We start from the raw sequence: 56,476 nt of genomic DNA, 5'->3' as shown, positions 1-56,476 counted from the left end.
TGCTGAGCAGGCATTCATGACAGCGGTGGACGTCCATAGAAGATATCGAACTGGCTACGGATCAGAAGGTCAGGGGTTCGAGTCCTCTCGGCCGCGCTCCAGGCCAAAGGCCCTCCGGGATCATCCCGGAGGGCCTTTGTCGTGTCCGTACAGCAGCGTTGTACAGCAACGCATACCCACACAGCTGGTCTTCTACAGACAGCGCACGAAGACGAACCCCGTAGGGCTGTCGCGATGCTTGACGATCTCCAACACCAGCTGCAGCTTCTACGTGGCCCACGCCACTGCCCACATAGCCGCGTTCGCTCCCGCTCCAGGCGTACTCGCGAACAGCTTGTTCACAGGCGATCGACGGACTGCGCAATCATGTGGGCATGGATCGCGCAGCCCCCTCCGAACGCCTTCCCCCAGAGTCCGGCCTGATCAAGGTGTGGTTTCGGTTCATACCTCGGGAGGGTTGGCTTCCCTACGACACCGAAGGGCTTTGGGCCACGCGCTTAGCCGGCGACACCGCCCGAGTGGCGAACGTCCCGTTCCTGCAGGACGGGGTGGCTGAGGGCGACGTGGTGCGCTTCATCACCGACGACAGCGGACTCCACTGGGCTTGTGAGCGGCTGGAAGCGTCCGGCAACTGCACGATCCGGGTACTGCCGGTGCCCGATGGACCGCTCGGACGAAGCGCGCATGCCGTGCACGAACAGTTGGCACCGTTCGGACTGGGCGGAGAATCCTTCACTCCGGAGCTTCCTCTGATCGCCTTCACCGTGCCGGCCGACGCAGACCTCAGGCTGATAAAGACGATGCTGACGCGCGGTCAGATGGATGGCTGGTGGCACTTCGAGGAGTCCTGCGTCACCGACGCCTGGCGAAACGCTTGACGATCAGTTCGTTCACGAGCGCGGAAGCCAGCGGCCTTGCTCAGGCACCGCCGAGGCCCTCCCGGAGGCGGTGAACCCAGTCAGCAGGGAAGACCTGCTCAAGTCGTTCCCTGCTGACCTCCAGCATCCCCTCCTTCGCCAAGGGCAGGAGAGCGCCGTCCTGAACGGCTTTGTGATCCTCAGGCGCCGGGCAGATCAGGACGGCGAGGATCCAGCACGTCCGTTGAACCTCCTCGATCCCGGTCGTGCAGATCATGCTTTCGATGGGCGCCCACGCCGTCTGTACGGCAAGACCAACCAGTGCTTCGAGAAGAGGATTGCGGCGCTCGGCCTTCCGAGTCTGCACGATAACCGTCGTCACGTATTCCGGTATTCGGTTCATGGCTGTCGAGAAGCTCTCAATGACCTCAGCCATGGCAACGAGGAGATCACACCAGAAGTGATCGGTGAGTCGTCTTCTCACCTCTCGCGGCTTGCCGCCTCCGAACCCCTCATCGAGTTCCCCTATCACCAAGAGCTTCCCCGGCAACTATGACGTGATGCCCAGACCGCCCCTGACCAGGCGGGCGAGAAACGGGCGCGCACCCGACGGCCCTCTCCTCAACTCGAAGAACCGCACGCAGATGACCTGGTACTGCCCGAACCTCCCCGGGGCCGGCCCGGGCAAGCAGTGCGACGAGTATCCGTTCGCCTCCACCAACCAGGCGATCGGTGTCGAAGGCCGGCTCATCAACAACGTCCGGACGCCCACCTTCAACGCCTCACTTCGTCAGGTGAGCACCGACCACAACCAAGCCGCAGGACGCGACCTGGCGGCCCTTCTACGCCCGCTACCGCGTCTTCACCTCTGGCCAGCTCGAAGGCGGCGCGGGCGACTGGCCGTCCAATGCCCTCTGGGTCAGAATCCGCAACGGCGCACCACCGTCATAACGTCATGGCCGGGAGAGGGCCTCGCCCTCTCCCGGCTCCTCCACCATCGGAAGGTGAGCATGCAGCCGCCGACGCACCTGCACGATCTCCTGGTCTCGACCATCTTCACCGAGGGACTCGATGACGAGATGGACCTCTGGACGCTGGGATTCAGCGCCCTCTGGGTCAAAGGGATGGATCGCGACGCCGTCGCCGAGGCCTTCTCCCTGGACCTCGTCACCAGCACGCCGAGCCACTTGAACGAATTGCTCGACAACAGTGAGGAAGGCGGGCCCACCTGGGTGGGCGAGGCCGGAGGATGGACCTGCATCATTCCGGGGCCGACCGACGACGATTTCCTGCTGCCGTTGACGGCGGGCGGGCGGGAGGCGCTCTGCTTCAGTATGGATATGGGCGGCCATGACCACTTCAAGTATCTGAAGGACGGGGAGGTGGTTGTCGCCTTCCAGCCCACCTGGCCCGACCCCGTGCACGGGAGCGATCCGCACGCGCTCGACCACCTCATGGAAGGGCTGCGCTTCCAGACCAGCGGCGACGACGTCATCGAGGATCGCGTGGACGAGGGCGAGAGCATCAGCTCCGTCCTGACGCTGATCGGCCGGATCACGGGGACGGACATCGCCGCTGACTGGCTTGAGGCGACGCACTCGCTCATCTACCCTCGCTAGTGCGTTGACCACGATGATTCGCCGAGTGCGGTGGTCAGGCTGCTCGGGATCGTGGTCGGCCGCAGCGTTGCCGGCGTTCGCTGCGGATGCGGGCTCGTTCTTTGCGTTGAGCTTCCTGCCTGTAGCTCGCGGGCCAGGACGGGGTGGTTGGCCGGGTCGCTGTTACCCAGCACGAAGCGGCGGAGCGGGCCGAAGTGTGGCTCGATCGGGTTGGCCCAGGAGGCTGCGGTCGGGGTGAAGCACAGTTCGGCCTTGTGTCTGCTGGCCCAGGAGCGAATGCGCCGGGTCTGGCTGCCTGGCCAGTTGTCGGCGATGACGTAGATCGGGGCGCCGTCAGGGCGGGTAGCGCGGATGCTCTTCAGGGCGGTCGAGGTGTGGTCGCCGCTTTTGCGCAGCCGGGTGACGCCCCACAGGCGATCTTCGCCGATGCTGTAGCAGCGCGACGACGTGAACGGGCGCCCCCGCCAGGAGCAGTGTGGTGGCGTGGATGTGCCGGAGATCGTGGAGCCGGGCACGCGGCAGCTCGGCGCCCGCGCGGGCTTGGTTGTAGCGCTTGATCAGGGTTGGGAAGAGCGAACTGGGAGCTTGTCCGCGGCTTGCTGAGAGCGTTGCGCACGGAAGAGACCTGCACCGTCCGCGCGTCGAGGCTCACAACGCGCTTACGACCGCTCTTGGTGGTGCCCTCAACACGTTAGCCGTCGATGAACGAGGCCGAGCGCGCAGATTCCACACCGGGAGGTTCCCCTTCCCCGACGCGGTGACGAGTACGGGACACGTCACCGAGGCGGGTGACGCCGAGTGGGGTCTGGTAGGCGGGCATGTCCTCGCGGACCGGTCGGCCGGTCTTGACGTGCACCCGGGTACTCCACGGTGCCGTCCAGGTCGTGACCAGGCGCGTCGCCGCTCAGCGGAGCGCCGATCGGCTTCAGCGTGGCGGCGTCCCAGACGCGAACCGTCTCCCCGGTTCCCGCAAGCGGGACGAACCGGGCAGCGGCGGGGCCGCCACCAGGAGTAGGGCGAGTACGGTCTTCAGCACGCGGGTCATGACGTCAGCCGCCAGTACCAGACCTGCTTGTCGACGCCCGCCGCGACCAGCACCGGCGTTCCTTCGAGCGTGCCCAGGGCCATCGTCTGGATCTCCGGGACATGGAGTTCCGGCGTGAGCGGCTTCCTTGTCGCCAGGTCCCACAACCGGATGAAGTATCGGCCCACGTACTCGCCATCGGCGAAGCGGGTCTGCACGACGGCGATCGATCGGCCGCGTACGGTGCCGACCAGGACAGGCGTGCCGCCCAGGTTCGCGAGCCGGCCGAGCGGGCGGCCCGTGTCGGCGTCGTTGAAGCGGACGCGGCCGCTGCCGTAGTGGGTGAGGACGACAGGATCACAGCCGATGCGGGCGGTGAACGCGCCCTCGTACGGATCCGGAATCTCGCCGGGCAGCCGTAGCGGGCTCACGTCGATGGGCGGACGCTCCCGACCGGCGGCGATGTCCCACACGTGCAGCGTACGACCGTCCCAGCTCTTGCGCGTGCCGGCCCGGTAGAGCGCCACCGCGTCCGCGCCGAGCCGGGTCAGGTCGACGCCTTCGCCGGTGGTCTCCGGGTCCAGGTCGAGTCGGCCGAGCTGCTGCCGGGTACCCAGATCCCAGATCGAGAAGGTCTCCCTGTCCTCCCCGTTCTCCCTCGCGACGACGGCCGTCCGTCCGCCGCGCCGGACGAGCTGGAAGTCACGCAGGCCCGGCAGGCTCCCGGCCTCGGTGAAGTCCGCCAGCCTCAAGATCTTGAGGTTGTCGCGGGAGACGATCGCCACCGGCACGCCGTTGACCTCGGTCACGGCCAGGCCGCTCACCCACGCGCCGTTCTCCTCGTCGTCTTCGGACTCCGGCGCGAAGCGGTAGGCCCTGCCGCTGAAGGCGCGACTCTTCAGATCCCACATCCGCAGCACGCCGTCCTTGGCGGCGGTCAACACGATCGTCCTGCCGTTGACCGTGCCAAGCGCCAGGTCCGTCACCTCGCGGACCGGGCCCGCGGTCGCCGTTCTGCTCAATTCCCTGCCCGAGGTCAGGTCCCACAGTCTGATCGTGTTGTCCCGGCTGCCGCTGAGCGCGACCGGCCTGCCGTCCAGCCGGCCGATCTCCAGCGTGGTCACGGCCCGCTCATGGCCGACGAGTGTCCTGAGCCGCCGATGCGTACGCGCGTCGCGGACAATCACGGCGCTGCCCGTCGTCGACTCGTCGAAGTCGTGATCGTTGTTCTCGCCGGCGAGGACGACGCCCTCGCCCACGGCGAAGGAGGAGTAGTTCTTGTCGTCCCGGGTGTCCTGGCCGGGGCCTTCCTGGTCCGCGTAGTAGCCGTCGGTCCGACGCCTGCCGAGATCCCAGGAGCCGAGCCACCCGTACCGGAGGGCGAACACGGTGGTTGTGCCGTTCTTCTCAAGGATGCCGATCTTGCCGGAGTCGCTGAAGTACGGGCCCGTCTCCTCGGTCTCGGCGTCCTCCGACCACTCCGCGAGCGGGCGGCCGACCTGGCGGCCGGTGGCTGGGTTCCACACGCGGAGCGTGCCGTACTGGGAGATCAGCTGCGATCCCGATGCGGCCAGGGCTGACCCGGAAGGATCGATGTCCTCGCCGCGGGCGACGGTGAACTGCCTGACCAGCGACCGCGTACGCAGGCTCCATACCCGGACGATTCCCTTGTCGTGCCCGGTGTACAGGGTGCCGGGGCCGAAGGCGAAGGCGAAGATCCTGCCGGGGATGCTCAGCAGTCGCTTGCGGGTGTCGAGATCCCACAGCCGCCCGCCGTCCGTGCCCGTGGTGAACAGCGCTGCGCGACCACCGATCTCGGTGTATCCCGCGCGGGTGCCCTTCATCGGCTTGGCGGCCGGTTCGAGCGAGGGCAGCTTCCAGAACCGCACGCTCCCTTCGCTGCCCGCGCTGATGGCGATGGGCTTGCCCTTCAGCCGGCCGAAGACGACGGAGTTGAGGTCGCTGTGGCCGCCGGTCTCCAGCATTTCCCTGGACGACAGCTTGATCGGCTTCACCGGGCCGCCCGTCTTGGTGCACGGCTCCGGCTCTGCCGCTCCCAGTACGGGGGTGCGGGACGGCCCGGCGACTTCCAGTTTGGGAGTTCGGGACGGCCCGGCGACGGGAGCGGGTTCGGCGGCGCCTGAGCAGCCGGCCACGAGGAGGAGGGCGACGACCACTCTCAGCTTGAATGCCGAAACCATGCCGCCTCCCCCTGACGATCACGTCACTTTAGCGGGATTTACATAACTTCCGAACCTGTCAATTTTGTTTGAGGCGGCTGAGCTGGGCTGATTCTGTCGGCTTCTCTGCCGTGTCCTTCTGGTCAGTCGTCGTGAGGGACTTGGGCTTGTTGGTCCACGCTGCTCCAGGTAGGCCGGGCGGGTTCGGAGTAACCGCGCGGGCGAAGCGGTAGACGGCGATCCCTTCTGATCGGTCCTCGAATCCTCAAGATGTACTCATGACCGCTGGTCGGTTCCGACGACAAGCGTGTAGTCAACGCCGGTGCGGAAGTCTCCGGAGGACCCGCGAATGGTCAGTTTGTGACGGCCGGCCTTCAGTGGCGGGAGGCGTACCCAAGCACCACAAGCGTATGACGTGGTCGTTCCCTCCTCACCGGTGAGAGGATTGCCCGCTACACCTGTCACGGTGACGTTGTCGTCCTCCATCCGTTCCGGCGTGATCGCCTTGTCGTCAAGGGTGGCCTTGCCTTTCGCTGTGGCCATGAACTCCCTGCATTGCGCCTCGGTGCCGGTCAGATTCACTAGCGGGAAGACCACCGGTCTTCCCGCGGGAACCCTGCATGTGCGCTGCAAGGTGCCGCCAAAGGTCCCAGCGAGAAACCACACGTCCTCTGGCTGGTTCCGATCGCAGAACTCCCCTGTCGTGTCCATCACAGGATTCGTGCTCTCGGCTTCGGAGGCCGCCCACGTCCACCAACGTCCTTGGATCGTCTCCGCCGCCGCGTCCTCCGGCTTTGAGGGCACGATGCCGCCCGTGCCGCTTTCCGCGGCCATGCCACAGCCAGCGAGGAGACCGAGAACCAGCAGAAGCGGTATAGCGGATCGAGGGGACATCCGGAAATCATAGGCTTGATGAGCACAAGGTGACCAATGGTTCTTCCGTGATGATTGTGCCTGAAATATCCGATCAGGGAACACCAAAATGGATGAGGGCAGAGCAGGTCACGGTTGGGGGCAGGTCGCATCCTCGGAGCGGTGTAAAAGCTCAACGAGGTAGGTGCCGTGCATGGATGGCGGCCTCGGTGACGGGTGCCAAGACCGCGTCTTCGGTCGGGTGCAGCAGGGCCCGGTGGAGGTCGTGCAGGATACGCAGGCCGTTGCTGGTCGTGGTGAAGCCGCGCCAGCCGGGGGCGGCGCGGGGCGCGTTGATCTCGACCGGCCCGACGTCGGCGAGCGCGGTCTTGATGCCGTCGGAGGCCGGCTGCCGTTGCGGGTGTCACCCGTCTCGCCTCCGCTTCGCCCGTGCTTGTCGTAGCCGAGATGGTGGGTGATCTCAGAGCACCAGTTCGGTCGGTCGAGCAACTGCCGGCCAAGTGGTTGAGGAAGGTGTCAGTCGAGGGACAGGCCTGCGGCCGGGGTCACCTGGGCGGCCCGGCGTGCCGGGAGGACGGCGGCGAGGAGTCCGGCCAGAGCGGTGGTGAGGACGACGATGCCGAGTGATGGCCAGGGGACGTGCATGGTGGCGTCGCTGAGAGCCCGTTTCACGATCGTCTCGTAGCCGACCCAGGCGAACCCGACGCCGATCACGGTGCCGAGCAGGGTGGCCGCCACTGACAGCAGCACTGCCTCGGTCACCAGCATCCGCCGCAGTTGCCTGCGGGTGAGCCCGAGCGCGCGCAGCATCGCGTGTTCGCGGGCGCGTTCGAGTACGGAGAGCCCCAGGGTGTTCGCGATCCCGATCAGGGCGATCACGACGGCGATGCCGAGCAGGCCGAGCGCTGACCAGGTGTAGATTCCCAACTGCTGGTCCAGCGACTCCCAGGTCCGCAACCCGTTCTCGACCGTCGCGCCGACCGGGTCCGCGAGTTCGTCGAGGTCACCGCCGAGTCGAGCAGGGTCGGCGCCGGAGGAGGCGCGGATCCAGATGGCATGCGGTTCGGGGGTGTCGGTGAGCGTCGCCAGCGTTTCGGGCGCTACCACGCCCGCCGGGCCCCAGCCGGTGCCGACGGCGACCCGCAACTGGGCCCATCGGTCGCCGACGCGTACCGTGACCCGGTCACCGGGCCGGAGACTCAGGCCCTTGCCGAAGGCCTCGGAATCGATCCTGATCTTCCCCGGCTCGACCCGTGCGAACGCCCCGCCGTCGCGGGCCACCTGCTCCGCGGCCGGCGCGGTGACGACCGGGATCGGTTCGCCGAGCCCGGCCACCCGGGCGACGGCGCCGTCCACTGAAATGGCCCGCTCGACACCGGGAGTGCGACGTACCCGGTCGAGGAGGTCGGTGGCGACCGGCCCCTCGGCCGAGGTGAGTGCCACATCGATGGGGTGGTCCCGACCGATCTGCTCGTTCAGGGACGAACGCCAGGTGGCCATGCCGGTGAGTACGGCGGTCGTCAGGGTGACGCCGACCAGCAGGGAGGCGGTGGTGGTGGCGGTCCGCCGCGGGTTGCGCACAGCGTTCCTGGTGGCCAGCCGCCCGGCGGGCCCGAGCAGCGCGCCGGTGATTCGAACCAGGCGGGGAACGAGCACCGGCCCGAAGAGGAGTACGCCGGCGAACACCGATCCTCCGCCTGCCACCATGAGGGCCGTACTGCCCTGGACCATCGCCGTCCCGAGCAGGACCAGCCCGGTGACCAGGAGGAGCGCCGCGAGCGCCAGCCGCACCAGACCGGTGGCCGTGTGCGCGTCGACCGCGGTGTCGGGGCGCAGCGCCGCCAGCGGGCTCACCCGGACCACACGCCGGGTCGGCAACCAGGACGCGACCATGGTGACCACCAGGCCGACGCCGAACCCGCCCAGCAGCCAGGGCACGGGCAGCCCGGCGGCGCCCATCGGGACGGTGGGCGCGAGGGCGTTGATCAGGGCGATCAGCCCGTGGCCGAGGCCGAGACCGACCAGTGTCCCGGTCAGCGACGCGAGCACCCCGACGACGGCCGCCTCGCGGCGTACCGAACGCACCACCTGCTGCCGGGTCGCGCCGATGCAGCGCAGCAGTGCGAAGTCGCGGAGTCGTTGCGCGAACAGGATGGAGAACGTGTTCGCGATGACCAGGGCCGAGACGAAGAGCGCGATGCCAGCGAACAGCAGCAGCATCACCGACAAGCTGTCCACCCTGTTCTGGACGTAGGTCAGCCGCTCCGCCGCGAACCCCTCCGGCGGCTGCGCCTTCGCGCCTCCCGGGAGCTGACCCACCTCGCCGCGCACCGCCACCGCGTTCAGATGGAGGTGGTCGCGCCACTGCAGCAGCTGCGGCCAGGTGACGTACATCGAGGCCTGGGCCGGGGGCGAGGGCGACAGCACGAGACCGACCACTCGTACGTCGCGCGCGGCGGCGCCCTCGCCGATCCGAACCCGGTCGCCGACCTCGATGTTCTCGGCCGAGGCGACGTACACGTCCGCGACCGCCTCGCCCGTGCCTGCCGGGAAGCGACCCGAGCTGAGCTTCTGCCAGCGCCACTCCTCCGAGGTGGCGATCGGCCCCACGGTCGCTTCGGGGAGCCGTCGGCCGTTCACGCGCACCGGCAGCGACGCCCGGCCGGTCGCGGCCGCGCCGTCGCCGTGTCGCTCGGTGAAGGCGATCGCGGCCTTCGGGTCCAGCTCGGACGACGGCCACCTCGCCGCCGAGACCACGTGGTCGGCATTGCGGTACGGCGCCCCCAGGCCGTCCATGAGTCCGCTCTGCGCCCCGGACGTGAGCACGCCGACCACGACGACGAAGGCGACTGCGACGGCGACCGCGATCGCCGCTGAGGCGTACCTGGGGATGTGGGTGCGCAGTGACGCCAGGAAGACGGTACGCATCAGACGATCCGCCCGTCCTGCATGGTGATCACGCAGTCGGCGTATGCCGCCGCGTCCCGCTCGTGGGTGACCATCACGACGGTCTGGCCGAACTCGCGCGCCGACCGGCGCAGGTGATCCAGCACCTCCGCCGACGCGGTGCTGTCCAGGTTTCCTGTGGGCTCGTCGGCGAACAGCAGGTCCGGCTGGGTGATCAGGGCCCGGGCGATCGCGACCCGCTGCTGCTGGCCGCCGGACAGCTCCGCGGGCCGGTGGCCGAGTCTGTCGGCCACGCCGAGGACATCGGCGAGCATGCGCGCGCGCTCCCGCGCCGCGTCGTCGATCCGGCCACCGCCCAGCTCGAGCGGGAGCACGATGTTCTCGCCCGCGGTGAGCATCGGCAGCAGGTTGAACGACTGGAACACGAAGCCGACGTGCTCGCGGCGGAAGATCGTAAGCGCGTCGCCGTCGAGTGTTCCGAGGTCGGTGCCGGCCACGGTGACGGTGCCGCCGCTGGGCTGGTCGAGCCCGGCCAGGCAGTGCATCAGCGTGGACTTGCCCGACCCGCTCGGCCCCATGATCGCGGTGAACCCGCGTCGCGGGAGGTCGAGGTCGATGCCCCGCAGGGCGTGCACCTGGGTGTCGCCTTGACCGTAGGTCTTGGTCAGGCCCCGAGCGCTGGCGGCCTGCTGGGGGGTGGTCGTCATGCCGCCAGTCAAGGCGGCGTGGTGTTGTCGGCACGTATGCGTTTTTCGATACGCCGGCGATATGTCCGGGCTCGTAGCCTCAGCGCCTGCGACATCGCGCCGAAGGCGGTGTCGGCGGCGCCGAAGACCTCTTGGAGCGCGTGGGGAGGGGATCGTGGACAGGGCGCCCGGGTTGAGCGTTCGCTTCAAGCTCACCCTCAGCCACGCCGCGTTCCTCATGCTTGCCGGCGCCTTGCTGCTCGCCGCCGCGTGGGTGTTCCTGCTGGTGTTCGGTCTCGTGGGGGGTGGATCCTCGCAAGGTGTCGGCCTGGGCCTGGCCGTCGTCAAGAGCATCACCCGCGCACACGACGGAACCCTCACCCTCGCCCTCCGCTCCGCCGGCGGGCTCCGCGTCACGGTGCGACTACCTGCCGCACCACCGCACAGCGGCAGCTGACGATCAGGTGCGAGCTCGATCACGCCGGAGTCATCAATTGACGGCCCGGTAAATGCCGCGTCCGGTTCGCCGTGCCGAACGGCCTCGTTGACCGTTGACGCGATATGCGTAGAACATGCTCCGCTGACCACTATGGTCAGTTTCGCGCGGCTAGACCTGTACTATCCTGGCCGCTCTGGAAGGGATCAATTATTAAGGATTTCGCCATGCCAGTCGTCTGGGCAGCATTAGCGATTCTCTGCGTCATTTGCCTGCTTAATCTCGTGCTCACCGTCGCAGTGATCCGGCGGCTTCGCGAGCACACCGAGCTGATCAACCGGCGGAGCGGGCAGTCCTCCGGGCAGGACGAGATCACCCTGCCCGCCGGGGCCCGGGTCGGCGACTTCCGCGTCGTGACGGGCGACGACCGGGTGGTGACCCGTGCTGACCTGCGGCAGGGCATGCTCGTGGCCTTCTTCTCGCCCCGCTGCCCGGCCTGTGAGGAGCACAAGCCCGCCTTCATCCGGTACGCGTCCGGCCTGCCAGGCGGGCGCGACGACGTGATAGCGGTGCTGCTGGGCTCGCCCGAGGAGCTCGGAGCCCTGCGCGAGGAGCTGAGCGGGGTCGCGCAGATCGTCACCGAGGCGGACGTCGACGGCGAGATGTCCACGGCGTTCGGCCTCCGCGGATACCCGGGCTTCTGCCTCATGGGCCAGGACGGCGTCCTCGCGGCGGCAGGGTTCCGGGCCGACGTCCTTTCCGAGTCCGCGGTCCTGTGACCACCGGCATGCGGGTGGCCGTCGCCGCCTGGCGGCTGGCCTGGCGGGTCGCGGCGCGTACCACGATCGCTCAGCTCGTGCTGACGGTGCTGGGCGCAGGCGCGCCCGTCGCCGTGGCGTGGCTGACGAAGGTCGTCTTCGATCAGCTGAGCACACCCGGCGGACCCGCGCACCTGGCGTGGCCGATCGCCGGTCTGGTCGCCGCGGGCGTCATGACCGCGCTGCTGGCGCAGGTGCTGCGCTATCTGCGGGCCGAGCAGGGACGAATCGTCGCGCTCGCCGCCCTCGACCAGCTCTACGCCGCGGTCAACCGGCTGGTCGGCCTGGGACGGTTCGAGGACCCGCAGTTCGCGGATCGGTTGCGCTTCGCCCGTCACACCGGCGGGTCGGGGCCGGCGGAGATCGTGGCCGTGAGCTTGAACCTGCTCCAGCAGGTCCTGGTGACCGCGGGGTTCGTCGTCTCCCTGGTCACCGTCAGCCCTGCTCTGGCGATCGCCGTCCTGGTCGGTGCGCTCCCCGCCGTCGGCGCCGAGTTCGCTCTCGCGCGCCGGAGGGCCGAGGCGATGAACACCGTGGGACCGATCGAGCGGCGCGAGCTCTTCTACGGCCAGTTGCTCTCCGATGTCGAGGCGGCCACCGAGATCAGGCTGTTCGGCGTCGGTTCCTTTCTCAGGGAACGGATGCTCGGTGAACGCCGTACCGCGAACAAGGTGCAGCGGGCGATGGACCGGCGGGCCCTCAGCACGGAGGCGCTGCTCACCGTGCTCTCGACCGCGGTGGCGGGCGGCTGCCTGGTCTGGGTGGTCAACGCCGCGGCCAACGGAACGGTGTCCGTCGGTGATGTGTCCATGCTGGTAGCCGCGGTCGCCGCCGTGCAGGCGGCCTTGCTCGGCATGGTGCGCGATCTGGCCGGAGCGCACACCCAGCTGCTGATGTTCAGTCACTACCTCGCCGTCGTGGAAGCGGAGCCGGATCTGCCGGTGCCGGCCCACCCCTGTCCGGTGTCGCCGCTGCGGCACGGCATCGAGCTGCGTGACGTCTGGTTCCGGTACCGTGAGGATCTCCCGTGGGTGCTGCGCGGCGTCACCATGACGATCCCCAGCGGGCAGGCGATCGCCCTCGTCGGCTACAACGGCGCCGGCAAGAGCACGATCATCAAGCTGTTGTGCCGCTACTACGACCCGGATCGCGGCTCGATCCTCTGGGACGGCGTCGACCTGCGCGACCTCGACCCGGTGCAGTTGCGCGCCCGCATCGCGGGGGTCTTCCAGGACTTCGTCTCCTATGAGTTGTCGGCCGCCGAGAACATCGGCATCGGTGATGTCGAGGCCCTGACGGATCGGTCGCGCATCGAGACCGCCGCGCGGGACGCGGGCGTGCACGACATGGTGCGCACGCTCCCGCAGGGGTACGACACGCTGCTCAGCCGCATCTACTTCGCCGGCGACGAACTGAACGGAACCACGCCGGGCACCATGCTCTCCGGCGGACAGTGGCAACGTCTCGCCATCGCGCGCAGCTTCCTGCGGGGCGGTCGTGACCTGCTCATCCTCGATGAGCCGAGCGCGCGCCTCGACGCCGAGGCCGAACACGAGATCCACCAGGGCTTCCAACGGCTGCGCGACGGCGGCACCAGCCTGCTGGTGTCGCACCGCCTCGGCACGATCCGCGATGCGGACCTCATCCTGGTGCTCGACGCCGGCGCCGTGGTGCAGGCCGGGCGGCACGACGAACTGGTCGCGGCGCCAGGGCCCTACGCCGAATTGTTCTCCCTCCAGGCCGCCGGATACCGCGATTGACCAGAACCCGAACCGATCTCTACTGTGGATCGAAACGGGTCAAGATCAGACGATGCGTGCCGGCATCTCGAAAAGCGGCCCGTCAATTCACGAGGGAGTAGAGCATGCTGCGACTCTTCCACGCGCTCGGTGACCGGATTTTATCGGCCTTCGTCCCGGAAATCACTGCTCAAGCCGCCTGCACGACCTGGAGGGAATTCTGCTACTGCAGCGGTAGCTATTCCGTTTACCGGTGGTGCGACCGCGGCTGCGACAGCACGGGGACCACCTGCGGCGGCTGCACCACGAAGGTGTACGACGGCCGCTGCTAGCTGACACGCGGGCGGAGGCGGCCGCCGGCCGGAGTCGGCGGCCGCCTCCACCTCAGAAAGGGCAGCCGTGATCCGGATGCCCGCAGTGCGACTCGGCGATCAGTGAGGCGTCTTCCGTGCAGGCCGTGATTGCAGTACTCCTGATGGGTTCCGGCGTGGCGGCCTTCGTCGCGGTGCTGCGCCGCAGGTTCATGCTGGCCACGGTCACGGGCTTCAGCATGGCGCCCACCCTGCTTCCCGGCGACCGTCTGCTGGTGCGCCGGGCACCCCTGTCGCGGCTGAGAGTGGGCGACATCGTGGTCGTCGTGCCGGACGCGCGGATGGCGGGCCCACGAGCGCGTACCGGCTACGTGATCAAGCGGTTGGCCGCGCTACCAGGGGATCTCGTGCCGGAGCGCGTACCGTCGCCATCGGACGCACAGGTTCCTCCGGGATGGATGGCGATCCTGGGAGACAACCCCGACGTCAGCCGTGACTCGCGGGACTACGGCCTGGTCGCGGAGAAGCGGCTCGTCGGCGTCGTCGTACGCGCCATCGCCACCTGAGCCCGGAATGGTTGTTCCGCCGGTCGCTGAAGGAGCCGGCGTTCTGCGACGAGGATGGCCAGCGATTTCGGCGGCAGCCGGATGGCGCCGTGTCACAGGATCTGGATGGCGACGACCTTCGGAGGACGGTTCGGGAAGGTGACGTCGTGCCAGCGTTCGATCTTCACCGAGTCGCCGTTGGCGTCGTAGTAGATCAGGTCGTTGTTGCCCGTGGAGATCCGGTCGACCCACCATCCGCCGAAGTCGGTCTTTCCGGCGTTGGCGTAACAGTCGACGCTCTGGCGGCCGTCGAGGTGCGACCAGATCTTCAGGAAGTTCTCGCCGCCGACGCATTGGACGTGGTCGATGGCGAAGGCGGTGCCGCCCGGGATGGCGACGGTGAAGGCGGCGACTGCGGCGAGCGCCACGGCGAGGGATCGGGCGTTCTTCTTGCTCTTCGAGATCACAGACTCTCCTTCTGGGGAGACCGGCGCGCACGGCCCCGGCTGTTGGTGACGTCGCGTCCTGACGGAACCGCCCCTTGCGCCTTTCCGTGACCCATCGGAGTGGCTCCGTAACTGAAAGTAACATCACTGCTTCTCCGGTCCAATACTCCGAGCGTGAACTGTTGAGCCGGAGCATCACTTGACCGTGCGCTCACGCGCGGCCGGCGAGCCGTCCCGCCGGTTGCCGGGCAGGCAGCCGAGACCGGCGGGCGCCGTGCGCGTTCGTTATTGGCGAGCCGGGTGCGAGTGGCGTGAGACGCCGTCGTCCAAGACCCTGGGCACATGAGCGACGACGTTCACTCGGGTCACCACTGGCGTTCCCTGTACGAGAGCATCCTCGCCCACGAGGGCGACGGGCTGACCGGCCTGCTGTTGCGGTGGCTGGAGGAGCATCCGGCACACGCGGCGGAGGTGCGGGACGCGGGCAGGCCGGAAAGTCACCTGATCCCCCTGGGGCTGTCTCATGAGGGGGGCTACAGCCCGCTGGCGCGTTTGTACGCCGTGAACCGCGTCCTCGACCTGCTCACCCTGACCTACCAGGATCCTCCGGACGATTCGGCGGCGACCCCGGACGAGGGCTACCCGCCGGCCGGCGTCTATCCCGCCTTCTGCGAGGCGCTGGGCGCGGATCGTATCGGCAGGCAGTCGTTCCACCCGTTCTTCCACGAGATCGTCGAGGTACGGCAGGCCGACGACCCCGACGAGCCCCCCTTCATCAACGAGGAACGCTGGCCCGGCTACCTGGTGGGCTCGATGCTGCTGAGACGGGCCGGGGTGGTCGTCACCGCCGGGGCGCGACACCTGGTGCGCGGGGTCGCCGACCGCTCCACTCTGTACTGGACCTTCTGGCGCCGGTCACGTCCCACCCATGACCTCTCGCACGGCTGGGGGCACAACTCGCAGTGGTCGACCGATTTCCGCCGGGACTACGTGGTCGGCGGCCAGTTGCACTACAACGTGGACCAGGCCCTGAACCCGGACGACAACGAATGGGGGGAGGACGAGGAGGGCCTCGACCCGGTGTCGATGACCGAGCTTGTCCGATACCGGTGCGGCACCGTCGTCGACCACGGGGACGACCTCTTCCCCTACGACGGTCACCATGTCGAGCCGGCCCTCCCGGACTGACTCGGCACATGGGCCTTCCTGCGCGGCAGGACGGCGCGGAATCGAGGAGGCGCCGGGGGGCAGCCAGACGGCGCACAGGTCGCAGTATCAACGCCTCGGCCCGGGGTTCGCCTCCAGCTCGTCGAGCGCCCGCGGCTGCCGTCCGCTCAGGGGCGCGGCTCCGCCCGGCTTGGTGGCGGTTTCCCGAAGACAGCGGCGGAAGCCTGTCATCCGGATGCGCCCGCCAGGTAGTAGTCATCGCCGAAGGCAACGAGCGGAGATGATGGATGGACGACGGGTTCGCCGAGTACGTGGCACACCGGCACCTACAGCTCTGCCGGATGGCATATCTCCTGACCCGGGACTGGGGCACGGCCGAGGATCTGGTGCAGACCGCGCTGGCGAAGGCGTGGCTTGCCTGGCGCCGGATCGAGGGGAACCCCGACCCCTACGTCTATCGGATCATCGTGAACACCCATGCGTCGTGGTGGCGCAGGCTCTGGCGCGGGGAGGTCCCGGCTGAGACGCTCCCCGAGACGGCTGATCCACGCGATCTGGCCGCTGAGGTGGGCGAGAGAGCCGCGCTGTGGAGCGCGATCGGCACACTTTCTCCTCGTCAGCGTGCGGTGATCGTTCTGCACTACTTCGAGGGGCTGACGCTCACCCAGGTCGCCGGCATCGTCGGTTGCTCGCTGGGAACTGTGAAGACCCAGCTCAGCCGGGCCCTCGCTCGCCTTCGGGTCGATCCGGACATTCAGGCCATGAACGTGGAAGGGGCCCAGCGATGAGGCACACCGAGAGCGACCTGCGCGCGCTTCTGACCGAGCATTCCCAGGAACGGGCCGGCCGCGAACCGTCCGCTCATCTCGGCGCGATCGTGCGCCGGGGCCGGCGCATGCGCCGTACCCGGCAGGCGGTGACGGCCGGGGCGGCGGCGGTCCTCGCGGTCGCCGCCGTCGGAGTGGGCAACGACCTGCTGACGGGAGCGCCCCGGGCGGACCGAGCGGCGGCAGCCCAGCCTCCTACGCACTCGGCTCAGGTCGAACCCGGACCGAAGCTCCCCGACAGCTTGCCCGTGAGGTTGGGAGCCGAGAAGAGCGACCTCTCCCTCATCCACTCGCAACGGTTCGAGACGATGGGCGTCGCGCGGACGGTGTCCTTCACTCCGACCAGCTCCTCCACCGGGTTCAAGGTGGTGTGCGACGATCCCCGGGCGTGGGTGGTCACAGTGCTGAGGCTCAGGGGCGGCGAGTCGGGAGGTGGGACCGCGCGGTGCGGGGAATCGGCAGGTGCACACCACGACCGGCTTTCGGCGCCCTCGGACTGGCTGAAGCGTCCGCAGTCCGTGCAGGTCTGGGTCTTTCCGCCGGACGCCCCGGTTCAGGAGGTCGCGAAAGGCGCGACGGGCTGTCCGAAGAAGGCGAAACAATGCGATGAAACAGCCCGGTTGCTGTGGCGCCCCGAAGTGCGCGAACGACTGTCAGCCAAGCTCGGTGAGCTGCCGGGCAGGTGGGCCGTCGGAGTCTACGACCGCCCGGCGGGCACCGGGTCCGGGCCGGGCGGTGAACCCTCTGCGGCGACCGGGTCTCCAGTGGACGGCGCCTCAGCGACACACCATTGACGACCAGGTCAGCCGGCCTTGGGCGGGCCAGGCGAACGCCACCGTTCATGCCGAGGATCTTCCCGATCTCGGAGTGGTCGGTGACATACGGGTGGCCGGGCTGTTCGAGCATCTCGTACGGTCCGGCCCCGAGCCTCGGTGACCACCGCGATCGGCTGTGGATCGTCGGTCAAGGGCGTACCGGGCGCTCGAAGAAGGTCTCCAGGACGACGATCGCCTGGGTGCCCGTCACTCCCTCGATGTCGTAGATCCGCCGCAGCACGTCCTGGAGCTGCTCGGTGGTCGCCGTACGTACCTTGACGAGCACCGACGCCTCCCCCGCGATCACGTGCGCCTCCGTGATCTCCGGGATCCCCGCGAAGGCGCCCCCGGACTCCCCCATCCACGCGTCGGCGCCGACCATCACGTACGCCAGCACCGGCCGGTCCAGCGCCACGGGATCGACCTCGACCGTGGTCGCCCGGATGACCCCGCGTTCACGCAGTTTGCGTGCCCGTTCGTGCACCGCACCGGCGGAAAGCCCGACCGCCCGCCCCAGCGCCGCGTAGGACTGCGCGGCGTCGCGCTGCAGTTCGGCCACGAGCGCGCGATCGACCTCGTCCAACTGAATCCTGTCTGGCACAATGCGAATACTACCGAAGGAGGTTCAGCCATGGAGCGTTTCCGGGCCGAGTTCGAGGTGCTCGACGAGCGTTTCGGTTACGACGGGGGCGACGAGTACGTGGAGGTGCTCCACCGCGGCAGCCGCAAGACCGAAGGCCCCGTCTACTTCCCCGCGGGGCGCTACCTGGTCTGGAGCGACATCCCCAACGACCGGCTGCTGCGCTGGGACGAGACCACCGGCGCCGTCGGCGTGTTCCGCACCCCGTCGGGCAACGCCAACGGCAACACCATCGACCTCGAAGGCCGGCTGATCACCTGCGAGCAGGGCGCCAGGCGGGTCACCAGGACCGAGCACGACGGCACCGTCACCGTCCTCGCGGACCGCTACCAGGGCAAGCGCCTCAACAGCCCCAACGACGTGGTGGTCCGTTCTGACGGCACCATCTGGTTCACCGACCCGCGCTACGGCATCACCGGCTACTACGAGGGCAGCCCGGCCGAGAGCGAGATCGGCGGCGACCACGTCTACCGCCTCGACCCCGCCTCCGGGGAGCTGTCGATCGTGGCCGACGACTTCGTCCGGCCGAACGGCCTGGCCTTCTCGCCGGACGAGTCGCTGCTGTACGTCGTGGACACCCGCAAGCGGCACATGAGGGTGTTCGAGGTGACCGCGGAAGGGACCCTGGCGGGCGGCAAGGTCTTCGCCGAGGCCTGGTTCGACGGGATCCGGCTCGACTCCTACGGCCGGGTGTGGGCAGCGGCCATGGACGGCCTCCACTGCTACGACCCCGACGGCACGCTGATCGCCCGCCTCCGCCTGCCCGATTCGGCCTCGAACCTCACCTTCGGCGGCCCCAAGCGCAACAACCTGTTCATCACGGGCTCGGCCGGCGACCTGTACTCCATCCGGGTGACCTTCGCCGGGGCCAGGTGAACCACCACCCCGAGGAAGCGCCCGGCGGGGACGAGAGCCGGACGGTCAGGGCAGGTCGTAGACCGTGACGGGAATGCCGCGCTCGGACACCCGCTTGAGCACGAGCGGTTCGACGCGCTCCCAGGAGCCGCCCGCGAGACCGGTGCCGATCCGAGGCATGTGGACGCTCGCGTGGAGGTTCAGAGCTTCGTCGCCCAGAGCGGACAGGCAACGGTCCAGGGCGTCGTAGCGGATGGGCGGGCCTTCCTCGGTGGGCCGGGTGCCGTGCTGGCCGATCATGTTGGCGACCCAGAGTTCGGGCTCGACCTGCACCAGCCGGACTGCGCCGAGCTGGAAGCCCTGACCGGAGCGGTGCCAGGCCCGGTAGCGGGCTTCAGGCTGTGGCCAGCGACGGGAGAGGGCCTGGACGAAGCCCTTGCCCCAGCCGCCCGCGTCGTTGCAGACGTGGCAGATGACCTTCGGCCCCTGGCCATGGGGGCGGGTCGCGTCGCCGGTCACATAGGAGATCACGGTGTGGACGGTACGCCGGAGCCCCGACATTCGGAGCGCCCGCGGTTCGAAGCTTTGCGGGCAGCATGCCCGGTGTGCGGGGACGCCGCGCTCCGGCGTCCCTCGCGTCACGGGTCAGCAGGGGTGGCCGGGCTGATGCCGTTCACTCAGAACGCCTGGGCCAGGCAGGCCAGGGCGACGGCCATCACGATCACGGCGACCACCGACGCTCTCACGGATCCGGGTATGCGCACCACGATGCCCCTCCAGGTTTCACAGGCAGTACCGCACGAGCCATTCGTCCGCGTCGTAGGCCCGCTGTGCGGGGTCCGGCGCGGTGGCTGCGCGCTCTTCGACCGTGTCTTCGAGCCGGATCCGCTCGGGCAGCCGGCCGAAGCGGGCACGCCGCGCGGTCTCGGCGGCGTCGGGCGCCGGCCGCATCTCAGGCGGCTTTCGCATTGATGGTGACCGGGATGTTGCCACTGATCGCCTTGGAGTAGGGGCAGATCTGGTGGGCCGCGGCGCCGAGCTCGTCGGCCGTCTGCTGGTCCACGCCTCCGAGTTCCAGGTTGAGGACGGCGCTGAGGCCGAACTCGCCGTCGTCGCCGTGGTGCAGGGTCACCTCGGCCGTGATGGCCGTGCTCTTCAGCGTGACCTTGCGCTCGGCCGCCGCCCTTCGGACGGCGCCGAGGAAGCATGCGCCCCAGCCCGCGGCGAACAGCTGCTCGGGGTTGGTGGCCCCACCCGCCCCGCCGAGCTGCTGGGGGATGGCGAGCCTGGTGTCGAGGAGGCCGTCGTCGGCTTGGGCCCGGCCTCCGTTGCGGCCCTCTCCGGTGACGGTGACGATCCCGGTGTAGCTGACAGACATGACTTTTCCCTTCAGAGCCGGTGGCGGAAGACCGGCGACGCGATTAGCGTCACCGGTTCAACTGGTGACGATATTGGCATGCAGAAGCGTCACCCGTCAAGCCGGTGACGAATGGGGTTCATGGCAGCCGAACGTGGCCGCCCTGCCAGCGGGCGCGCAACCACCGATCGTGGCTGGCGATCACGATCGCGCCGGGCCCGTCGGCGCTCAGGGCCTCTTCCAGCTCGTCGGAGAGGCGAGGCGAAAGGTGGTTGGTGGGCTCGTCGAGCAGGAGTACCTCGGGGGGGGTCGGCCACCAGCAGCGCCAGTGCGAGCCGGCGGCGCTGACCGACGGACAGCTCCCCCACTCGCAGGTCCACGTCGCGGGAGCCGATCAGGCCGAGCGAGCTCAACGGCACGGACTCGGCGCGCTCCGGACCGAGCGCCCGCTCGTACGTCTCCCGCACCGTCCGGTCCGGCCGCTCGAAGACGGTGTCCTGGGCCAGCAGCTCGACGGTCAGGCCGGGCCGCCGCCGCACCTCACCCTCCGCGTCCAGCAGCCCGGCCAGCACGGCCAGGAGCGTCGACTTGCCCGCGCCGTTGGGCCCGGTGACCAGCAGCCGCTCCCCGCGCCGTACGTCGAGCCGGTCGATCGAGAGCCGCCCCGGCACCCGCACGCCCCGCAGTGACAGCAAGGTGTCGTCGTGGAGCCCGCGGGATTCGGCGACGTTCGCGTCGGCGCGGGCCGGCTCCACAGCGCGGGCCGGCTCCGCGGACCGGGCCGGCTCCGCGGCGTCGGCGGCCAGGGGGCGCGGGTTGAAGCGGAGCGGGGGCGGTGGGGCGGGAACCTGCTCGCGTTCCAGCTGGGCGAGCCGACGGGCGGCGTTGCGCACCCGCCGCGCGATCTGGTGCTGCACCCGGCCTCCCGCGTGCCCGTACCCCATCTTCTCGCTGTCGCGCTTCAGCCCGCCCCCCGCCACCTGCCGGGCCGTCACGGCGACGGCCGCCCGCAGCTCGCCAAGCTCCGCCTGCTCCTCCGCGTGCCGGCGCTCCCAGCGCTCTCGCTCGGCGCGCTTCTCGGCCAGGTACGCACCGTACCTGCCCCCGTACCGAACGGGCCCGTCCACAGCCGGGTCGAGATCGATCAGGTCGGTGCAGACCGCGTCCAGGAACGCCCGGTCGTGGCTGGCCACGACCACGACACCGGTCATGCCGCGCAGCTGCTCCTCCACGAACTCGGCGGCGTCGTCGTCCAGGTGGTTGGTGGGCTCGTCGAGCAGCAGCGCCGCGGGCCGCCTGATGAGCAGCGCCGCCAGGGCCAGCCGCCCGCGCTGCCCTCCCGAAAGCGACGCGAGCGTACGGGAGTGCGGCACACCGCCGAGGCCGAGCCGGTCGAGGACGATGCCGGCGCGCCGGTCGGCGTCCCAGGACTCGCGCTCCTGAGCCTGCTCCAGCCGCACCCCGTACTCGCGGAGCAGAGCGGCGTCGTCCGGAGCGGCGGCGAGCGCGCGGGCGAGCCGATCCAGCTCGTCCAGGTCCGCGCGCGCCTCGCGCAGGGCGTCGTCGAGCACGTCGGCGATGGCGGCCCGGCTGTCGAAGGGCATCTCCTGGTGGAGGAAGCCGAGATCGGCGGGGCGTACGACGGTCCCGGAGTCGGGCTGCTCCACCCCGGCCAGCAGCCGCAGGAGCGTGGTCTTGCCGGCGCCGTTCTCGCCGATCAGGCCGATCCTGTCGCCGGGCGCGGCGGTGAGCGAGACGCCGTCGAGCACGCGCCGCGCGCCCAGCGTCCGCACGAGATCACGGGCGAGCAGTGCGTCACTCACCGGCGGGCCCCCCGGTTTCCGTGAGACCGCCCGCGGTGAAGGACAGGCAGGTGAAGACGGGTGTGTCGTCAGGCCAGGAGAAGGACCGGCCAGAACGAAGGATGAACGCATCGGACATGCGACAGACCTCGGTACGAAACCCGGGCGCGCGAATGGGGCCCGGCAAGGGAACAGGACTGGGGAACGACGACGAGGGCCTCATCGGCGGCGGTCATTGCGCGCCTGCCGGGGCCGGTCGATCTCCGGTATCACCCGGAGATGTCGTCGTCACCTGCCACTTGTGTCTCCTGACGTCCGAACACGAGTGTCTATCACCGTAGCAGCCGCCGGGCTCAGAGCGCTCCGGCTGTCTGCGCCTCCTTCTTGCGAGCCCGATAGGCAGCCGCCTTGATCTTGTTGCCGCACGACTCCATGCCGCACCACTCCCGGCGCCCGCCCCGCGACCGGTCGATGAAGATCTTCGTGCACTCGGGGTTGGCGCACTCCTTCATCAGCGGCACCTCTGGCCCGCTGAGCAGTTCGACGGCATGCCGGGCCACCGTGGACAGCGCCTGCGCGGGCGTCGCCTCCACCCACCGCCCCTCAGCCGTGAGCTGCGGCGCCGCCGGCGGCTTGCGCGCCGTCTCGTTCACCAGTGCGAGCGCCGCACCGTCGTACCCGTCACCGGCGAGCCGGGCGGTGACCAGGGCGTAGATGGCCTCCCGCACCGCCACCGCCTGGACGAGATCCGCTTCCTGGCAGGGAGAGAGGACGTCGACGATGCCGGACTCCACGTACCACGCTTCGAGCCGGTCCGGGGCATCGAGCGTCTCGAAGCGCTCGGTGCGCCGCGCGCGGAGCGTGCAGGCGAGGTCGAGCGCGGGATTGCCGCACAGGAAAACGTGCTTCACATCACCAGTTTGAGGGGTGACTCTCGATGGCGCAACCGTCGTCACCATTCCGGCGGGTGACGACGAGGGGTCCTGGTGATCCGTGTCGGCCCGGAGGATCCTGTCGTGGATCTCCCGCAGCCGCGGTCCCGGGCCGACGCCCAGCTCCTTGGCCAGCAGGGCGTAGAGCGTCCTGTAGATCTCGAGCGCCTGCGCCCGCCTGCCACTGCGGTACAGGCCGAGGAGGTAGATCTCATACAACGGCTCGTCGAGCCGGTTCTGCTCGATGAGCAGGGGCACCTCGGCCACCACCTCGGCGTGTTGCTCCAGCTCCAGGCGGAGCTGGAGCAGTTCCTGGGTGGCGGTCAGCTTCAGTCGTTCCAGCCGGACCCGCTCACGTTCGGCGGCCTCCCCCGGGACACCGGCCAGCGCCGTGCCCGTCCAGAGGTCGAGCGCCTCCTCCAGGTGCTTGGCGGCCGCCGGGATGTTCCCGCTCGCACGTTCCTGCCGGGCGGTATCGAGCAGCGCGGCGAACTCGGTGGCGTCCAGCGCGAACAGCGACGGGTCCAGCATGTAGCCCCCGGACCAGGAGCTGATCGCCGGGCCTGGTCCTTGCTCGGACAGCAGCCGCCGGATCCGGGAGATGTAGGTCCGGATGACGGCTTCGCCGGTGGCCGGTGCCCGCGTCCCCCACACGCCGTCGATCAGGTCACCGGTCCGCACGAAGCTGCCGCTGTTGGCCAGCAGCACCATCAGGACGGCCTGTTGCTGCGGCGCGCCGAGACGCAGCCGCGTGTCGCCGCGTTGAAGGCCGGGCGGTCCCAGAACGGTGAACCTGTACGGAGCCGAGACCACGTTCGGCTGTCCCATCACGGTCTGGACGCTTTCCTTCGCGACTGCACGGCGGCCGACCCGTCACACGGGTTCGCGGTAGTACATCCCAGAAGGTAGGTTCGCCCGGTTCGCCGTCGCGAGCGTCACGTGACGCCGTACGTGTACGTCATCCGAGGGTGGACGGACGCGGCGTCAGTAGGGTCGGTCAGAGACGTGCCGAGACGGCTTCATGGCATCAGTGACGGGTCGCGCTACGCGAGAGGGCGGGGGAGCCTCGATGGCCGGGGTGAGCTTCGGACTGCTCGGCCCGATCAGGGTCTGGAGGAACGGGGAAGAGCTGGAGGTCGGGTCCCCGCGACAGCGGGGGATGCTCGCCCTGCTGCTGCTGAACGAGGGGCGTCAGGTCACGCTCGACGAGATCGTGAGCGCGCTGTGGGGCCGCGAGGCGCCGCCCAGCGCCGTCGGGAACGCCCGCACGTACGTCTCCCGCCTGCGCCGGGTGCTGACCGACGGCGGTGCCGCCGGGCTGGGCGCCGAGGCGGAGATCAGGTCGGCGGGCCGGGGCTACCAGCTGGTCGTGCACCCGGGCGCGGTCGACGTGACGGTGTTCCGGCAGACCACCGCCGCCGCCCGGGAGGCCCGCGAGCGAGGGGAGATCACGGAGGCCTCCCGGCTGCTGCGCGGCGCGCTGGCGCTGTGGCGCGGACCGGCGCTCGACGGCCTGAGCGGAGCCTTCTTCGAGGGCCGCCGCGCCTGGCTTGAGCAGCTGCGCGCGTCAGCCATGGAGGAGCGCTGGGCTGTCGACATCGAGCAGGGCGACTGCGGTGAGGCGATCGCCGAGCTGACGCTCGCGACGTCGGCGGAGCCCTATCGCGAGCGGTTGTGGGAACTGCTGATGTGGGCCCTCGACCGCGACGGCCGCCGCGGGGAGGCCCTGGCGGCCTACCGCCTGATCGCCCGGTTGCTGGACGACGATCTGGGCCTGGGGCCCGGCCCCGGCCTGCGGAGGATGTACGCCCGGATCAGGACGGCGGCCGACGCCTCGCTCGTCTGAGACATCCGGAACGGCACGCCGCCCCGTCACGGGGAGGACCTGTCCTCGAACGTCTTGAGCATCCGCGCGAGATCGGCCCGGGAGCTCACCCCCAGCTTGGGGAAGATCCGGTGCAGGTGGGTGCCGACGGTGCGGTGAGAAAGGTACAGCCGTTGCCCGATCTCCCGGTTCGTCAGCCCCTCGGCGGCCAGCTGCGCGATGTTCAGCTCGTGCGGGGTGAGCTTCTCCCGCGCGTCGGGGGCCCGGTTCGGGCTCGACTCCCCCGCGCTGCGCAGCTCCCTTCGTGCGCGCTCACCCCATGCGGCCATGCCGAGCGCGTCGAAGGTCTCCCTGGCCGTGCGGAGGTGCGTCCGGGATTCCGCGGCCCGGCGCCGCCGTCGCAACCATTCGCCGAACGCCAGCTGGAGGCGTCCTCGTTCGGCGGGCCACCCGGTCAGGTCCGCCCTCAGCGCGACCGTGAAGAGCTCTTCTGCCTCCGTGTCCGGGGCGAGCACGGCGCGTGCGTAGCGCAGCCCGATGTGCAGCGCCGGCGAAGACGTCGAAGCGGCGTGCGGCTCCAGGTCGTGGACGATGTCCCGCATGGTGTCGGTCCGTCCGGCGCGTACGGCGGCGTCGGTGAGCTCCGCGAGGAAGTACGTACGCAGGGCCAGCTGGTAGGCGGGATCGGCGGGATCGAGCACCCGGTTCAGGGCGGCGAACGCGTCGGGAAAGCGCCCCTCGCTCAAGGCCGCGAGCCCGCGCGCGAGCTGGACGGTGGCCAGGACGGGCCGGGCGCCTGCGGGGAGTGCGACGCGCTCGGCCTCGTCGGCGAGCGCTCCGGCCTGCCCGTGGTCGCCCCTCAGCGCGGCGATCTCGGCCTGGACGGCCGTGGCCAGCCCGTACATGAACGGCTGGCCGGTCTCCTGAGCGAACCTGGCGGCCTCCGCCGCGACCGGCACGGCCGCGGCCAGGTCGCCGAGCCGGGCGCGGCTCCACGCCTGCACGGCCAGTGCCCTGGGCAGCAGCCCGAGCCGGCCCTGGGCCCGCAGGCCGGGCGCGGCCGCCGCCGAGAAGCGGGCGGCCAGGTCGAACGCCCCGACCTGCAGGGCGGCGCTGCCCAGGTAGCGATCGGTCTCCGGGTCGGCCCCGGCCACGCCGGCCAGTGCGCGCAGCCGTTCGAGCACGGTGCCACCTCGCTCGAACGGCGCGACGTACGCGGCGACCGCGACCATGCGTGGATCGTCGGCAGGAACGGGCAGCCGGTCGGCCACGTCCAGGAGCGAGCGGCGGGCGGACGGGCCCGGTTCGGACCAGAAGCAGCGCATGGCGGCGCCCAAGAGGATCCGGACAGCCAGCTCGACCTGCCCGTCGGCGGCTACCGACGCGGCCAGCCCGGCCAGCTCCGGCACGCGGGAGACGTCCTCGCGCACCCCGTCCTCGAAGCCGCTGAGCAACCAGGCGGCAGTGGCGCGCCGGGGCGGCGAGAGTTCGAGTGCCTGCGCTTCGCGCACTAGACGCTCGGCCGTGTCGCGGCGGCCGGATTCGACCGCGAGCTCGGCCGCTCTCAGCAGCCTGACCGCCTTGCGGTCCTGCCCATCACTCAGCCGGGCCGCCTGCTCCAGCGCCGCAACCGCCGCGGCCGCCCCTCCCCGGTGTCGAGCCCGGTCGGCCGCGCGGTCCAGGTCGGCCGCCACGCCCTCGTCGGCTCCGGCCGTCGCGGCGGCCCGGTGCCAGGCCCGCCGGTCCGGCTGGTCGCGTAGCGTCTCGGCGAGCGCCAGGTGGGCCCGCCGGTGCTCGGCGAGCGTCGAGGCCGCGGGGATGGCCGACCGCATCAGCGGGTGGCGGAACCGCACCGCGCCGACGCCGAGCTCGATCAACCGGACCTCGACGGCCGGTGCGAGGATCTCCAGCTCGGCCGCCGAACCCAGGACCAGCCCCGTGGCGGCGAGCGTTTCCGAGAGCGAATCGCTCTGGTTGAGCGCGGCGATCAGCAGGGCGGTGCGGGCCTGAGCCGGCAGCGTGGCGACCCGGGCGGTGAACGCGCGCTCAAGACGCTCGGTGAGCGGCGGCACCTGACCGAGCCCGGCGACACGGTCGGTCAGTGACGGCACCGGACCGGGCCCTCCCTGATCCGCGATGGCCGCCGGCAGCTCGGTCAGCCCCAGCGGGTTCCCGGCGGCCTCCTCCAGCAGCCACCCACGGACCGCTGGGGAGAGGTCAGGGGCGATCGAGTCCAGGAGCTCGGCGGCCACCTCGTCGGAGAGCCGGTCCACGGGCATCGGGGACAGCCCGGCGTCCAGCAGGGGCGAGCGCTCACCCTCCCGCAGGGTCGCGATCATGATGATGGGCTCGGATTCGATCCGCCGTGCCACGAAGGCGAGGACGTCGGCGCTGGCGCGGTCGAGCCAGTGCACGTCCTCGGCGACGACCAGCAGCGGCCGTACGGCGGACTCCTCGGCCAGCAGGGTCAGCGTGGCGAGGCCGACGAGGTAGGCGCTGGGTTCGGCCGCGTCGGCGAGGCCCAGCGCGCTCCGCAGGGCGCCGCGCTGCGGAGCCGGCAGCAGGTCCACGCCCGCCCGGACCGGGTACAGGAGCTGGTGCAACCCGGCGTAGGGGAGGTTCTGCTCGGACTCGACGGCGGTCGTCGCCAGCACCCGCAGTCCCGCGGCCGACGAAGCGGAAACGGCCTCGGCCACGAGCGCGGACTTCCCGATGCCGGCCTCTCCCCGGACGAGGACGCCACTGCGGTCACCGGGGTGGCCGATGAGCTCGGTCAGGGCCTTCAGCTCGGCTTCCCGTCCGAAAAGCGGCAACGCGGCACTCCTACCCTCGGTGTCCTCGGCTGTCTCCCCCAGTCGGGCGCGAGCCCTGCCGGGACCCTACCGAAGCGCCCCGATGCGGTGTTTCACTCCTTTGCCAGGCCGCCGCAGGTGAAGCCCTTCTCGCGTTCGGGATCGAGCTCGATCGTGCCGAGGTTGGTGGTCTCCATCGGCCTTCGGAGAGTCTCCAGCTTGTCGCAGTCGTACAGGACGTACGTGCCGTCGCTCTCACCCAGCAGCATCATCCAGCGGCCGTCGTAGAGCGGCTTGTCGTCCTCGGCGCTCTTGAGCACCGCCCACTGGTCCTGGAAGCCGACGGCGTTCAGCAGCTCGTTGGCCCGCCCGGTGTTCTGGACGTCCACCGCGCCCTCGACGAGCCCCAGGATGAGCAGGAAGCCCAGGCCGACTCCGGTCATGCCGCCGACGATCACCTTCGTCCCGGCGCGCCCGACCGGCTTGCGACGCAACAGCCGGAACGGGATCAGGAAGGCCAGGACGCCGAGCCCCACCGCGATGACAACCATGACGAACAGGTCCAGATCCCCGAAGAGGCGGAACACGCCCCAGTACGTCGCCCCGCACCATAGCGCCGCCACCGCCGCGGCGATCCAAGGCCGTTCACGGACCTTCCGTACGAGCCTGCTCGCCGCGCCGCCGGTCATCCTGTCGATCAGCCAGCCCACGCCGACGACGACGCCGAGCAGCGGCATGGCGACCAGCAGAAGCAGGACCAGAGTGCTCATCATGCGGCCGAGCAGGACCGACTGGTCGACGCCCACCTGCTGCGGGTTGACGCCGAAGACGGCGTACATCTGCTCGATGCCGATGTAGAGGACCGCGTAGAGGGCGACCGCGATCGGCACGACGACGGATCCGATGCGTTCGAGCAGTTCCAGGACACCGCCGCCGTCCTCCCGCGGCACGGGGGCGTGGTCATCCGGGAGCGCCGGTGTTTCCGGCGGTTCGAGGGATATGGGGTGACTCGACATGGCGTACGACCATAGGCCGCGGCTGCATACAAAACGTTGACGACGCGTACAGATCGCGCGCCCGGCCGCGGCCCCCTCATGAGCAGCCCTGTGATGGCGGGTACTCGCGTCGTCGCCCGCGCGCCACCACCGCGCGGGGTCAGCGTGCCTGTGGGGTGCCGACGCCGCGCAGCAGCGTGGCGACGACGACGTCGGCGGCCTGTGCGGCGCTCAGCTCCGAAAGGTGCTCGGCGGCGTGTTCCATCAGCGACGGCAGAACCGCCGCCACCCAGCCGGGCGGCAGGTCGGAGCGCAGCAGGCCCTCGTCCGTGGCGCGTGCCACGAAGGCGTCGACCTCGTCGATCAGGCGACGGCGGCGCTCGCCGATCGTCGCCTCGCGGAGCATGCGGCTCGTCTCCACCGGCCACGCGCGGTTGACGGCGATGATGCCCTCGACGTAGCGATGCAGGGCGACAGCGACCGGGGCCTCGCGTAGCCTGGCGGCTTCGACGGCCTTCTCGACCGCGTCGTAGCGTGCTCCGTAGACGGCAGCCATGAGGTCCTCGCGGGACGCGAAGCGGCGGTAGACGGTACGGCGGTCCACTCCTGCCTCGGCGGCGATGGCGGCGATGGTCGCCGAGGGGTCGTCGGCGAGCATGCGGGCGCCCGTCCTCAGGACGCGTTCCAGGTTGCGTGTCGCGTCTGCTCTCATCTGCCTCAAGATAGCCGCGGTGTAGCGCACCGGCCGGCGGCTGCCCGGCCGTCGGCGACGGACGACGTCGTCACCAGGAGTAACGACAGACCTTGCCACACCGATGCGAATATTGGCCCTACAAGTGCTACATTGATGAGGCAGTTAGCTAGACGCGCAGCAATGGAGGCACCCATGGCCAAGACATGGCTCATCACCGGAGCGTCGCGCGGCTTCGGACGCCACCTCACCGAAGCCGTCCTCGAAGCAGGCGACCAGGTCATCGCCACCGCACGCAACCCCAAGCGACTCGACGACCTGCCGGCCCGCCACGGCGACCGGATACGAGCGGTCGCACTCGACGTCACCGACGCCGCCGCAGCCTCCCGAGCGGTCAAGGAGGCCACCGACACCTTCGGCAGCCTCGACGTGGTCGTCAACAACGCCGGTTACGGCAACAGCGCACCGATCGAAGAGATGGCCGAGGACGACTTCCGCGCCCAGATCGAAACCAACCTCTTCGGCGTCGTGAACGTCACACGGGCCGCCCTTCCCGTCCTGCGCACCCAGCGATCAGGAGTCTTCGTACAGTTCTCCTCCATCGGAGGACGCGTCGGCGGCACCCCCGGGATGGGGGCCTACCAGACCGCGAAGTTCGCCGTGGAGGGCTTCTCCGAAGTCCTCGCCAGCGAAGTCGCACCCTTCGGCATCAAGGTCGTCATCGTCGAGCCAGGCGCGTTCCGCACCGACTGGCAGGGCTCCTCCATGGAGATCCACCCCGTCGGCCCCGACTACGAGCAGACCGTGGGCGCCATCCACCGCTACCGGCGCGAAACCGACGGCACCCAGCCCGGGGACCCCGCCCGCGCCGCCAAGGTCATCATCGATGTCGTCCGCGACGACGACCCGCCCCGACGACTCCTCCTCGGCAGCGACGCCGTCGCCTCCGCCCGGAAAGCCGCCGAGATCCGCGCCGCCGAAACCGAGAAATGGGCCGACGTGAGCCGCTCGGCCGACTACCCCGCCGACGAACGGTAGCCGCAGGAAGGACCCCCGACGGCGGTGAGGGCCCCTGGACGTCGGCCGCGCACAGCGGAGAGACCCGCCACCCGAGGTCTACGCCCGAGAGCCGGGGCGCAGGACGACGAACAGCCCCTGCGCGCGGGTGCCGTCCTGCAGGTTCCAGGCGCCGGCGACGTGGCCGATCGCGTCCGGTGGGAGGAGAGGCGTGCCGTCGGCGGCGGGACGCAGGGCCCGGTGCAGGCGGAGGACCGTCCCGTTCGGTGCGCGCAGTTCGGTGCCCTCCTGGTCGTCGACGGCGGTGAGGTCCGTGAGGGCGTGGCCGTCCCCGGTGCAGGAGCGGGTGACCTCGGGGTCGGGGGTGTCGCTGGTGTTCTGGTCCTGGGCCTGGACCCGGCCCTCGATCAGGGCCCGGAGCTGGGCGACCAGCACCGGGTCATGACAGCCGTCGTACGCCCAGCGCCGCCCCAGCACCCCGTGCTCCATGGTGCCGACGAGGGCGTGCTCCGCCCCGTCGAGCGGGGCGCCGCGATAGGTGAGCGGCACCAGGTAGCCGGTCGGCTGGTCGCCAGAGGTGTCGGTGACCACCATGAACTCGATCCCGACCTCGCCCTCCGGGTCGTCCAGCCGGAACCCGCCGGCCTTGGCCAGCTCCGGTGCGCCCGTGCCGCCCTGGTACCACGGGCGGGAGGGCAGCCAGGAGGTGAGCAGTTCCAGCTTGGTCGGCTTGAGTGTGGTGTGGTGGATGACGGCCATGCCGAGGCTTCTCCTCCGTGGAACAGGTACGACGTTCAGATCTTCCCACCTGCCGCCGCCACGGCCAGATCGCAGCCGCCCTGAACACCACGGGCGGGGGCCCGCCGGGTGACCCACCGCGTTCTTTCCGCGGCTGAGCTGCGCGGGAGAAATGACCCATGCGCTTCCGGCTCGACGCTGTGGAAGCTCACGACCGGTCTCGCCTGTCTCACACCTACGGGCCAGGCCACGGATACTCCCGGCCATCTCCGGCGGCTTGCGGAGGATGAGGACGCGGCATGGATGGACGCGATCTCGCCGCCGTGGCCGAGGGCGCCGAGCCGGAACGAAGCGAGGCCGAGCTCCGGTCGGTCCACCGCGACCTCCGGCAGGAACCGCGGGCCATCGAATCGCCCCCCCTGGGCGTACGAGGCGGTCATGGAGTGCAGGGCTGTCGCTCCGCCCTGGTGGACGCTGTCCTGCGATGTTGGTCCGACGACGATCCGCGTACCCGTGTCGCGGCGACAGCGCCTCCGAGAGCGAGACAGGACGTCCCGCAGGGCGAGCAGGGCGGCGACGACGGCCGGCACGTCGGCGCGTTCCTGCTCCAGTACGTCGTCCCAGACCTGGTCGGGCACCTCGCGCAGGGGCACGGCGGTGCCTCGTCCGCCAGGGGCACCCGCGACTCGTCGGGATCCACCATCTGGAGGGCCGCGGCCACCGCACCCGCGACCAGGCCGGCCGCCGCAGCGGGAAGGGCAGCCGGGGCAGGCAAGATCACCTGCTCGCGACGCCGAGTCGCTCATCCTGCTCGGTCATCGCCTGGTACGAGAAGCCGGGCCTGCACCTCGCCCTGATGACGGTGCTGACGGCGGCGTTCGCCGGCTTCCTCGTCAGCGGGCTCTTCCCCAACAGGCTCCGCCGAGCTCCGGCGCGGATCCGCCGGCCGGCCGCCCTGACGGCTCTCGCCGGGCTGGTGACCGTACTCGCCACCACGGCGTATCTGTTCTGGATCGTCGCGACCGGGGCCACCGGCGTGGACGGCAGCGTCCTCGGCCGGCCGCCGCTCTGGCTGCTGATGCAGGCGCTGGCGGTCGGCGTCATCGTCTCAGGGGTGGCACTCGCGGTCCGCCTGCCCGGGTCGGGCGGCGGCGGGGCGCGGCTCGCCCTGCTCATGGCGGGCGGGGTGGTCTTCGTTCCCTGGTCGGCCTACTGGGGGCTGCTCACCGTGTAAGCCGTTCGCGAGGCGCGGCCCTCGCCGGTGGCCCCCGGACGGCTCACCAGGGGATCACCCCCGCGTCGTCGAAGAACCCGCCGGTCGGGCCGTCGTCCGGCAGGGTGGCGAGCCGGATCGCGATCGCCGCGCCCTGCTCCGGTGTGCGGACGCCGCGGAACCCGTTGAGGTCCGTCGCGGTGAAGCCGGGGCAGGCCGCGTTGATAAGGATGTTCGTGTCGCGCAGTTCCTTGGCGTACTGGACGGTGACGGCGTTGAGGAACGTCTTCGACGGCGTGTACGCGGCGGAGATCGGGCCCGTTTCCGCACCGGGGGTCGTCTGCCGGGTGAGCGAGCCGACGGTGCTGGACATGTTCACGATGCGCGGCGACGCCGAACGGCGCAGCAGCGGCAGCATCGCGTTGGTGACGCGGATGACGCCGATCACGTTGACCTCCACGGCCGCCCGCACCGTCTCCGGGTCGACCGTGGTGGGCGTCTGCGGCATCCCGCCCGTGATCCCGGCGTTGTTGACGAGGACGTCGAGGCGTCCGGCCCGCTCCTCGATCAGGCGGGCGGCGGCGGCCACGCTCGCGTCGTCGGTCACGTCGAGCGGTACGCCGAACGCGTCGGCCCCGCCCGCGCGCAGCTTCGCCACCGCGGCCTCGCGGCGCTGTCCGTCCCGGGCGCCGACGCCGACCTGCCAGCCGAGGGCGCCCAGGCCGGCCGCGATCTCGTATCCGATGCCCTTGTTCGCGCCGGTCACCAGCGCGATCGTCTGTTCAGTCATGGGGCTGATCCTGCCCCCGGCTCCGGCGAACTCTCCAACACCGATCGGGTGGGCGGCGATACCGCGCCGGTATCGACGCGGGTCGGCGCCGGAGTACGGTGACAGTGTGGAGACGCGGGAATTGCGGTACTTCGTCGCCGTCGCTGAGGAGCTGCACTTCGGGAGGGCCGCGCAGCGCCTCGGCATCGCGCAGCCCCCGCTGTCGCGGGCGATCAGCCAGCTCGAACGGCGCCTCGGCACGACCCTGCTGGAACGCACCAGCCGTACGGTCAGCCTGACCGAGGCCGGGTCGGTGCTGCTGCGGGAGGGCCGGGCGGCGCTGGAGGCGGTCGAGGCCGCCGAGCGGCGCACACGCCGCGCCGCCCTCGCCACGACCGGCCAGGCCGGCGTGGTCCTCGCCACGAAGGCCGGGGCGTCCGACGAGCTGCTGGCGAAACTGCTCGACGCGTACGCGTCCGAACCCGGCGCGGTCACCGTCGATGTGCTCCTGTGCGCGATCGGCGAGCAGGAACGGCTGCTGCGTGACGGCCGGGCCGACGTGGCGCTGCTGCACCGGCCGTTCGACTCGACGGCCGGGTTCGACACCGAGGAGCTGTGCACGGAGGGGCAGGTCGTGGTCCTGCCGGCCGGGCATCCCCTCGCCCGCCGGACCCACCTGCGGATGGCGGACGTCACCGAGCTGCCCGGCCTGCCGATGCCGCGCTGGCCCTGCCGTGACGGCACGTACCCGGACGGGCCCGGTCCGCAGGTCAGGGACCATACGCAGCTGACCCAGCTGATCGCGCTCGGCCGCGCCTGCGCGGTGCTGCCGGAGTCGTGCCGGGCCCAGCTGCGCGACGATCTCGCCGCCGTGCCGGTGCCGGACGCGCCCGCCGTCACGACGGTGATCGCCTGGCCGCCGCAGAGCCGGTCCCGAGCCGTCGCCGGCCTCGTCCGGGCCGCGACCCGCCTCTAGCCGAACCCGCGTCCCGACCGGGCGGGCGGGCGGTGGTTCGAGACGGTCCCGGCAATGTCAAGATCATGAGGTGCCGAACTCGTCGCGGAGTGTCGGCCATTCTCTCCGTTAACCCTGCGCGCTTGCTGGGTGACTGTGGGCGCGTAAAGATCCCCCGCAAGGAGGTCGCCATGATCCGCGCACTCAACAAGCTGGGAGACCGCCTCCTCGACCGACTCCTGCCCTCGGCGAACGCCTCCGCCGCGTGCTGGACCGACTGGTGCTGCCAGGGCAAGTTCTGCCGGACCTGCTGCTACCACGACTCCAGCGGCACCATCAGCTGCGGCCGCTTCGACTACTGCTGACCCGCCCTTCCGATCCGCAGTGACAGCCACGCAGTACGCGTTCGCGGGCTTCCGCGGGTCCGTGCGCGGCCTGGCCCCCCTGGGGCCGCGGGCCTCCACGGCCTGAGCGGCGCCGTCGTCCTCGCGGAAGGATGCGTCGTCGTGCTGCTGGCGATCCCGGGACGGCGCGGGCCGGCCTCGTGCCGGACCGCACCGTCCTGGGAGCCGTCCTCGCCGCCATCGTGATCTTCTTCGACGACCCCGCCGACCTGTTCGCCGCACAGCCGCGCCGCACCTCAGGAGCCCGCATGCCGTATCTCGTCGCCGCCGTCATCGTCCTCGGACTGCTGTGCCTGGTGAATCTGGTGCTGACGCTGGCGGTGATCCGCCGCCTGCGCGTGCACACGCTGAGGCTGGCGGAGCTGGGCCCGGCGACGCGTGCCCCGCTGGTGCAGCCGGGAACGAGGCTCGGCGACTTCAGCGCGACCGCCGTCGAGGGTGAGACCGTGTCGCGCGCGTTCTTCTCCGGGCCCTCGGTGGTGGCCGTGTTCTCCACCGAGTGCGCGTCCTGCCACGAACGGCTCCCCGAGTTCACGTCCTACCTGGCCGAGACCCGTCCAGAACGCGTGCTGGCCGTCGTCACGGGCGACCCCGGGGAGGCCGGGCGGTTCACCCGCGAGCTGACTGCGGCCACCGTCGTGCTCGAACCGATGGGCGGCCCGGTGAGCAGGGCGTTGCAGGTCTCCCAGTTCCCCAGCTTCTACCTGGTCGACGGTGACGGGGTGGTCGTGGCGGCCGACACCGCCCCGGGCAGGCTGCCGGCGCCCACGCGCGGATGACCTCTCCAGCGGCGTACGGAGCCGCCGGGCGAGGGCGGTTCCGCGCGGCCGCGGCCCTCGCGTGGCGGGCCCACCCGGCGGCCGTGCTGGCGTCCGGCGTCACGGTGCTGCTCATGGGCCTGGTGCCGGTGGCCGCCGCGTGGCTGACCAAGCTCGTTCTCGACGGCCTCGCGGCCGGGTCGGGTCCCGCCGGGCTGCTCGTGCAGGGCGTGGCTCTCGGCGTCACCGGCCTGGCGGGCGCGGCCCTGCCCTCCGTCGCGGAGTACGCGCAGGATCAGTCCCGCCGGGCGCTGCAGGTGCTGATCCAGGATCGGCTGTTCCAGGCGGTCAACGCCCACCCGGGGCTGAGCAGGTTCGAGAACCCGGCCTTCCACGACCGGGTCCGGCTGGCGCAGGAGGCCGGGCAGAACGCTCCGCAGCGGATCGTGCGCGGCGTCCTCGGGATCGCGCAGGGAGCCGTGACCCTCGCCGGGTTCACCGCGGCGCTGGCGGTCCTGGCTCCGTGGATGATCCTCGTCGTGGCGCTCTCCGCGGTCCCCTCGGTTCGCGCCCAGCTCGACCTGTCGCGGCGGCGCGCCGGGATGATGTGGGGCGTCAGTCCGCGGGCCCGGCGGCAGATCTTCTTCGCCAACCTGCTCACCAGCCCGGACGCGGCCAAGGAGATCCGGCTGTTCGGCCTCGGCGACCTCCTGCGCGCCAGGATGCTGCGCGAGCTGCGCGCCGTCAACGCGGCCGAGCAGGGGCTCGCCCGCAGGACGCTGCGCACCCAGGGGACGCTGTCGCTGCTCGGGGCGGCCGTCGCCGCGCTCGGCCTGCTCTGGGCGATCGACGCCGCCGCGTCGGGCACGCTGACCGTCGGCGACGTCGCCGTGTTCGCCGCGGCCGTCGCCGGGGTGCAGTCGGCGCTCGCGTCGATCGTCGGCCAGTCGGCCGACGCGCACAACGCGTTGCTGATGTTCGGGCACTACCTCGACGTGGTGGCCGAGGCGCCCGACCTGCCCGTGCCGCGCCGTCCGCGCCCCGTCCCCCCGCTGCGCGAGGGCATCGAGGTGCGGGATGTGTGGTTCCGGTACGACGACGCCCACCCGTGGGTGCTGCGCGGCGTCGACCTCTTCATCCCCCGGGGCGGCTCCCTCGCCCTGGTCGGGCTGAACGGCGCGGGCAAGAGCACCCTGGTCAAGCTGATCTGCAGGCTCTACGACCCGGTGCGCGGGTCGATCCTCTGGGACGGCGTCGACCTGCGGGACCTGGATCCGGCCGAGCTGCGCGGGCGCATCGGCGCGGTGTTCCAGGACTACATGTCGTACGACCTGACCGCGGCCGAGAACATCGGGCTCGGCGACGTCGCGGCGCTCGACGACCGCGACCGGGTCGAGGCCGCCGCCAGGCTGGCCGGCGTCCACGAGACGATCACTGGGCTGCCGCGGGGCTACGACACGCTGCTGAGCCGGATCTTCTTCGGCGACAGGGACGACCCCCAGGCCGGAGTGGTGCTGTCGGGCGGGCAGTGGCAGCGCCTCGCGCTGGCCCGCGCGCTGATGCGGCAGGCGCGGGACCTGCTGGTGCTCGACGAGCCGAGCTCCGGCCTGGACGCGCAGGCCGAGCACGCCATCCATCAGAGCCTGCGCCGGCACCGCGCGGGGCGGACCAGCCTGCTGATCTCGCACCGGCTGGGCGCCGTCAGGGACGCGAACGTGATCGTCGTGCTCGCCGAGGGGCGGATCGCCGAGCGCGGCTCGCACGCGGAGCTGATGGCGCTGGGAGGGGAGTACGCGAGCCTGTTCACCCTGCAGGCGCAGGGCTACGAGCCGGGAGACTCCCGGCCCTCGCCGGGCGTCCCGAACCTCCCGGCCCTTGCGGATGTCCCGGGCCTGGAGGACTCCCGGGAAGGGGCGAGCCCCCGGACGACCACGCCGAGCACGCGGTCGAAGGGCACGTAACCCCACACCCGCGAGTCCTCGCTGACCGGCCCGTCGCCGAGGACGACCAGCCGGCCCGCCGGGACCGGGTCGCCGTCCGACGCCTCCACGCGGGCCCTGACCTGGGCGGGCACCGGGTCGCCCGGCACGGCCACCGCGCGCTTGATGAACCACATGGCCGCCTCGGGCCGCGGCAGCGGCCCGGTACGCCAGCGTCCCCCCGGCAGCGCCGTCTGCAGCACCACGACCTGGCCGCGTCTGACGCCCGCCCCCGAGGTCCTGCGGACGAGCACCCGGTCGCCCGTACGGTAGGTGGGCAGCATGCTCGCGCCGCTGATCCGGACGATGACGAAGCGCCGCCGGGCGACGGCCAGTGCGGCGGCCAGCGCCGCGATCGGGGCCAGCAGGATCATGACGCGCCGCACGGCGCCCTCCAAAGTCGATCATCACCGGTGGACTGCCGACACTAGCGCCCGGCCCCGGGCGGCGAAACGCCGTCGACAGAGTGCCGCCCTCTCCCTAGGGTGCGGCCATGACCGAGAGCCACCTCATGGACCGGTGCGACTGCGGCGCGACCGCCGGGCCGCTGGGGCTGTGCGCCGACTACTACCACGCGATCCTCGCCGAGGAGCAGGCCGATCCGCAGATGTACCGGTGGCACACCGTCGTGGTCTGCGCGTACCTCCTGCAGCATCCTCCCCGCGCCCATGCGAAGTACCTCGACGGCCAGTTCCGCCTGCTGCAGCTGTACGTGGACAAGGGACTCGACGCGCTGCTGCGCGTGGCGGCCCATCAGGTGGCGCGGAACAACCACAGGACGCGGTCGGTCCCCGACGCGCGGCCGTTGGCCGGATACGCGCCGCTCCCGCCGGGCGAGGCTCCCCGGTGCTTCCGCGCCACGTTCTGCGGCCTGCCGTTCGGTGACGGCGGCTTCGTCGCCGACGGGCACGCGGAGTACGGGAACCGGATCGAAGCCATCGCACAGGCGACCGTGGAGGCGTGGAGATCCGTCGCCTGAGGCCGTGAGCCGACGTCGGAGAGGTCAGTCGATCGTCTGGGTGATCTCCTGGTGGTCCTCCGTGTACGTCACCCGGCAACGGGCGCCGTTCACCAGGGGGAGGTAGGGCGGGACGTGGCCGCATTCGACGTCGGCGATGATCGGGACGCCCAGGCCGCCGAGCGCGTCGAGCACGGCCTCGTGCTGGGTGAGGGAGCCGAGGCCGGGCGCCCGGGTGCGGCCGACGAGCACCGCGGTCGCGCCGGTGAAGAACCCGGCGAGCCGCATGCCGTGGAGGTTGCGGCAGATGGTGGCCGCGTCGTGCTCGGCCGCCTCGACGTAGACCACCAGCCCTTCGGGCGCCGCGGCGCGGGCGAAGGAGGCGACGTCGCCGTACGGCGTCCCCGCGAGGTTGCACAGCATCTCGACGCAGCCGCCGATGAGGCGGCCCTCGACCCGCACGTCGCCGTCGCCGTCGAGGCGGGTCCAGCGTCCAGGGGTGTCGAGGGTGAGGTCGCGCACCTCGGGATGGCCGGTGTAGTCGTCCCATCCCTGCGCGCGGTAGCGGTTCGGCGGGGTCTGCGTGAACGTCGAGCCCTGCGGCATCGCGACGATGTCCAGCCAGCTGAGCAGACCTTCCGGCGTGTGGTACGGCGTGTCCATCAGGTTGTTGCCGTGGATGGTCGCCGTGCCGGTGAGCAGCGTCATCGGTGTGATGATCGTGGACAGGTCGGAGAAGCCCACCAGCCAGGTGGGGTCGGCTTCGCGGAGCGCGTCCCAGTCGAGGAGCGGCAGCAGGTCGATGGCCATCTCGCCGCCCCACGGCGGCACGACGGCCTTGATCTCGGGGTCGGTGAGCATCGCCATCAGTTCGCGGGCGCGTTCGGGCGCCGGGGCGCTGACGAGCGTGGCGCCGTCCATGCAGTCGCCGACGACCACGCGGTAGCCGTGCTCCTCGACCGTGCGGACGGCGACCTTGAGGCGTGCGCGCAGGTTCTCGTCGACTCCGCTGGAGGGGGCGGTGACGCCGACGAGGTCTCCGGGCCGCAGCGGGGCGGGGTATCGCATGTCCATCTCCTGATCTTGGCGGGGTTCGGCGATGAAGGGAAGACCTGCCCCGTCAGGAAGGGATTGATCGTCGCCGGAGGCCCAAGTAGCGTGACGGGCGATTACAGGATTACATGAGGAGTGCGAGTGATCGTCGAATACATCCGCTACCGGGTCCCCGACGGGGAGGAGTTCGAGGCGGCGTACCGGCGGGCCGTCGTGCCGCTCGGACGGGCGCCGCAGTGCCTCGACTACGAGCTGTCCCGCTGCGTGGACGAGCCCGAGTGCTACGTCCTGCGCATCACCTGGACCTCCGCCCGCGACCACCTGGAGGGCTTCCGCGGCGGCGAGCACTTCCAGGAGTTCTTCGCCGAGATCAAGCCGTACGTGTCGAACATCGAGGAGATGCGGCACTACGACAAGGTGATCGAGAAGACCGAGCCCACCCTGTACGAGTGGGCAGGGGGCGCGCAGGCGCTCGAACGGCTGACCGAGACGTTCTACCGGCACGTCAAGGACGACGACCTGATCGGGCCGCTGTTCGCGCACATGGACCCCCGCCACCCCGCGTACGTGGCGATGTGGCTCGGCGAGGTGTTCGGCGGCCCCGCCCGCTACAGCGAGGAGCGCGGCGGCCACTCGCACATGGTCTCCCACCACCTCGGCAAGGGCATCACCGAGCAGCAGCGCCGCAGGTGGGTGAGCCTGCTCATGGACGCGGCCGACGAGGTGGGCCTGCCCTCCGACGCGGAGTTCAGGGCGGCGTTCGCCGGCTACATCGAGTGGGGCACCCGCCTGGCCGTGTACTTCTCCCAGCCGGGGGTCGGGGCGCCCGGCGAGGAGCCGGTGCCGCGGTGGGGCTGGGGCGTCATGCCGCCGTACCGGCCCTGACGTCACGTCGCCGTACCGGCCCTGACGTCACCGTGCGCCGGTGAGCCGCTCGGCCGCGGCGTCAACCGGGCGGGGCGGGGAGGCCCAGGCGGGCGGCGAGGTCCCGCGCGGCCGGGGAGCCGAGGGCCGCGTACAGCTCGTACGCCTCCGTCAGCAGGTCGCGCGCGGCCGGGTCGCCGTCGTGCCCGGCGGCGACGGCGAGTGCCACCAGGGTGCGGGCCCGCAGGGCGGGCACCTGCTCCCTGACCCAGTGCCGCAGGGAGCGGCGCAGGCGGGCGGCCGCCTCCGGCTGGCCGTGGCGGGCCTCGATCTCGCCGAGGCTGAGCTCCGTCAGGGCGAGGCCCCAGCTGTGGCCGCGTTCCCTGAAGATGGCGGCGGCCTCGGCGAGCGCCTTCTCCGCCTCGGCCAGCCGACGCGCACCCGCCCCCTCCCCTGTCCTTTCCGACCTTTCCGGCCCCTCCGCTTCCCCCGGCTCGCGGGGCAGGGCGAGGGCTTCGCCGAGGGCGCGCAGGCTCTGCGCGGTGCCGATGGGGTCGCCGACGCGGTCGAAGAGCGTCGCGGCGCGGCGGGCGGCCCGCTCGGACTCCCCTGCGCGGCCCCGCGCCAGCAGCGCTCCGGCCAGCCCCCGCAGCACGTACGCCTCCGTGAACAGGTCGCCGCAGGAGCGCGCGATGTCCAGCGCGGAGCGGACGACGCGCACGGCGGTGGCCGTGTCGCCCCGCTGCCGCAGGACGAACCCGAGGCTGGTGAGCGCGACGGCCTTCGCGAGAGGCAGCCCGGCCTGCCCGAGCCGGTCGATGGCGCCGCGCAGCTCGGCCTCCGCCTGGTCGAGCCGTCCGGTCAGGCCCAGCATGAACCCGATCTCCTTGCTCACCAGCGCCGCCCCCGCCCGGTCGCCGACCTCGTCCGAGAGCCGCAGGGCCTCGTCCAGCGCGGCCACGGCCTCGTCCAGGTCGTCCAGTTCGCCCAGGCAGGTGCCGAGGCCGCGCAGCATCGCCGCCTCCCCCGCGCGGTCGCCGGAGCGGCGGCAGGCCGCCCGCGCGGTGCGGGTGGCGCGCCGCCAGTCGTCGTAGTAGCCGCGCAGGCCGTGGAAGTCGGCGCAGCAGCCCGCCAGGCAGCGGGCGAGCGCCGCGAGGCCCGCCTCCGCGCACGCCGCCCCGATCGCGGCGAGCGCCTCCCGTTCCGCCTCGAACCACTCGACCGGGCGGGCCGCCGCCAGTTCGCCGACCCGGGGATCGGTGACCTCCACGGCGACGGCCGCGTCGTCGAGGTGGAGACGCAGGCAGTGCAGGCGCTCCTGGGCCCGCCTGGCCAGCGCGAGCCAGCCGCGGGCGGCGCGGGCCAGCGCCTCCGCCCAGTCGGCCGCCCCGATCTCGGCCTGCCGCCGCTCCCTCGCGTACAGGCGGGTGACCTCGTGGAAGCGGTATCGCGGCTGTCCGGCCTGGTCGGGGCCGATCGACTCCAGCAGCCGCGCGTCGAGCAACTCCTCCACCACGGCGGCGCCCGGCCCCGGCTCCGCCCCGAGGAAGGCGGCAGCGGTCCATTCGGGGAACGACGGCATGTCCAGCTCGCCGAGCAGCGCGAACGCCCGCGCGGCGACAGGCGTCAGCCCCTGGTGGGCCAGATGGAGCCCAGGTCGTACGGCGAGGTCGCCGTGGCTCAGCTCGTCGAGGCGGCGGCGCTCGTCGGCCAGCCGCAGGTTGAGCGTCTCGACCGTCCAGTGGGGTCGCGCCGCCAGCCGCGCGCCGACGATCCGCACGGCCAGCGGCAGCCCGCCGCAGGCGGCGACCAGTTCGGCGGCCGCCGCGGGCTCGCCGCGCACCCGCGCGCCTCCCGCCACCCGGCACAGCAGCTCCACGGCGGCGGGGCCGGGCAGCGGCTCCAGGTCGATGGACGTCACGCCCGGCAGCCCGGTCAGCGGCAGCCTGCTGGTCACCAGCACCGCGACGTCCTCGGCCGGCAGCAGCGGCTCCACCTGGCGGTACCCGCCGGCGTCGTCGAGGACGAGGAGCATCCGCCGTCCCGCCACCCGCTCGCGGAACAGCCCGCCGCGCGCGTCGAGCCCGGCGGGGAGCGCGGCCCCGGCCACGCCGAGCACGCGCAGCAGCTGGGCGAGCACCTCGGCGGGGTCGGCCGGGTCGGCGCCGGTGCCGCGCAGGGCGGCGTACAGCTGGCCGTCGGGGAAGCGGGAGCCGAGCAGGTGGCCCGCGTGGACGGCGAGCGCGGTCTTGCCGACGCCGGGAGGCCCGGAGAGCACGGCCAGCCTGGGGGCCCGGCCGGCGGTCGCGACATCGGGCAGGCCGGGGGCGGGCGGGTCGAGGACGGAACTCAGCAGGGCGAGCTCGTCGGCGCGGCTGACGAAGTCGGGGAGGTCCGGGGGGAGCTGCCTGACGGGCGGCCTCCCGCCGCGCGGACCCCTGTCTTCCTGGTGGGGACCTTCGCCGTGGGCACTCTCGTGGTGCGTGCCTTCGCCGTGCGCGGGCCCGCCGCCTGGGGTTCCGCCCGTGCGGCTGGCCCAGAACAGGGCCCGTCCCGCCCCGACGAACTCGTCCCGTTCGGCGCCCGTGAGCCCCAGCGCCGCCGCGAGCCGCTCCAGCGAGCGCGGACGAGGCCCGCGGGCCGGGCTGCGTTCCATCTCGGCGATCGAGCGGGAGCTCATCCCGGCGCGTTCGGCGAGTGCTTCCTGGGTGAGGCGGAGGCGGCGCCGGTGCCGTCGAAGCAGGATCCCGAACGCGTCCGCCACGCCTGCGGCCTCCCCTGGAGTCGCTCACATAACGCACTTACGGTACGTCCGGTTCAACGTCAGGCTCAAGATCCAGTTGAGCGTCCTGGTCGGGAACCCGGGGCCGGGGTTCCATGAAGGCGCGCCGGACCGCGCTGGGCGGCCCGGCGCGCGCACAGAAGGAGAGCCATGACCCGCAGGATCGCCGCGCTCGCCGACCGCATGGTGGGCGCCGTCGTGCCGAAGGCGACCGTCCACGCCCTCGCCAACTGCTACGAGATCTCGTGCTACTGCTCCGGGCCGCGCCTGTACAAGCGGACGTGCTGCGACCTGCAGCCGTGCGGCCCCTGCTACTACGTCGGCCTCGGCTGCTGAGTGCCCGCCCGGTAGCGGCGTGCCAGGGTCCGCCCGTCGTGGTCTTCCTCGCCGGGGCGGCGAGCAGGCCGCGCGGCGGGCGGGCCCGTCCCCCGTCTCCCTGATCTGCGGAGGAAACCTGATGGCGTACCTGACCGCGGCCCTGATCCTCGTCGGACTGCTGGCCCTGATCAATCTGGTGTTCACGTTCGGAGTCGTCAGGCGGCTGCGCGAGCACACCGCCGAACTGGCCGCGCTGCGCGGCAGCGGCGTCACCGGCGTCGGCGGGACGGACGTCGCGCTCCCCGCAGGGGCCACCGTCGGCGCGTTCGAGACGGCCGAGGTGGGCGGCCGGCCCGTCAGCCTGGCGGCGATGGGCGAGCGGCCGCTCGTCGGGTTCTTCTCGCCGCACTGCGCGCCGTGCAAGGAGCGGCTGCCGCTGTTCGCCGAGCACGCGGCGTCCAGGCCCGGCGGCGCGGGCGAGGTGCTCGCGGTCGTCGTGGGCACGCCGGAGGAGACGTCCGACGTGGTCGCGCAGCTCCTCCCCGTCGCCACGGTCGTCGTGGAGCCCGACCAGGGGCCTGTGCAGCGGGCGTTCGGGGTGAGCGGGTTCCCGGCGTTCGTCCTGCTGGAGGACGGCGTGGTGGGCGCGTCCGGCTTCGACTTCGAACCCGTGGCGAGCCGGGACGCCGCGGCAGCCGTGCCGTCCGCGGGCTGAGCCCCGCACCCATGTCGTTCCGCGCGCTCACGCGGGCGCTGGCGCTGGCCCGGTCCGCCGCACCCGGGCAGATCGCCGCGTACGTGCTGCTGGCGGTCCTCGGCGGGCTCTCGCCGCTGGCCGCCGCCTGGCTGACCAAGCTCCTGATCGACCGGCTGGCCGCCGGGCAGGTGCGGTGGCTCGACGTGGCAGGACCGGCGGCGGCGCTGGCCGCCGTCGGGATCGCCGGCTCGCTCACCCCGCACGCCGTCCGCTACCTGCGGGCCGAGAGCAACCGCCGCGTGAAGCTGCTCGCCACTTCGCGCATCTACGCCGCCGCCGACCGGATCGTGGGCCTCCGTCCCTTCGAGGACCCCACCTTCCAGGACCGCCTCCAGATCGCGAGGACCAGCGGCGTCGGCAGCCCGTGGATGGCGGTGGAAGGCGGGCTGGGGGTGGTGCAGGGGGCGTTCACGGTCGCCGGGTTCGCCGGCACCCTGCTCCTGCTCGGACCCTGGATGGCGGCGGCGGTCCTGCTCGCCGCCGTGCCGGCCGTCCTGGCCGAGCTGGCGCTGAGCCGCCGCCGCGCCGCGATGATCGCCGAGACCGGCCAGGCGGAACGCCGGGAGATCTTCTACGCCAACCTGCTGGTCAACCCGCAGGCCGCCAAGGAGGTGCGGCTGTTCGGCGCGGGCCCGTACCTGTGGAGGCGGATGGCGGCGGAGATCCGGCTCATCCACGCCGCCGGCCGGGGCGTGGACCGGCGGGAGCTCGCGCTCCAGGGCACGCTGGCGGTGCTCGCCGCCGTCGTCGCCGGAGCGCTGCTGCTCGCCGCCGTGCGCTCCGCCGCGTCGGGGACGCTCACCGTCGGGGACGTGGCGCTGGTCGTCGCGGCGGTCGCGGCCGTCCAGAGCGCGCTCGCCGGAGCGGTGGCCGAAGGCGTGTCCGTCCACCAGGCGCTGCTGCTCTTCGGCCACTACCTGGCCGTCGTCGACGCGGGACCCGACCTGCCGGTCAGGCCCGCGCCGCTGCCCGCCCGGCCGCTGCGCAGGGGGCTCGAACTGCGCGACGTCTGGTTCCGGTACGCCGACGACCAGCCCTGGGTGCTGCGCGGCGTGAACCTCGTGCTGCCGCACGGACGGACGACGGCGCTCGTGGGGCTCAACGGCGCGGGCAAGACCACGCTGGTGAAGCTGCTGTGCCGCCTGTACGACCCCACCAGGGGCGCGGTGCTCTGGGACGGCGTCGACCTGCGCGACCTCGACCCGGCAGGCCTGCGGCGCCGCATCCGCGCCGTCTTCCAGGACGCCGTCGCCTACGAGCTCACGGCCGGGGAGAACATCGGCCTCGGCGACGTGACCGCGCTGTCGCACGACGAGCCGTCCGGCCGCGCGCTGTTCGAGCGTGCCCCGATCGAGGCGGCGGCGCGGCAGGCCGGCGTCCACGACGTCCTCGCCGGCCTGCCGAGAGGCTACGACACGATGCTGACCAGGATGTTCTTCTCCGAGGCCGACCGGGCCGACCCGGACACCGGCGTGGTGCTGTCCGGCGGGCAGTGGCAGCGGCTGTCGATCGCGCGGGGGCTCGTCCTCGACCGGCCCGACCTGCTCGTCCTCGACGAGCCCAGCTCCGCGCTGGACGCCGAGGCCGAGCACGAGGTGCACGCCCGCCTGCGCGAGCACCGGCGCGGGCTGACCAGCCTGCTCATCTCGCACCGGCTCGGCGCCGTACGCGAGGCCGACACGATCGTCGTGCTGTCGGACGGGCGGGTCGTGGAGCGCGGCGGCCACGACCGGCTCATGGCGCTGGGCGGGGCGTACGCCAGGCTGTTCGACCTGCAGGCGGCCGGCTACCGTCCGGCGGGGACGGACTTCGCGCGCCGGGCCGGGGACACGACGGAGGACGTCGCATGACGGCGCCCGTCGCCGTCCTGCTGACGCTGCTCGCGCTGCTGCTGCTGGTCCTCGGGTGGGCCATGGCGCGGCGCGGCAGGCGGACCGTCGTGGTCACGGTCAGCGGGCCGAGCATGGAGCCGACTCTGCGGCCCGGCGACCGGGTGCTGGTGCGCCGCACGCCCGGCGTCGTACCGGGACGCGGTGACGTGGTGGTCGTCGAGGAGCCGGGGCCGTGCCGTCCGGGCGACCGTACCGGGGCGGCGGGCACCCGCTGGGTGGTCAAACGGGTCGCCGCCGTCCCCGGCGACCCCGAACCGCCCTACCTGCCCGCGTGGGCGCGGCACCCGTCCGGGCTGGTGCCGGCGGGCCGGCTCGTCCTGCTGGGCGACAACCCGGCGGGCAGCCGCGACTCCCGCCACTACGGCACGGTGCCGGCCTCCCGGGTCCTGGGCCTCGCCACCCCCCGCGGACTCCGGGCACCCCGGTGAACAGCGGGGCCTGACGCGCGTGCGGCCGGCCCGCTTCAGGAGCGCCGGCGGCGGGTGGGGGTGGAGGCGGCGGGGGCGAACAGGTCCGCCAGGTCGTCGATGCGGATCAGCAGCACGGCCGCCACCGCTCCGGTGACGGCCGCGACGGCGGCGCCCGCCGGGTGGACGCCGTCCAGGCTCCCGTCCGCCGTGACCAGCCCCGCCACGGCCACCGCCAGCAGCAGGGCGTTGCGTACGAGGTGGCGGCGGGAGAGCGGCGCGGACGCCGCGCCGAAGCACCGGCAGGCGGTGCTGACGCCGCGCCGTAAGGTCAGGGCGATGGCGGCGCTGAAGCAGGTCAGCAGCACGGCGGCCAGCCCGAAGCCCACCCTGGCCGTCGCGGGCACCGCCACGAGCGGCACCGCCACCGCCTCCGCCATGGCCACGCCCAGCGCGACGAATCGCACGACCCGCTCGCCGGGCCGCCGCCGTTCCGCGCCGCGCAGCGCCTGGGCCGAGGCGGTGAGCAGGGTACGGGTCGCGTACGCGAACTCGTCGAAGGCCGCCCGCCCCCGTAGCTTGCTCGCCGCCGACACGGCGAAGACGAGCGCGAGGATGCAGGCGCAGCCGATCGTCAGATGGTCCACGGGCTCCCCGGCAGCTCGACGACGCCTCCGGCGGGGAACCTGGCGGGCACCCGGCCGCCGGGCGCTCTGATCGCCGACACCATGAGTTTCCCCCTCGCGTGCTCGCGGGTCGCCGTGGCCGAAGACCGACCCGATTATTCGTCCGCCCGTTCGCCCCATCAAGACCGATTCGGGAAACGCCCCTTTCCCGTTCGTCCACCCCTCAGGAAGGCAGCCACGCCGGCCACCACGGCAGGACGCACCCCTCGGGCGTGCCCTCGACGGCGATGTCGTGGAGTATGAGCGCGACCGGCCCCGTCGCCGCCACACCGGCCTGGAGCAGCGCGAGCGGAATCGCGACCCACGCGCGGCCCGCCACCCAGGGCAGCCGCGCGGGCAGGGCGACCACCGGCGACACCGCCCCCGAGAGCAGCGAGACCACCGGCATCACCAGGACCCTGCTCGCTGCCCACGCCATTTCCGCGAACGCCTCCCCGGCGCTCAGGTCACCCAGGCAGTACAGCTGCGCCTGGAACACGAGCCGGATGTCCATGAACGTGCCGAAGGTCGCGCCCGTGACCGTGACGACCAGCGACAGGGCGCAGCCGAGCAGCCAGGCGGAATCGGGCGGGGCGGGGGCTTTCCGTGGGGTCACGGCCGTCATGGAAGCAGGTGGCGGAGGAGTTTCCGCGCGGCTCCGGTGCAGGCGACGTGCGGAGTTCCGGGGGATGCCGTGCAGGCGACGGGCATACGGGACATTCCATGGCGGACTGTTGTCAAACGGCTTAGCGGCTGTTCTACTGCCTGTGGAAAGCGATCTTCCGGGTCGGCACTGACGAGGAGGAGCTGCTGTGGACTTCGCGGTCCTCGGAACCGTCCGCGTCAACGGTCCTGGGGGGCGTGTCCGGCTCAGCGGCAGGCAGCGGGCGGTGGTCAGCGCCTTCCTGCTCCATCCGAACACCACGATCTCGAAGGACCGGCTGGTCGCCGCGCTCTGGGACTCCCCGCCCCGCTCGGCCAGGGCGAACGCGGCGACGTACGTCCACCAGGTGCGCCGCGCGCTCGCCGGGACGGGGCTGAAGCTGCGGACGGAGGGGTCCGGCTACTGCTCGGAGGTGCCGCCGGGGCAGCTCGACCTGCTGGCGTTCGGCGGCGCGGTACGGCGGGCCAGGCTGGAGCGGGCCAGGGGCGACCTGGAGGCGGCCGAACGCGGCTACGCCGCCGCGGTCGCGCTGTGGCGGGGCCGTCCCGCCGAGGACGTCCCGCTCGGCTCGGAGCTGGCGCCGCGCATCGCGGAGCTGGAGGAGCGGTTCGCGGTGGCCCGCTCCGAGTGGATCGACGTGCGGCTCGACCTGGGGCACGCCGATCTGGTGGCCGAGCTGCGCGGTCTGGCCGCCGCCCACCCGTTGAGGGAACGGCTGTGGGAGCAGCTGATGGTGGCGCTGTGCCGCGACGGCAGGCGGGACGAGGCGCTCACCGCCTTCCTGCGGGCGCGCGCCCTGCTGGTCGCGGAGCTGGGCATCGAGCCGGGGCCCGAGCTCAGGCGGCTGCACGCGGCGATCCTCGACGGCGACGACCCGGCACTCCTGCCCGCCCCGCACCCCTCCACGAATCTCCCCGCCCGGCAGCCAGCCCCGTGCCCCTCCGCGATCCTGCCCGCCCCGCACCCCTCCGCGATCCTGCCCGCCACGCAGCCGGCTCCGTGCCCCTTGCCCGTCGTCCGTGCCTCCCTGTGCCAGCTGCCTCCCGACACCGCGGACTTCGTCGGGCGCGCCGACGAGCTGCGCGCCGCGCTCTCCCTGCTGCGCGGCCCCCGCGACCGTCCCGGGCCGCCCGTCGCCGTGGTGTCCGGGCTGCCCGGCGTGGGCAAGACGGCGTTCGCGGTGCGCCTGGCCCACCTGCTGCGCTCCGACTACCGCGACGGCCAGCTCTTCGTCCGCCTGGACGGCCTGCGCTCGGGCGCGCGCGATCCGGGCGAGCTGCTGGGCGGCCTGCTGCGCTCGCTCGGCTTCGACGGCGGCCTGCTGCCCGGCCCGGTGGAGGACCGCGCGCGGCTGCTGCGGCAGCACCTCGCCGACCGGTCGGTGCTCGTCGTGCTGGACGGCGCCCGCGACGAGGCCCAGCTGCGCCACCTCCTGCCCGGCACGCCACGCTGCGCGGTGCTGGTGACGTCGAGGTCGCCGCTGCCCGCGCTGGAAGGCGCCGTACGGATCGTGCTGGGGCCGCCGGGTGAGGACGACGCGAGGCTGCTGCTGGAGCGGGTGGCCGGGCGGGACAGGGTGCGGTCGGCGCCGCGGGCTGCGGCGGAGATCGTGCGTGCCTGCGGCGGGCTGCCGCTCGCGGTCAGGGCGGCCGGGGCCCGTCTGGCCGTGCGGCCCGCCTGGCCGCTGCGGGAGTTCGCGGCGAGGCTGGCCGGTCGCGGGCTGGACGAGCTGGCGGCCGGCGGGCTGAGCGTCCGCGCCGCGTTCGCCGCGAGCTACCGGACGCTGCCCGCGCCGGCCGCGCGGGCCTTCCGGCTGCTGGGGCTGGCCGGGCCCGACGGGGTCACGGTGCGGTCGGCGTCCGCGCTGCTCGGCGTCACCGAGCTGGAGGCGGACGCGGCCCTGGAGACGCTGGCGGCGCACGGGCTGCTCACGTCCACGCAGGCGGACGGCGCCAGGGAGCCCCGCTACCTGCTGCACCGTCTGCTCCGCGAGTACGCCGGGGAGCGGGCCGAGGCGGAGGAGCCGGTCGCGACGCGGCAGGAGGCGGTCGCCCGCCACGTCCGGGCGTGCCTGCGCGAGATCGGGACAGCCGAGCGCGGCCACCCCACCGGCCGCGCCACCCGGGCGGCGGGCGAGCGGGGTCAGTCCTCGGGCGTGCGGCGCACGACGGGGACGTCCTCGCAGCCGGCGAGCCTGGCGGCGCGCCGCGCGAGCCCCGGTGAGGCGGCGTCGGCCACGGCCGAACCGCCTGCCACCGCCACCCACGGGCCGGCGGCCGGCAGCGGGACGGCGAGCGCCGCGTCGAGCGCGGGCCTGGACGGCGGCGGCGTCCTGAGCGCGCTCCACCTGCGCCAGACCAGCCACTGGGCGACGATGAGCGGTCCGAGCACCGTCAGCAGCGGCACCGACCCGCCCACCGTGAGCAGCACGGCGGTGGAGACGGCCAGCAACACCGCCGCGAGTCCCGCGGCCCACGCGCCGGCCCGCCGCCCGTACGCCCTGAACGCCACGACCGGCCAGAGCGACAGCATCAGGCAGTCGCCGAGCCCGATCAGAGCGGGGCTGGGGCCGTAGGCGGTCGCCAGCACCGGGGCGAACGGCAGGCCCTGCATGCGCTGGACGAAGTCCATGGTGAGCGTGCTGAACCCGGTGGCGACGGTGTCGTAGCAGGTGAGCGCGGCGGCCAGGGCGGCCACCTGGGCGGGGGTGATCCCGGCCTGCGCCCAGAGGTTCACCGCGCCGACGACGAGCAGGATCACGCTGACGTCGTTGAGCAGGAGCACCCCGGGCTCCCACCCGGCCAGGTAGGCGGCCACGTCGCCGCCGCACAGCGCGGCGGCGGCGAGCGCGGCGGCGCGCCCGCCGATCGGCTGCGCCAGCGTGAGCTGGGCGAACGTGAACGCCACGATCCCGAAGACGGTCACGACCACGGCGTCGTGCAGGTGCAGGTACGCGAACGGCATCGCCACGAGCGCGACGACCATGAAGGTGATGTCCGAGCGGGTCATCCGGCCGACGGGCGGCCTGGGGATGGCGTAGCGGCGGGCGTAGCCGATGGTCAGCGCGACGGCGAGCCCGACGAGCACGTACAGGGCGAGGGCGGGGGTCGTGAGCGAGGTCATCGCGTTCCCGTCAGGGTGGGGGTGGCGCGTTCGAAGCCGTGTTCCAGCAGGTCGGCGCGGACGCGGCACGGGTGGGGCAGTTCGTCGGGGGTCTCCACCAGGACGATGCCGGTCAGGGGCAGCCCTTCGGCGCGTTCTTCGAGGCGGGCCAGCAGCGCGGAGCGGTCCCCGGCCGCCGCGCCGCCCGCCACCACGTACAGGAGGCCGTCGTCGAGGGCGTGCCGGGTGGGCAGGGGCAGCGCCGGCTCGGCCTGCAGCAGGTCGAGGACGTCGCGGGTGGTCACGCCTCCGGGGCCGGCCCGGCCGAGGAGGCGCGAGGTGGCGGGGATCGCGGCCAGCGCGCAGCCCGGCCGCTCGTCCTCCCGCAGCGCCCTGACGAGGTCACCCGTGACGTACCTGAGCAGCAGGGTGGTGTCGCGGTAGGTCGAGTACGGCGTCACGACCAGCGTGCCGAGCGCGCCGGGGGCCGCGGGTTCGAACGTGACCGGGTCGAGCACCTCCACGAGCCCCTGGTCGGTGGGCAGGTGCAGGTGTCCGTCCGGGCAGACCTGGCCGGTGACGGGCGCGATCTCGGTCATCGAGTAGCCGTCGATCACGGTCGCGCCGAACGCCTCCTCGGCCCTGCGCCTCAGCGCGTCCGTCAGCACCTCTCCGCCGGACCAGATCTCGGTGAGCCGGAAGTCGCGCGCCGTCCACCCGCCCCGTTCCGCCGCCTGGACGAGCGCCGCGAGGTACGAGGCCGTCACGTTCAGATGGGTGATCTGCGGCTCTTTACCCGGTACGTGCAGCGGGGTGGCCAGCCGGTCGAGCGCGGTGTCGGCGTCGATGGTGCCGAGCTGGACGAACGCCGCGCCGGTACGCGTCACCGACCGTTCGGCGATGATCTGGGCGACCGACCGCGAGTTGATGGCGTTGGCCCAGATGTGGTGGGAGCGGACGCCGCCGGTCAGCATCTGCGCCAGCGCCGCCATCGCGGCCATCAGCTCGATCTCGTAGGCGGAGAACCACACCAGGGTGGGCGTGCCGGTCGTCCCCGTGGTCTGGGCGAGGAGGGCGGGCCTGGCCTGGTCGGACACGAAGGCCGCGGGTGTCCCGCGCAGGTCCTGCTTGCGCGTGGGCGGCACGGCGGCGAACGTCTCCGGCGTGACGGACGCGGGGTCGATGCCGTGCTCGCGGAAGAGGGCGCGGTAGAACGGCGTCTCCCCGGCGGCGTGCCGCACGGTCCTGCGCAGCCGCCTCCTCGTGAGGTCGTCCTGGATCTCGGGGTCCTGGCCCGCCAGCATGTCGCCGGCGCCCTCCCCCGGCGAGCCGAACGTCTCAAGGGTCTCGCGCAGGTCGTCGACGAGCGCGGTCACGTCGCGCAGCCGGAACCTCCTGCCCGACATCATCGTCCAGGCGTAGCCGAGCTGGCGGATCGCGGTCGCGAACACGGCCTCTTCCTCCCGTCGCCGTGAAGTTCCCCCGGGAAGGCCTCCCGGGGGAAGGACGCCCTGACGTCAGGCGGCGTGGACGAAGACGGCGGTGGACAGGGCGCTCACGGCGTACTTCGCGTAACGGCGGGCGGTCTTGAGCATGACTTCTCCCTCGTTCTCCGGGCACGCGCGTCGTGCCCGCTGCGATCAACGATGGGAGCCGCCGTTACAGAGGGGATACAGGGCCGATACAGGCCCGGGGCGGTCAGGCGGTGACGAGGCCGCGGACCTGCGCGAGCAGCTCGAACGAGCGCAGCCACGCCTCCCTGTCGGTGGCGGGCGAGGCCACGATCAGCTCGTCGGCCTGCGCGTGCTCGGCGAACCTGTCCAGGTAGTCCTTCACCTCACCGGGCGTGCCGACGGCGGAGTACGTCGTCATCTGCAGGATCTGCCGTCCCGCCGGGGAGTCGAGGACGAGGTCCGCCTCCTCCGGGGTGAAGCGCCGGCCGCGGCCGAGGAGCGTGCTGACGCGGGCCCGCTTGGCCGCGAGGAACTGCTCCTGCGCCCGCTCCTCCGTGTCGGCCGCGATCACGTTCACGCCCGCGATCACGTACGGGCGGTCGAGCTGCTCCGACGGGCGGAACTCACGCCGGTAGAGCGCGACGGCCTCCTCCAGCGCGGTGGGGGCGAAGTGGGAGGCGAACGCGTACGGCAGGCCGAGCGCGGCGGCGAGCTTCGCGCCGAACAGCGACGACCCGAGGATGTACAGCGGCACGTTCGTGCCCTTGCCCGGCGTCGCCTCGATGCCGGGGACGCGTGACTCGCCGGACAGGTAGCCCTGCAGCTCGACGACGTCCTGCGGGAAGTCGTCGGCGGACGACGGGCCGCGGCGCAGGGCGCGCTGGGTCTGCTGGTCGCTGCCCGGGGCGCGGCCGAGGCCGAGGTCGATGCGTCCGGGGTGCAGGGTCGCGAGGGTGCCGAACTGCTCCGCGATGGTCAGCGGGGAGTGGTTGGGCAGCATGACGCCGCCCGCGCCCAGGCGGATCGTCCTGGTCTGGGAGGCGATGTGGGCGATGAGGACGGCCGGCGAGGAGGACGCGATGGTCGGCATGTTGTGGTGCTCGGCGTACCAGATGCGGTGGTAGCCCCACTCCTCGGCGCGCTGCGCCAGCGTGACGCTGGCGCACAGGGCGTCGCTCGCCGTCTCCGCCTCGCCGATGTGCGCCAGGTCGAGGATGGAGATCGGGAGAGCCATGGCGACGGGCCTTTCGCGGGGGACATCCTGACGCGTTGGTGCAACCGCGGCGGCCCGCCGGATATTTCGTTCGATGACGTGAAGGTCCCTCCGGTCGGCGCGGAGGCTCACCGGAGGGACCGGCCCAGGAGGTGACCCGAGTTCAGGACGCAGGAGGATCGCAGTTCACCGGATCGTGGGCCTGCTCCTGCCCGCGATGGCCAGGCCGCTGACGCGGCCGGCGGGCAGGAGCAGGTACGTCCCGCGGCGATCAGCCGGTGTAGGCCGGCTTGGCGGGGCGCGGCTCCTGCGGGGCCGCCGTCGGCCGCTCCGACGGCCGGTCGTCGGACGGCGCCGCGGACGGTGCCGGGGCCGCCGACTCGGAGGGCTTCTTGGGATCGGCCGAGGCCGTGCCCGAGAGCGCGGCGACGCCCACGGCCAGGGCCAGCGCCGCGCAGACGCCGGCGAGCATGGTTCTGATCTTCATGAGGGTTCCTCTGTTTCTTCGGGTAGGGCCTCAGCCCTTGATGACGACCGGGGTGCCGATCGCCAGGTTCTTCGCCATCCAGGTGATGTCGTCGTTGCTGACGCGGACGCAACCGTGGCTGGCCCGCGTGCCGATGGCGGAGGGGCTGTTCGTTCCGTGGATCGCGAGCTGGCCGGGGCCGCCGGCGAAGCTCTTCAACACCGGCGAGAAACCGCTCAGCCCGAAGGCGTAGGCGCCGTAGGCGCCGCCGTCGCCGGTGGGCTTCACCAGCTCGGTGAAGAAGTAGTGTCCTGGAGGCGTCGGCGTTCCCGCTTCGCCTGTCGCGACCTTGCCCGTCCTGACGACGCGGTCGCCGTCGTGGACGGTGAACCTGTACGCCCCGCGATCGATCTCGACACGGTAGGAGGTCTCCGTGAGCGTCACGTCGGCGGCCTTGATCCAGCCCTTGCTGCCGTTCGGCCGGATCGGCAGCAGCACCTGGAGCCACTCGCCCTCGTCGCGTTCCACCAGGAAGACGCGGGTCGCGCCGTAGTCGTTGGGACTCGTGATCGTCCTGTGGGCCGCTCCTTCCTTGTTCCGGTAGATCGCGATCCGTGCCCCCTTGACGCTCGCGATCTTCGATCTGACGCCGCTCGCCGGCTCGGTCCGTGCGGCGGTGCTCGCCGGGTCCGGCTGTACGGCACTGTTCGCGCTGCCCGCGCTGCCCGCGCAGCCGGCCAGCAGGAGGGCGAGCGCCGCCACCACAGCCGTACGAAGCAGGTTGGTTCTCACGCGAGGCAGCCTGGCGGCAGAATGTGTGGAACCTGTTTGCTTGCCATGCGGATCCCGTGTGCCGCCCCTGGCGTGGACATAACCTCGGGCCATGGGCGCGTACGTACTGGTCGCCGAGGACGATCCCAAACAGGCCGAACTGCTCAGGCGCTACCTGGAGCGGGAGGGCTACGAGGCCCGCGTCGTGCACGACGGACGTTCGGCGATCGACGAGGCACGGCAGGGGGATCCCGACCTCGTGCTGCTCGACGTGATGATGCCGAAGGTCGACGGGCTGGACGTCTGCCGGGTGCTGCGCGCCGAGTCGGACCTGCCGATCCTCATGCTGACGGCCAGGTCCACGGAGGACGATCTGCTGCTCGGGCTCGACCTCGGCGCCGACGACTACGTGACCAAGCCGTACAGCCCGCGCGAGCTGATGGCCCGCGTGCGCACGCTGCTGCGCCGTGCGGGCAGGTCACGGGAGACCGGACGGCTGTTCCGCGCGGGCGACCTCGTCGTGGACCCGGTCAGGCACACCGTCACCGCGGCCGGCGCGCCTGTCGAGTGCACGCTCGCCGAGTTCCGGATCATCGAGACGCTGGCCGCCGAGCCGGAACGGGTGTTCACAAGGAAGCAGCTGCTGGAACGCATCCACGGCTTCGACCGGTTCATCACCGAACGCACGGTCGACGTGCACGTGATGAACCTGCGCAGGAAGATCGAGCCTGACCCGCGCCGCCCCGTCCGGCTGCTGACCGTGTACGGCGTCGGCTACAAGCTGACCCAGGCATGAGGTCGCTGTTCGTCAGGCTGCTCACGAGTTCGGCCGTGGTGGCGGTCTGCTCGATCACGGCGACGGCGTGGCTGGCCGCCAGCAGCACCTCTGGCGCCATCCAACGCGAGCAGGGCCAGACGCTGGCCAGCGACGCCCAGATCAACAACACCCTGCTCGGCTACGCCGCCCGCCATCCGGACTGGTCGGGCGTCGCCGCCACCGTACGTGACCTGGCCGCACGCAACAGCCGCCGCATCGCGCTGACCACCGAGAAGGGCACCCTCATCGCGGACTCGGCCGCCGCGGGCACCCCGCTGCCGTCCAGGGTGTCGGCCGTCGTCGACCCGCTGGCCGTGGACGTGACCCTGGTGCCGGGGGCGGCCGAGGACCGCATCGATCCACGCGCGGTGGGCCCCTTCCTGCTGTCCGACCGCGACCGCGCCCGGCTCACGAAGCTCGCCGCCACCTACGCCGGTTGCATGAGACGTACCAGGCAGACCGTGCAGATGACCGTCTCCAACACCGGCAGGCCCTCCGTGACGATCACCGGCGAGGAGATCCCGCGCGAGCCGAGCCCGATGCCGACGCCGATGACGCCCTGCGACGCCGTCAGCTTCAACACGCCGACCCGCACCGAGAAGGCCGCGCTGAAGCAGCTCAATCTCCTGGTCGCCAAGTGTCTGAAGGGCAAGAGCACCGAACGCGGCTCGGTCGGCCTCGACTTCACCTGGGTCTCCAAGGAGAAGCGCCCGGCGCTGCCGGCCGCCGAACCCGCCCAGGCGATCTCCTCCTGCATCGTCGCCGCCCGCAAGGAGCAGCTCGATCCGTACGTCGCCCCGGCCGCCTACCTGTACATCGGTTCCCCCGCGGAGGCCGCCGGCCAGCGCATCCCGCTGCCCTCGATCGCCGGCGCCGCCCTGCTCGTCCTGGTGCTGACCGTGGGGGTGAGCGTCATGGCGGCCAGGCGCCTGGTCGGGCCGGTCAACGCGCTCACCCACGCCGCCCGGCGGATGCGCGACGGGGACAGCTCCGCCCGCGTCCAGATCAGGACCACCGGCGAGATCAGCGAGCTCGCCACGGCGTTCAACGAGATGTCCGAGCACCTACAGCGGATGGAGGAGCAGCGCAAGGCCATGGTCAGCGACGTCTCCCACGAGCTGCGCACCCCGCTGAGCAACCTCAGGGGATGGCTGGAGGCGGCGCAGGACGGCGTCGCCGAGCTGGACCCGGCGCTGATCGCCTCGCTGGTCGAGGAGATCCTGCTGTTGCAGCACATCGTCGACGACCTCCAGGACCTCGCCCTCGCCGACGCGGGCAGGCTCTACCTGCACCTCGAACCCGTCTGCCTCGGCGACCTCCT

At 71.9% G+C, this 56,476-nt stretch carries 52 protein-coding genes and 2 pseudogenes (1 of these 54 cut by a window edge); 27 read left to right on the top strand and 27 right to left on the bottom strand.

The features are described from left to right. The first annotated feature begins 374 nt into the window (after positions 1-374). Positions 375-878, top strand: coding sequence for a DUF4265 domain-containing protein (locus BMX74_RS12265; protein ID WP_055505367.1), 504 nt, complete (start codon positions 375-377; stop codon positions 876-878). Between the two features lie 40 nt (positions 879-918). Here BMX74_RS12265 and BMX74_RS12260 read toward each other — a convergent pair whose 3' ends face one another. Beyond that, a complete protein-coding gene (locus BMX74_RS12260) occupies positions 919-1,407 on the bottom strand; it encodes a hypothetical protein (protein WP_143078630.1) in 489 nt (162 codons plus the stop codon). 94 nt (positions 1,408-1,501) lie between these two features. Between BMX74_RS12260 and BMX74_RS42965 the strand changes: the two genes are divergently transcribed. After that, complete coding sequence (locus tag BMX74_RS42965; RefSeq protein WP_143078629.1) at positions 1,502-2,476, top strand: DUF6461 domain-containing protein; 975 nt, start codon at positions 1,502-1,504, stop codon at positions 2,474-2,476. Between the two features lie 34 nt (positions 2,477-2,510). Here the strand turns inward: BMX74_RS42965 and BMX74_RS12245 are convergent. The 5 genes and pseudogenes from BMX74_RS12245 to BMX74_RS12225 all read right to left on the bottom strand — a co-directional run. Then, positions 2,511-2,913: pseudogene (locus BMX74_RS12245) on the bottom strand (transposase); the annotation flags it as partial. Positions 2,914-3,517: 604 nt separating this feature from the next. Then, on the bottom strand, positions 3,518-5,701 hold the full coding sequence (locus BMX74_RS12240; RefSeq protein ID WP_143078628.1) for a WD40 repeat domain-containing protein: 2,184 nt from the start codon (positions 5,699-5,701) through the stop codon (positions 3,518-3,520). Between the two features lie 255 nt (positions 5,702-5,956). Continuing rightward, the gene (locus BMX74_RS12235; protein ID WP_218153942.1) at positions 5,957-6,574 is read right to left on the bottom strand and encodes a signal protein; all 618 of its coding nucleotides are present in this window, start codon (positions 6,572-6,574) and stop codon (positions 5,957-5,959) included. 495 nt (positions 6,575-7,069) lie between these two features. Continuing rightward, positions 7,070-9,481 (bottom strand): ABC transporter permease, encoded by a 2,412-nt coding sequence (locus BMX74_RS12230; protein WP_091100293.1) that lies wholly within the window; start codon positions 9,479-9,481, stop codon positions 7,070-7,072. Then, entirely contained in the window at positions 9,481-10,167 is a 687-nt protein-coding gene (locus BMX74_RS12225) for an ABC transporter ATP-binding protein (RefSeq protein WP_091100290.1), read from the bottom strand. Before BMX74_RS12225 ends, BMX74_RS12230 begins: the two co-directional genes overlap by 1 nt. Before the next feature lie 172 nt (positions 10,168-10,339). Between BMX74_RS12225 and BMX74_RS46270 the strand changes: the two genes are divergently transcribed. The 5 genes from BMX74_RS46270 (at position 10,340) to BMX74_RS12200 (ending at position 14,016) form a co-directional block, all read left to right on the top strand. Continuing rightward, positions 10,340-10,603: an ATP-binding protein gene (locus BMX74_RS46270; protein ID WP_305728650.1), complete on the top strand. Its 264-nt coding sequence runs from the start codon at positions 10,340-10,342 to the stop codon at positions 10,601-10,603. Between the two features lie 263 nt (positions 10,604-10,866). Then, complete coding sequence (locus BMX74_RS12215) at positions 10,867-11,361, top strand: redoxin domain-containing protein (protein WP_177227320.1); 495 nt, start codon at positions 10,867-10,869, stop codon at positions 11,359-11,361. After that, a complete protein-coding gene (locus BMX74_RS12210) occupies positions 11,358-13,160 on the top strand; it encodes an ABC transporter ATP-binding protein (RefSeq protein WP_256256907.1) in 1,803 nt (600 codons plus the stop codon). The genes BMX74_RS12215 and BMX74_RS12210 overlap by 4 nt, the downstream gene beginning before the upstream one ends. Before the next feature lie 104 nt (positions 13,161-13,264). Beyond that, a complete protein-coding gene (locus tag BMX74_RS12205) occupies positions 13,265-13,471 on the top strand; it encodes a hypothetical protein (RefSeq protein WP_055504389.1) in 207 nt (68 codons plus the stop codon). Positions 13,472-13,596: 125 nt separating this feature from the next. Further along, on the top strand, positions 13,597-14,016 hold the full coding sequence (locus BMX74_RS12200) for a S26 family signal peptidase (RefSeq protein ID WP_218153941.1): 420 nt from the start codon (positions 13,597-13,599) through the stop codon (positions 14,014-14,016). 92 nt (positions 14,017-14,108) lie between these two features. On the opposite strand, the gene BMX74_RS12195 is transcribed toward BMX74_RS12200, so the two are convergent. Beyond that, a complete protein-coding gene (locus BMX74_RS12195) occupies positions 14,109-14,462 on the bottom strand; it encodes a beta/gamma crystallin domain-containing protein (protein WP_055504387.1) in 354 nt (117 codons plus the stop codon). 321 nt (positions 14,463-14,783) lie between these two features. Between BMX74_RS12195 and BMX74_RS12190 the strand changes: the two genes are divergently transcribed. The 3 genes from BMX74_RS12190 to BMX74_RS12180 all read left to right on the top strand — a co-directional run bounded on the left by BMX74_RS12190 (position 14,784) and on the right by BMX74_RS12180 (position 17,229). Continuing rightward, positions 14,784-15,629 (top strand): hypothetical protein, encoded by an 846-nt coding sequence (locus BMX74_RS12190; protein ID WP_055504386.1) that lies wholly within the window; start codon positions 14,784-14,786, stop codon positions 15,627-15,629. Between the two features lie 266 nt (positions 15,630-15,895). Continuing rightward, a complete protein-coding gene (locus tag BMX74_RS12185) occupies positions 15,896-16,396 on the top strand; it encodes a SigE family RNA polymerase sigma factor (RefSeq protein ID WP_055504385.1) in 501 nt (166 codons plus the stop codon). Beyond that, positions 16,393-17,229, top strand: a complete 837-nt coding sequence (locus BMX74_RS12180; protein WP_055504384.1) for a hypothetical protein — start codon at positions 16,393-16,395, stop codon at positions 17,227-17,229. Before BMX74_RS12185 ends, BMX74_RS12180 begins: the two co-directional genes overlap by 4 nt. A 169-nt stretch (positions 17,230-17,398) precedes the next feature. Here BMX74_RS12180 and BMX74_RS12175 read toward each other — a convergent pair whose 3' ends face one another. Further along, entirely contained in the window at positions 17,399-17,851 is a 453-nt protein-coding gene (locus BMX74_RS12175) for an Lrp/AsnC family transcriptional regulator (protein ID WP_256256906.1), read from the bottom strand. Between the two features lie 30 nt (positions 17,852-17,881). Here BMX74_RS12175 and BMX74_RS12170 point away from each other — a divergent pair, with 30 nt between their 5' ends. Then, positions 17,882-18,766: an SMP-30/gluconolactonase/LRE family protein gene (locus tag BMX74_RS12170; protein ID WP_091100282.1), complete on the top strand. Its 885-nt coding sequence runs from the start codon at positions 17,882-17,884 to the stop codon at positions 18,764-18,766. Positions 18,767-18,811: 45 nt separating this feature from the next. On the opposite strand, the gene BMX74_RS12165 is transcribed toward BMX74_RS12170, so the two are convergent. The 5 genes from BMX74_RS12165 to BMX74_RS44930 all read right to left on the bottom strand — a co-directional run bounded on the left by BMX74_RS12165 (position 18,812) and on the right by BMX74_RS44930 (position 23,664). After that, complete coding sequence (locus BMX74_RS12165) at positions 18,812-19,276, bottom strand: macro domain-containing protein (protein WP_256256905.1); 465 nt, start codon at positions 19,274-19,276, stop codon at positions 18,812-18,814. Positions 19,277-19,528: 252 nt separating this feature from the next. Next, positions 19,529-19,714 carry a hypothetical protein gene (locus BMX74_RS12160; RefSeq protein ID WP_055504380.1) on the bottom strand — a complete coding sequence of 62 codons (186 nt, stop codon included), beginning with the start codon at positions 19,712-19,714 and terminating at the stop codon, positions 19,529-19,531. After that, on the bottom strand, positions 19,698-20,123 hold the full coding sequence (locus BMX74_RS12155; protein ID WP_055504379.1) for an organic hydroperoxide resistance protein: 426 nt from the start codon (positions 20,121-20,123) through the stop codon (positions 19,698-19,700). Before BMX74_RS12155 ends, BMX74_RS12160 begins: the two co-directional genes overlap by 17 nt. An 89-nt stretch (positions 20,124-20,212) precedes the next feature. Then, complete coding sequence (locus tag BMX74_RS12150) at positions 20,213-21,925, bottom strand: ATP-binding cassette domain-containing protein (protein ID WP_256256904.1); 1,713 nt, start codon at positions 21,923-21,925, stop codon at positions 20,213-20,215. A 332-nt stretch (positions 21,926-22,257) separates the two neighbouring features. Beyond that, positions 22,258-23,664: an AfsR/SARP family transcriptional regulator gene (locus tag BMX74_RS44930; protein ID WP_091100277.1), complete on the bottom strand. Its 1,407-nt coding sequence runs from the start codon at positions 23,662-23,664 to the stop codon at positions 22,258-22,260. 241 nt (positions 23,665-23,905) lie between these two features. Between BMX74_RS44930 and BMX74_RS12140 the strand changes: the two genes are divergently transcribed. After that, a complete protein-coding gene (locus BMX74_RS12140) occupies positions 23,906-24,682 on the top strand; it encodes an AfsR/SARP family transcriptional regulator (protein ID WP_055504377.1) in 777 nt (258 codons plus the stop codon). A gap of 26 nt (positions 24,683-24,708) precedes the next feature. Here BMX74_RS12140 and BMX74_RS12135 read toward each other — a convergent pair whose 3' ends face one another. The 3 genes from BMX74_RS12135 to BMX74_RS12125 form a co-directional block, all read right to left on the bottom strand. Next, the gene (locus tag BMX74_RS12135) at positions 24,709-27,474 is read right to left on the bottom strand and encodes an ATP-binding protein (RefSeq protein ID WP_091100274.1); all 2,766 of its coding nucleotides are present in this window, start codon (positions 27,472-27,474) and stop codon (positions 24,709-24,711) included. A 92-nt stretch (positions 27,475-27,566) separates the two neighbouring features. Then, positions 27,567-28,469, bottom strand: a complete 903-nt coding sequence (locus tag BMX74_RS12130) for a hypothetical protein (protein WP_055504375.1) — start codon at positions 28,467-28,469, stop codon at positions 27,567-27,569. A gap of 139 nt (positions 28,470-28,608) precedes the next feature. Then, a complete protein-coding gene (locus BMX74_RS12125; RefSeq protein ID WP_082535097.1) occupies positions 28,609-29,160 on the bottom strand; it encodes a TetR/AcrR family transcriptional regulator in 552 nt (183 codons plus the stop codon). 174 nt (positions 29,161-29,334) lie between these two features. On the opposite strand from BMX74_RS12125, the gene BMX74_RS12120 reads away from it, so the two are divergent. Continuing rightward, positions 29,335-30,177: an oxidoreductase gene (locus BMX74_RS12120; protein WP_055504373.1), complete on the top strand. Its 843-nt coding sequence runs from the start codon at positions 29,335-29,337 to the stop codon at positions 30,175-30,177. 78 nt (positions 30,178-30,255) lie between these two features. On the opposite strand, the gene BMX74_RS12115 is transcribed toward BMX74_RS12120, so the two are convergent. After that, positions 30,256-30,915, bottom strand: coding sequence for a maltokinase N-terminal cap-like domain-containing protein (locus BMX74_RS12115; RefSeq protein ID WP_091100272.1), 660 nt, complete (start codon positions 30,913-30,915; stop codon positions 30,256-30,258). 835 nt (positions 30,916-31,750) lie between these two features. Here BMX74_RS12115 and BMX74_RS12105 point away from each other — a divergent pair. Further along, positions 31,751-32,128, top strand: a complete 378-nt coding sequence (locus BMX74_RS12105) for a hypothetical protein (protein WP_091100267.1) — start codon at positions 31,751-31,753, stop codon at positions 32,126-32,128. A gap of 43 nt (positions 32,129-32,171) precedes the next feature. Here BMX74_RS12105 and BMX74_RS12100 read toward each other — a convergent pair whose 3' ends face one another. Then, positions 32,172-32,897 (bottom strand): SDR family oxidoreductase, encoded by a 726-nt coding sequence (locus BMX74_RS12100; RefSeq protein WP_055504370.1) that lies wholly within the window; start codon positions 32,895-32,897, stop codon positions 32,172-32,174. 106 nt (positions 32,898-33,003) lie between these two features. Between BMX74_RS12100 and BMX74_RS12095 the strand changes: the two genes are divergently transcribed. The 4 genes from BMX74_RS12095 to BMX74_RS12085 all read left to right on the top strand — a co-directional run bounded on the left by BMX74_RS12095 (position 33,004) and on the right by BMX74_RS12085 (position 36,954). Continuing rightward, a complete protein-coding gene (locus tag BMX74_RS12095; protein ID WP_055504369.1) occupies positions 33,004-33,852 on the top strand; it encodes a LysR family transcriptional regulator in 849 nt (282 codons plus the stop codon). Between the two features lie 170 nt (positions 33,853-34,022). Then, positions 34,023-34,196 carry a hypothetical protein gene (locus BMX74_RS44005; protein ID WP_177227319.1) on the top strand — a complete coding sequence of 58 codons (174 nt, stop codon included), beginning with the start codon at positions 34,023-34,025 and terminating at the stop codon, positions 34,194-34,196. A gap of 179 nt (positions 34,197-34,375) precedes the next feature. Beyond that, positions 34,376-35,014 carry a TlpA disulfide reductase family protein gene (locus BMX74_RS12090; protein ID WP_055504368.1) on the top strand — a complete coding sequence of 213 codons (639 nt, stop codon included), beginning with the start codon at positions 34,376-34,378 and terminating at the stop codon, positions 35,012-35,014. After that, entirely contained in the window at positions 35,011-36,954 is a 1,944-nt protein-coding gene (locus BMX74_RS12085; protein WP_082535095.1) for an ABC transporter ATP-binding protein, read from the top strand. Before BMX74_RS12090 ends, BMX74_RS12085 begins: the two co-directional genes overlap by 4 nt. 26 nt (positions 36,955-36,980) lie before the next feature. Here BMX74_RS12085 and BMX74_RS44925 read toward each other — a convergent pair. Next, positions 36,981-37,346 (bottom strand): annotated as a pseudogene (locus tag BMX74_RS44925) (S26 family signal peptidase); the annotation flags it as partial. Positions 37,347-37,465: 119 nt separating this feature from the next. Between BMX74_RS44925 and BMX74_RS12075 the strand changes: the two are divergent. Then, positions 37,466-37,951 carry a DUF5946 family protein gene (locus BMX74_RS12075; RefSeq protein WP_055504366.1) on the top strand — a complete coding sequence of 162 codons (486 nt, stop codon included), beginning with the start codon at positions 37,466-37,468 and terminating at the stop codon, positions 37,949-37,951. A 24-nt stretch (positions 37,952-37,975) separates the two neighbouring features. Here the strand turns inward: BMX74_RS12075 and BMX74_RS12070 are convergent, their stop codons facing one another. Then, positions 37,976-39,004 carry a S66 family peptidase gene (locus BMX74_RS12070; protein ID WP_055504365.1) on the bottom strand — a complete coding sequence of 343 codons (1,029 nt, stop codon included), beginning with the start codon at positions 39,002-39,004 and terminating at the stop codon, positions 37,976-37,978. Positions 39,005-39,124: 120 nt separating this feature from the next. Between BMX74_RS12070 and BMX74_RS12065 the strand changes: the two genes are divergently transcribed. Continuing rightward, complete coding sequence (locus tag BMX74_RS12065) at positions 39,125-39,868, top strand: group II truncated hemoglobin (protein ID WP_055504364.1); 744 nt, start codon at positions 39,125-39,127, stop codon at positions 39,866-39,868. 61 nt (positions 39,869-39,929) lie between these two features. On the opposite strand, the gene BMX74_RS12060 is transcribed toward BMX74_RS12065, so the two are convergent. After that, positions 39,930-42,611, bottom strand: a complete 2,682-nt coding sequence (locus tag BMX74_RS12060) for an ATP-binding protein (protein ID WP_091100264.1) — start codon at positions 42,609-42,611, stop codon at positions 39,930-39,932. A 168-nt stretch (positions 42,612-42,779) separates the two neighbouring features. Between BMX74_RS12060 and BMX74_RS12055 the strand changes: the two genes are divergently transcribed. The 4 genes from BMX74_RS12055 to BMX74_RS12040 all read left to right on the top strand — a co-directional run bounded on the left by BMX74_RS12055 (position 42,780) and on the right by BMX74_RS12040 (position 46,024). Next, a complete protein-coding gene (locus tag BMX74_RS12055) occupies positions 42,780-42,965 on the top strand; it encodes a hypothetical protein (protein WP_055504362.1) in 186 nt (61 codons plus the stop codon). Between the two features lie 121 nt (positions 42,966-43,086). Beyond that, entirely contained in the window at positions 43,087-43,662 is a 576-nt protein-coding gene (locus tag BMX74_RS12050; protein WP_091100262.1) for a TlpA family protein disulfide reductase, read from the top strand. A gap of 11 nt (positions 43,663-43,673) precedes the next feature. Further along, the gene (locus BMX74_RS12045) at positions 43,674-45,554 is read left to right on the top strand and encodes an ABC transporter ATP-binding protein (protein ID WP_055504360.1); all 1,881 of its coding nucleotides are present in this window, start codon (positions 43,674-43,676) and stop codon (positions 45,552-45,554) included. Next, complete coding sequence (locus BMX74_RS12040) at positions 45,551-46,024, top strand: S26 family signal peptidase (protein ID WP_091100260.1); 474 nt, start codon at positions 45,551-45,553, stop codon at positions 46,022-46,024. The genes BMX74_RS12045 and BMX74_RS12040 overlap by 4 nt, the downstream gene beginning before the upstream one ends. Before the next feature lie 35 nt (positions 46,025-46,059). On the opposite strand, the gene BMX74_RS12035 is transcribed toward BMX74_RS12040, so the two are convergent. Both BMX74_RS12035 and BMX74_RS12030 read right to left on the bottom strand, forming a co-directional pair. Further along, complete coding sequence (locus BMX74_RS12035; protein ID WP_091100257.1) at positions 46,060-46,650, bottom strand: MauE/DoxX family redox-associated membrane protein; 591 nt, start codon at positions 46,648-46,650, stop codon at positions 46,060-46,062. 202 nt (positions 46,651-46,852) lie between these two features. Beyond that, positions 46,853-47,284, bottom strand: a complete 432-nt coding sequence (locus tag BMX74_RS12030; RefSeq protein WP_143078627.1) for a hypothetical protein — start codon at positions 47,282-47,284, stop codon at positions 46,853-46,855. Positions 47,285-47,480: 196 nt separating this feature from the next. Between BMX74_RS12030 and BMX74_RS12025 the strand changes: the two genes are divergently transcribed. After that, positions 47,481-49,907: a BTAD domain-containing putative transcriptional regulator gene (locus BMX74_RS12025; RefSeq protein ID WP_091100253.1), complete on the top strand. Its 2,427-nt coding sequence runs from the start codon at positions 47,481-47,483 to the stop codon at positions 49,905-49,907. A gap of 544 nt (positions 49,908-50,451) precedes the next feature. Here BMX74_RS12025 and BMX74_RS12020 read toward each other — a convergent pair. From BMX74_RS12020 to BMX74_RS12005, 4 genes are all read right to left on the bottom strand, one after another. Beyond that, on the bottom strand, positions 50,452-51,885 hold the full coding sequence (locus tag BMX74_RS12020) for a phenylacetate--CoA ligase family protein (RefSeq protein WP_091100252.1): 1,434 nt from the start codon (positions 51,883-51,885) through the stop codon (positions 50,452-50,454). Between the two features lie 247 nt (positions 51,886-52,132). Further along, positions 52,133-53,122, bottom strand: coding sequence for an LLM class flavin-dependent oxidoreductase (locus tag BMX74_RS12015; protein WP_091100249.1), 990 nt, complete (start codon positions 53,120-53,122; stop codon positions 52,133-52,135). A 250-nt stretch (positions 53,123-53,372) separates the two neighbouring features. Beyond that, a complete protein-coding gene (locus BMX74_RS12010) occupies positions 53,373-53,588 on the bottom strand; it encodes a hypothetical protein (protein ID WP_055504354.1) in 216 nt (71 codons plus the stop codon). Positions 53,589-53,618: 30 nt separating this feature from the next. After that, positions 53,619-54,359 carry a L,D-transpeptidase gene (locus BMX74_RS12005; protein ID WP_256256900.1) on the bottom strand — a complete coding sequence of 247 codons (741 nt, stop codon included), beginning with the start codon at positions 54,357-54,359 and terminating at the stop codon, positions 53,619-53,621. A 91-nt stretch (positions 54,360-54,450) separates the two neighbouring features. Between BMX74_RS12005 and BMX74_RS12000 the strand changes: the two genes are divergently transcribed. Further along, positions 54,451-55,134: a response regulator transcription factor gene (locus BMX74_RS12000; protein ID WP_055504353.1), complete on the top strand. Its 684-nt coding sequence runs from the start codon at positions 54,451-54,453 to the stop codon at positions 55,132-55,134. Further along, positions 55,131-56,476 carry the 5' portion of a sensor histidine kinase gene (locus BMX74_RS11995; protein WP_091100245.1) on the top strand. It continues 430 nt past the right edge of the window, so only the first 1,346 of its 1,776 coding nucleotides appear in the window; it begins with the start codon at positions 55,131-55,133; the stop codon falls past the right edge of the window. The genes BMX74_RS12000 and BMX74_RS11995 overlap by 4 nt, the downstream gene beginning before the upstream one ends.

It is taken from the genome of Nonomuraea pusilla (assembly GCF_900109355.1).
GTDB classification, from domain to species: Bacteria; Actinomycetota; Actinomycetes; order Streptosporangiales; family Streptosporangiaceae; genus Nonomuraea; species Nonomuraea pusilla.
This window is presented reverse-complemented; position numbering and strand designations above follow the sequence as displayed.

Excerpts from the sequence above, each read along its gene's own strand:
- BMX74_RS12265 (WP_055505367.1), top strand. The coding sequence starts at position 375 with ATGGATCGCGCAGCCCCCTCCGAACGCCTTCCCCCAGAGTCCGGCCTG.
- BMX74_RS42965 (WP_143078629.1), top strand. The coding sequence starts at position 1,502 with ATGACCTGGTACTGCCCGAACCTCCCCGGGGCCGGCCCGGGCAAGCAG.
- BMX74_RS12240 (WP_143078628.1), bottom strand. The coding sequence starts at position 5,701 with ATGGTTTCGGCATTCAAGCTGAGAGTGGTCGTCGCCCTCCTCCTCGTG.
- BMX74_RS12235 (WP_218153942.1), bottom strand. The coding sequence starts at position 6,574 with ATGTCCCCTCGATCCGCTATACCGCTTCTGCTGGTTCTCGGTCTCCTC.
- BMX74_RS12230 (WP_091100293.1), bottom strand. The coding sequence starts at position 9,481 with ATGCGTACCGTCTTCCTGGCGTCACTGCGCACCCACATCCCCAGGTAC.
- BMX74_RS12225 (WP_091100290.1), bottom strand. The coding sequence starts at position 10,167 with ATGACGACCACCCCCCAGCAGGCCGCCAGCGCTCGGGGCCTGACCAAG.
- BMX74_RS12205 (WP_055504389.1), top strand. The coding sequence starts at position 13,265 with ATGCTGCGACTCTTCCACGCGCTCGGTGACCGGATTTTATCGGCCTTC.
- BMX74_RS12190 (WP_055504386.1), top strand. The coding sequence starts at position 14,784 with ATGAGCGACGACGTTCACTCGGGTCACCACTGGCGTTCCCTGTACGAG.
- BMX74_RS12185 (WP_055504385.1), top strand. The coding sequence starts at position 15,896 with ATGGACGACGGGTTCGCCGAGTACGTGGCACACCGGCACCTACAGCTC.
- BMX74_RS12180 (WP_055504384.1), top strand. The coding sequence starts at position 16,393 with ATGAGGCACACCGAGAGCGACCTGCGCGCGCTTCTGACCGAGCATTCC.
- BMX74_RS12170 (WP_091100282.1), top strand. The coding sequence starts at position 17,882 with ATGGAGCGTTTCCGGGCCGAGTTCGAGGTGCTCGACGAGCGTTTCGGT.
- BMX74_RS12160 (WP_055504380.1), bottom strand. The coding sequence starts at position 19,714 with ATGCGAAAGCCGCCTGAGATGCGGCCGGCGCCCGACGCCGCCGAGACC.
- BMX74_RS12155 (WP_055504379.1), bottom strand. The coding sequence starts at position 20,123 with ATGTCTGTCAGCTACACCGGGATCGTCACCGTCACCGGAGAGGGCCGC.
- BMX74_RS44930 (WP_091100277.1), bottom strand. The coding sequence starts at position 23,664 with ATGGGACAGCCGAACGTGGTCTCGGCTCCGTACAGGTTCACCGTTCTG.
- BMX74_RS12140 (WP_055504377.1), top strand. The coding sequence starts at position 23,906 with ATGGCCGGGGTGAGCTTCGGACTGCTCGGCCCGATCAGGGTCTGGAGG.
- BMX74_RS12130 (WP_055504375.1), bottom strand. The coding sequence starts at position 28,469 with ATGTCGAGTCACCCCATATCCCTCGAACCGCCGGAAACACCGGCGCTC.
- BMX74_RS12125 (WP_082535097.1), bottom strand. The coding sequence starts at position 29,160 with ATGAGAGCAGACGCGACACGCAACCTGGAACGCGTCCTGAGGACGGGC.
- BMX74_RS12120 (WP_055504373.1), top strand. The coding sequence starts at position 29,335 with ATGGCCAAGACATGGCTCATCACCGGAGCGTCGCGCGGCTTCGGACGC.
- BMX74_RS12115 (WP_091100272.1), bottom strand. The coding sequence starts at position 30,915 with ATGGCCGTCATCCACCACACCACACTCAAGCCGACCAAGCTGGAACTG.
- BMX74_RS12105 (WP_091100267.1), top strand. The coding sequence starts at position 31,751 with ATGACGGTGCTGACGGCGGCGTTCGCCGGCTTCCTCGTCAGCGGGCTC.
- BMX74_RS12100 (WP_055504370.1), bottom strand. The coding sequence starts at position 32,897 with ATGACTGAACAGACGATCGCGCTGGTGACCGGCGCGAACAAGGGCATC.
- BMX74_RS44005 (WP_177227319.1), top strand. The coding sequence starts at position 34,023 with ATGATCCGCGCACTCAACAAGCTGGGAGACCGCCTCCTCGACCGACTC.
- BMX74_RS12085 (WP_082535095.1), top strand. The coding sequence starts at position 35,011 with ATGACCTCTCCAGCGGCGTACGGAGCCGCCGGGCGAGGGCGGTTCCGC.
- BMX74_RS12075 (WP_055504366.1), top strand. The coding sequence starts at position 37,466 with ATGACCGAGAGCCACCTCATGGACCGGTGCGACTGCGGCGCGACCGCC.
- BMX74_RS12070 (WP_055504365.1), bottom strand. The coding sequence starts at position 39,004 with ATGGACATGCGATACCCCGCCCCGCTGCGGCCCGGAGACCTCGTCGGC.
- BMX74_RS12055 (WP_055504362.1), top strand. The coding sequence starts at position 42,780 with ATGACCCGCAGGATCGCCGCGCTCGCCGACCGCATGGTGGGCGCCGTC.
- BMX74_RS12050 (WP_091100262.1), top strand. The coding sequence starts at position 43,087 with ATGGCGTACCTGACCGCGGCCCTGATCCTCGTCGGACTGCTGGCCCTG.
- BMX74_RS12045 (WP_055504360.1), top strand. The coding sequence starts at position 43,674 with ATGTCGTTCCGCGCGCTCACGCGGGCGCTGGCGCTGGCCCGGTCCGCC.
- BMX74_RS12040 (WP_091100260.1), top strand. The coding sequence starts at position 45,551 with ATGACGGCGCCCGTCGCCGTCCTGCTGACGCTGCTCGCGCTGCTGCTG.
- BMX74_RS12015 (WP_091100249.1), bottom strand. The coding sequence starts at position 53,122 with ATGGCTCTCCCGATCTCCATCCTCGACCTGGCGCACATCGGCGAGGCG.
- BMX74_RS12010 (WP_055504354.1), bottom strand. The coding sequence starts at position 53,588 with ATGAAGATCAGAACCATGCTCGCCGGCGTCTGCGCGGCGCTGGCCCTG.
- BMX74_RS12000 (WP_055504353.1), top strand. The coding sequence starts at position 54,451 with ATGGGCGCGTACGTACTGGTCGCCGAGGACGATCCCAAACAGGCCGAA.